At 35.5% G+C, this 52,675-nt stretch carries 52 protein-coding genes; 1 reads left to right on the top strand and 51 read right to left on the bottom strand.

Features of this window, described 5'->3' with window-relative positions; translation table 11 throughout:
• Positions 1 to 643: 643 nt before the first annotated feature.
• From MWH25_RS04660 to rlmD, 38 genes are all read right to left on the bottom strand, one after another.
• Positions 644 to 967 carry a type II toxin-antitoxin system RelE family toxin gene (locus MWH25_RS04660; protein WP_248626369.1) on the bottom strand — a complete coding sequence of 108 codons (324 nt, stop codon included), beginning with the start codon at positions 965 to 967 and terminating at the stop codon, positions 644 to 646.
• Positions 960 to 1,214, bottom strand: a complete 255-nt coding sequence (locus MWH25_RS04655; protein WP_248626367.1) for an AbrB/MazE/SpoVT family DNA-binding domain-containing protein — start codon at positions 1,212 to 1,214, stop codon at positions 960 to 962. Before MWH25_RS04655 ends, MWH25_RS04660 begins: the two co-directional genes overlap by 8 nt.
• Positions 1,215 to 1,451: 237 nt before the next feature.
• A complete protein-coding gene (locus tag MWH25_RS04650) occupies positions 1,452 to 1,757 on the bottom strand; it encodes a flagellar biosynthesis protein FlgN (RefSeq protein WP_248626365.1) in 306 nt (101 codons plus the stop codon).
• Between the two features lie 311 nt (positions 1,758 to 2,068).
• Positions 2,069 to 3,769 carry an AAA family ATPase gene (locus tag MWH25_RS04645; protein ID WP_248626363.1) on the bottom strand — a complete coding sequence of 567 codons (1,701 nt, stop codon included), beginning with the start codon at positions 3,767 to 3,769 and terminating at the stop codon, positions 2,069 to 2,071.
• 526 nt (positions 3,770 to 4,295) lie between these two features.
• Entirely contained in the window at positions 4,296 to 5,126 is an 831-nt protein-coding gene (locus tag MWH25_RS04640; protein WP_248626361.1) for an Rpn family recombination-promoting nuclease/putative transposase, read from the bottom strand.
• Between the two features lie 463 nt (positions 5,127 to 5,589).
• Entirely contained in the window at positions 5,590 to 7,611 is a 2,022-nt protein-coding gene (fliD, locus tag MWH25_RS04635) for a flagellar filament capping protein FliD (protein WP_248626359.1), read from the bottom strand.
• A 234-nt stretch (positions 7,612 to 7,845) separates the two neighbouring features.
• Positions 7,846 to 9,843 carry a flagellar filament capping protein FliD gene (gene fliD, locus MWH25_RS04630; RefSeq protein ID WP_248626357.1) on the bottom strand — a complete coding sequence of 666 codons (1,998 nt, stop codon included), beginning with the start codon at positions 9,841 to 9,843 and terminating at the stop codon, positions 7,846 to 7,848.
• A 120-nt stretch (positions 9,844 to 9,963) separates the two neighbouring features.
• Positions 9,964 to 10,344 (bottom strand): flagellar protein FlaG, encoded by a 381-nt coding sequence (locus tag MWH25_RS04625; protein ID WP_248626355.1) that lies wholly within the window; start codon positions 10,342 to 10,344, stop codon positions 9,964 to 9,966.
• Positions 10,345 to 10,601: 257 nt separating this feature from the next.
• Positions 10,602 to 11,090 (bottom strand): flagellar protein FlgN, encoded by a 489-nt coding sequence (locus MWH25_RS04620; RefSeq protein WP_248626353.1) that lies wholly within the window; start codon positions 11,088 to 11,090, stop codon positions 10,602 to 10,604.
• Entirely contained in the window at positions 11,080 to 11,538 is a 459-nt protein-coding gene (fliS, locus tag MWH25_RS04615) for a flagellar export chaperone FliS (RefSeq protein WP_248626351.1), read from the bottom strand. Before fliS ends, MWH25_RS04620 begins: the two co-directional genes overlap by 11 nt.
• 348 nt (positions 11,539 to 11,886) lie before the next feature.
• Positions 11,887 to 12,234 (bottom strand): four helix bundle protein, encoded by a 348-nt coding sequence (locus tag MWH25_RS04610; RefSeq protein ID WP_248626349.1) that lies wholly within the window; start codon positions 12,232 to 12,234, stop codon positions 11,887 to 11,889.
• Positions 12,235 to 12,676: 442 nt separating this feature from the next.
• On the bottom strand, positions 12,677 to 14,143 hold the full coding sequence (locus tag MWH25_RS12880; protein ID WP_345947222.1) for a flagellin N-terminal helical domain-containing protein: 1,467 nt from the start codon (positions 14,141 to 14,143) through the stop codon (positions 12,677 to 12,679).
• 368 nt (positions 14,144 to 14,511) lie between these two features.
• On the bottom strand, positions 14,512 to 14,715 hold the full coding sequence (locus tag MWH25_RS04595; protein ID WP_248626347.1) for a hypothetical protein: 204 nt from the start codon (positions 14,713 to 14,715) through the stop codon (positions 14,512 to 14,514).
• A gap of 247 nt (positions 14,716 to 14,962) precedes the next feature.
• Positions 14,963 to 15,388 (bottom strand): hypothetical protein, encoded by a 426-nt coding sequence (locus tag MWH25_RS04590; protein ID WP_248626345.1) that lies wholly within the window; start codon positions 15,386 to 15,388, stop codon positions 14,963 to 14,965.
• Between the two features lie 90 nt (positions 15,389 to 15,478).
• Positions 15,479 to 15,727 carry a hypothetical protein gene (locus tag MWH25_RS04585; RefSeq protein ID WP_248626343.1) on the bottom strand — a complete coding sequence of 83 codons (249 nt, stop codon included), beginning with the start codon at positions 15,725 to 15,727 and terminating at the stop codon, positions 15,479 to 15,481.
• Complete coding sequence (locus MWH25_RS04580) at positions 15,717 to 16,103, bottom strand: hypothetical protein (protein ID WP_248626341.1); 387 nt, start codon at positions 16,101 to 16,103, stop codon at positions 15,717 to 15,719. Before MWH25_RS04580 ends, MWH25_RS04585 begins: the two co-directional genes overlap by 11 nt.
• Positions 16,096 to 16,878 carry a hypothetical protein gene (locus MWH25_RS04575; RefSeq protein ID WP_248626339.1) on the bottom strand — a complete coding sequence of 261 codons (783 nt, stop codon included), beginning with the start codon at positions 16,876 to 16,878 and terminating at the stop codon, positions 16,096 to 16,098. Before MWH25_RS04575 ends, MWH25_RS04580 begins: the two co-directional genes overlap by 8 nt.
• Before the next feature lie 494 nt (positions 16,879 to 17,372).
• Entirely contained in the window at positions 17,373 to 17,612 is a 240-nt protein-coding gene (gene csrA / locus MWH25_RS04570; RefSeq protein WP_282706885.1) for a carbon storage regulator CsrA, read from the bottom strand.
• A gap of 2 nt (positions 17,613 to 17,614) precedes the next feature.
• Complete coding sequence (gene fliW / locus MWH25_RS04565; protein WP_248626336.1) at positions 17,615 to 18,073, bottom strand: flagellar assembly protein FliW; 459 nt, start codon at positions 18,071 to 18,073, stop codon at positions 17,615 to 17,617.
• 549 nt (positions 18,074 to 18,622) lie between these two features.
• Complete coding sequence (locus MWH25_RS04560) at positions 18,623 to 19,165, bottom strand: DUF6470 family protein (protein ID WP_345947224.1); 543 nt, start codon at positions 19,163 to 19,165, stop codon at positions 18,623 to 18,625.
• Between the two features lie 398 nt (positions 19,166 to 19,563).
• On the bottom strand, positions 19,564 to 20,475 hold the full coding sequence (gene flgL / locus MWH25_RS04555; RefSeq protein ID WP_248626332.1) for a flagellar hook-associated protein FlgL: 912 nt from the start codon (positions 20,473 to 20,475) through the stop codon (positions 19,564 to 19,566).
• A gap of 599 nt (positions 20,476 to 21,074) precedes the next feature.
• The gene (gene flgK / locus MWH25_RS04550; protein WP_248626330.1) at positions 21,075 to 22,847 is read right to left on the bottom strand and encodes a flagellar hook-associated protein FlgK; all 1,773 of its coding nucleotides are present in this window, start codon (positions 22,845 to 22,847) and stop codon (positions 21,075 to 21,077) included.
• Positions 22,848 to 23,083: 236 nt separating this feature from the next.
• Positions 23,084 to 23,563, bottom strand: a complete 480-nt coding sequence (locus tag MWH25_RS04545; protein WP_248626328.1) for a flagellar protein FlgN — start codon at positions 23,561 to 23,563, stop codon at positions 23,084 to 23,086.
• 349 nt (positions 23,564 to 23,912) lie between these two features.
• Positions 23,913 to 24,206 carry a flagellar biosynthesis anti-sigma factor FlgM gene (flgM, locus tag MWH25_RS04540; RefSeq protein WP_248626326.1) on the bottom strand — a complete coding sequence of 98 codons (294 nt, stop codon included), beginning with the start codon at positions 24,204 to 24,206 and terminating at the stop codon, positions 23,913 to 23,915.
• Positions 24,207 to 24,793: 587 nt separating this feature from the next.
• Positions 24,794 to 25,201: a flagellar protein gene (locus MWH25_RS04535; protein ID WP_248626324.1), complete on the bottom strand. Its 408-nt coding sequence runs from the start codon at positions 25,199 to 25,201 to the stop codon at positions 24,794 to 24,796.
• A gap of 171 nt (positions 25,202 to 25,372) precedes the next feature.
• The gene (locus tag MWH25_RS04530) at positions 25,373 to 26,095 is read right to left on the bottom strand and encodes a ComFC family protein (protein ID WP_248626322.1); all 723 of its coding nucleotides are present in this window, start codon (positions 26,093 to 26,095) and stop codon (positions 25,373 to 25,375) included.
• A gap of 355 nt (positions 26,096 to 26,450) precedes the next feature.
• A complete protein-coding gene (locus MWH25_RS04525) occupies positions 26,451 to 28,289 on the bottom strand; it encodes a DEAD/DEAH box helicase (RefSeq protein WP_248626320.1) in 1,839 nt (612 codons plus the stop codon).
• 118 nt (positions 28,290 to 28,407) lie between these two features.
• Positions 28,408 to 29,079, bottom strand: a complete 672-nt coding sequence (sigH, locus tag MWH25_RS04520) for an RNA polymerase sporulation sigma factor SigH (RefSeq protein WP_248626318.1) — start codon at positions 29,077 to 29,079, stop codon at positions 28,408 to 28,410.
• An 87-nt stretch (positions 29,080 to 29,166) separates the two neighbouring features.
• Positions 29,167 to 30,303: a DUF362 domain-containing protein gene (locus MWH25_RS04515; RefSeq protein WP_248626316.1), complete on the bottom strand. Its 1,137-nt coding sequence runs from the start codon at positions 30,301 to 30,303 to the stop codon at positions 29,167 to 29,169.
• Between the two features lie 17 nt (positions 30,304 to 30,320).
• A complete protein-coding gene (locus MWH25_RS12875) occupies positions 30,321 to 30,446 on the bottom strand; it encodes a hypothetical protein (protein ID WP_282706884.1) in 126 nt (41 codons plus the stop codon).
• 241 nt (positions 30,447 to 30,687) lie between these two features.
• Positions 30,688 to 33,393 (bottom strand): formate dehydrogenase subunit alpha, encoded by a 2,706-nt coding sequence (gene fdhF, locus MWH25_RS04510; RefSeq protein WP_248626371.1) that lies wholly within the window; start codon positions 33,391 to 33,393, stop codon positions 30,688 to 30,690.
• A 25-nt stretch (positions 33,394 to 33,418) separates the two neighbouring features.
• Positions 33,419 to 35,218 (bottom strand): NADH-quinone oxidoreductase subunit NuoF, encoded by a 1,800-nt coding sequence (gene nuoF / locus MWH25_RS04505; protein ID WP_248626314.1) that lies wholly within the window; start codon positions 35,216 to 35,218, stop codon positions 33,419 to 33,421.
• Positions 35,219 to 35,246: 28 nt separating this feature from the next.
• Positions 35,247 to 35,612: a (2Fe-2S) ferredoxin domain-containing protein gene (locus MWH25_RS04500; protein WP_248626312.1), complete on the bottom strand. Its 366-nt coding sequence runs from the start codon at positions 35,610 to 35,612 to the stop codon at positions 35,247 to 35,249.
• A 34-nt stretch (positions 35,613 to 35,646) separates the two neighbouring features.
• Entirely contained in the window at positions 35,647 to 36,141 is a 495-nt protein-coding gene (nuoE, locus tag MWH25_RS04495; protein WP_248626310.1) for an NADH-quinone oxidoreductase subunit NuoE, read from the bottom strand.
• 392 nt (positions 36,142 to 36,533) lie between these two features.
• Positions 36,534 to 37,073, bottom strand: a complete 540-nt coding sequence (locus MWH25_RS04490) for a porin family protein (RefSeq protein ID WP_248626308.1) — start codon at positions 37,071 to 37,073, stop codon at positions 36,534 to 36,536.
• 16 nt (positions 37,074 to 37,089) lie between these two features.
• Positions 37,090 to 38,154 carry an HD-GYP domain-containing protein gene (locus tag MWH25_RS04485; protein WP_248626306.1) on the bottom strand — a complete coding sequence of 355 codons (1,065 nt, stop codon included), beginning with the start codon at positions 38,152 to 38,154 and terminating at the stop codon, positions 37,090 to 37,092.
• Between the two features lie 28 nt (positions 38,155 to 38,182).
• On the bottom strand, positions 38,183 to 38,518 hold the full coding sequence (locus tag MWH25_RS04480) for an HPr family phosphocarrier protein (RefSeq protein ID WP_248626304.1): 336 nt from the start codon (positions 38,516 to 38,518) through the stop codon (positions 38,183 to 38,185).
• A 395-nt stretch (positions 38,519 to 38,913) separates the two neighbouring features.
• Positions 38,914 to 40,278 (bottom strand): 23S rRNA (uracil(1939)-C(5))-methyltransferase RlmD, encoded by a 1,365-nt coding sequence (gene rlmD / locus MWH25_RS04475; RefSeq protein ID WP_248626302.1) that lies wholly within the window; start codon positions 40,276 to 40,278, stop codon positions 38,914 to 38,916.
• Between the two features lie 234 nt (positions 40,279 to 40,512).
• Between rlmD and MWH25_RS04470 the strand changes: the two genes are divergently transcribed.
• Entirely contained in the window at positions 40,513 to 40,788 is a 276-nt protein-coding gene (locus MWH25_RS04470; protein ID WP_248626300.1) for a hypothetical protein, read from the top strand.
• A gap of 6 nt (positions 40,789 to 40,794) precedes the next feature.
• On the opposite strand, the gene MWH25_RS04465 is transcribed toward MWH25_RS04470, so the two are convergent.
• From MWH25_RS04465 to gatC, 13 genes are all read right to left on the bottom strand, one after another.
• On the bottom strand, positions 40,795 to 41,793 hold the full coding sequence (locus tag MWH25_RS04465) for an isocitrate/isopropylmalate dehydrogenase family protein (protein WP_248626298.1): 999 nt from the start codon (positions 41,791 to 41,793) through the stop codon (positions 40,795 to 40,797).
• A gap of 35 nt (positions 41,794 to 41,828) precedes the next feature.
• The gene (gene nifV / locus MWH25_RS04460) at positions 41,829 to 42,971 is read right to left on the bottom strand and encodes a homocitrate synthase (protein ID WP_248626296.1); all 1,143 of its coding nucleotides are present in this window, start codon (positions 42,969 to 42,971) and stop codon (positions 41,829 to 41,831) included.
• A 299-nt stretch (positions 42,972 to 43,270) separates the two neighbouring features.
• The gene (locus tag MWH25_RS04455; RefSeq protein WP_248626294.1) at positions 43,271 to 44,824 is read right to left on the bottom strand and encodes a proton-conducting transporter transmembrane domain-containing protein; all 1,554 of its coding nucleotides are present in this window, start codon (positions 44,822 to 44,824) and stop codon (positions 43,271 to 43,273) included.
• Between the two features lie 5 nt (positions 44,825 to 44,829).
• Positions 44,830 to 46,290, bottom strand: a complete 1,461-nt coding sequence (locus tag MWH25_RS04450) for a complex I subunit 5 family protein (protein ID WP_248626292.1) — start codon at positions 46,288 to 46,290, stop codon at positions 44,830 to 44,832.
• A gap of 25 nt (positions 46,291 to 46,315) precedes the next feature.
• Positions 46,316 to 46,660 carry a sodium:proton antiporter gene (locus MWH25_RS04445; RefSeq protein ID WP_248626290.1) on the bottom strand — a complete coding sequence of 115 codons (345 nt, stop codon included), beginning with the start codon at positions 46,658 to 46,660 and terminating at the stop codon, positions 46,316 to 46,318.
• Position 46,661: 1 nt separating this feature from the next.
• Positions 46,662 to 47,351 carry a hydrogen gas-evolving membrane-bound hydrogenase subunit E gene (gene mbhE / locus MWH25_RS04440; RefSeq protein WP_248626288.1) on the bottom strand — a complete coding sequence of 230 codons (690 nt, stop codon included), beginning with the start codon at positions 47,349 to 47,351 and terminating at the stop codon, positions 46,662 to 46,664.
• Positions 47,348 to 47,587, bottom strand: coding sequence for a Na(+)/H(+) antiporter subunit B (locus tag MWH25_RS04435; protein ID WP_248626286.1), 240 nt, complete (start codon positions 47,585 to 47,587; stop codon positions 47,348 to 47,350). The genes mbhE and MWH25_RS04435 overlap by 4 nt, the downstream gene beginning before the upstream one ends.
• On the bottom strand, positions 47,584 to 47,898 hold the full coding sequence (gene mnhG / locus MWH25_RS04430) for a monovalent cation/H(+) antiporter subunit G (protein WP_345947223.1): 315 nt from the start codon (positions 47,896 to 47,898) through the stop codon (positions 47,584 to 47,586). Before mnhG ends, MWH25_RS04435 begins: the two co-directional genes overlap by 4 nt.
• A gap of 34 nt (positions 47,899 to 47,932) precedes the next feature.
• Positions 47,933 to 48,196, bottom strand: coding sequence for an MrpF/PhaF family protein (locus MWH25_RS04425; RefSeq protein WP_248626282.1), 264 nt, complete (start codon positions 48,194 to 48,196; stop codon positions 47,933 to 47,935).
• Positions 48,193 to 48,738 carry a Na+/H+ antiporter subunit E gene (locus tag MWH25_RS04420; protein WP_248626280.1) on the bottom strand — a complete coding sequence of 182 codons (546 nt, stop codon included), beginning with the start codon at positions 48,736 to 48,738 and terminating at the stop codon, positions 48,193 to 48,195. The genes MWH25_RS04425 and MWH25_RS04420 overlap by 4 nt, the downstream gene beginning before the upstream one ends.
• A gap of 165 nt (positions 48,739 to 48,903) precedes the next feature.
• Entirely contained in the window at positions 48,904 to 50,355 is a 1,452-nt protein-coding gene (gene gatB / locus MWH25_RS04415; RefSeq protein WP_248626278.1) for an Asp-tRNA(Asn)/Glu-tRNA(Gln) amidotransferase subunit GatB, read from the bottom strand.
• Between the two features lie 195 nt (positions 50,356 to 50,550).
• Positions 50,551 to 52,011, bottom strand: coding sequence for an Asp-tRNA(Asn)/Glu-tRNA(Gln) amidotransferase subunit GatA (gene gatA, locus MWH25_RS04410; protein ID WP_248626276.1), 1,461 nt, complete (start codon positions 52,009 to 52,011; stop codon positions 50,551 to 50,553).
• Positions 52,012 to 52,261: 250 nt separating this feature from the next.
• Positions 52,262 to 52,549, bottom strand: coding sequence for an Asp-tRNA(Asn)/Glu-tRNA(Gln) amidotransferase subunit GatC (gatC, locus tag MWH25_RS04405; protein WP_248626274.1), 288 nt, complete (start codon positions 52,547 to 52,549; stop codon positions 52,262 to 52,264).
• Between the last annotated feature and the right edge of the window lie 126 nt (positions 52,550 to 52,675).

The raw sequence follows: 52,675 nt of genomic DNA, 5'->3' as shown, positions 1-52,675 counted from the left end.
GCTGTCTAATTCAACCTAAAACCTTTACTAATTTTAAGTTTTATTTGTATTTGTTTTCAAATTTCAAAAATTGACCTAGGGGAAACTATACCCTAAAATTAAGTTCCAAATTTTTACTTGACATAGGACGTCTTTATTTAATTTTTGATTTTACTTAACCTTAAACTCAAACTTAAACTCAAATTACGCACCCACCTAGCTGACCTGGTCTTTGCCCCCACACCCGCCTACTGGAGAATTCGCAAGATTTTCCCACTACTATCCCTCTCTAGATAGAGATAACTCGTGTCTGTGTCTGTAATCTGTTGTCTAAAAAATCACTGACACGGACACAGACCACTGACACTATGTATTTCTTCCAGGTAGGACTCACTTCTAAGCCGCACCATGCTCAGTAGCTTCCGCTACCTTATGTGGATCGTTTTGCCTGCGACTGGCATCGACTTTCAACCACAGACCTAGGTGGATACGAAACTCATTATACCTTCCCTAACAGAAAAAATCAAGATAGTTTATTTAAAAACTCCTTTACCTGCAACCTAATTTCCAAAATTATACAGCTTCTTGATTTGACCAACTATTTATCATATCAAAAAAGAGTCTACTGCCAAGTAGACCCCTACGTATTAAACTTCATCACAGATTAATCTTTAATTAAATTTTGCTTTTTTAATAATTTGTATCGCTTATCTGCCTCTATATAAATATTTTCTCTAGAAGCTACAATAATTAACAAACAAATTTCATCCTCTTCTTTAATTGAATAAATAGCTCTAAAAGAACCGGCTCCAGAAAGATTAAATTTATATGAATATAAACCTTTTAAGTTCCCTTTTAAAGCAGAACTCTTCTTTTTAGGCTCATTCTCTAACTTTAATATTTTTTCAACAGCTTCAGCTCTTAAATGCTTTAAGCTATCTAAATCCTTTTCTACTGCTCTAGTTACCTCAATTGCATAGTTACTCATCTAATTCCATTCCTTTTTCTTTAGCATAATCCCTTAAGTTTCTAGTTCTACCTTCTTCATATTCCTTTTCAGCATATTCTTTAAGTTTAACTATTGGGTCTTCTACAGCCCTAGTTAATTTAAGCTGACCTAACTCTGCATTTATAAATAAAACTTCACCTTTTTCTATACCAGAAGATTCTCTAACTTCTTTTGGGATGGTAATTCTACCTTTATCATCAACTTTAGTAACAATTTTATCTAACATAGTACCACCTCCTTGTTTCTTGTGGGACTATCCCACTGATAATGAATATTATATAATATTCATTATCAGTTGTAAAGTTTACAAAAAAATAGCCTGCTAGCATTGACCAACAGGCTTTTTCTTTATTTTTTTATTACTTGCTTTTAGGTTTCTCAACTATTCATTATTCATTATTCAATATTCATTATTCATTATTCAATATTCATTATTCAATATTCAATATTCATTATTCAATATTCATTGCTTTACCCTCTGATTTTCTTTCTCCAAGCTATACAGCTTCTGCAGTGTCGGCTTCAACTGCTTCAACTTCTGATCATCACTCTTGACCATCAGCTTCAATTTATCCCCTTGACTAAGATTGAACTTAAGATCAATCCCTGCAATCTCATCTCTGATCTCTCGTTGTCCATCTTTCAGCTCTGCTGTAGGTTGGCCCTGCTTTAGTAACTCCTGCTCTTCCTCTACTAACTCTACTAACTCTTGATATAGATCAACCTGCTTCTTCAACTGTTCTATCTTTTCTTTCTCTGCTTGTAACATTTTTAAATCTCCCTTTCCTTGGCTAATTTTCTTATCCGTCTCCTGAAAGCCACTTCCCTCTACTACTATATTATACCTTATGTTACTCTAAATTCAAATGATGTAGCTTCTAAACCAATTTAACAGCCTTACTCTTTTCTCCATTTTAAGCAAAAAAGCCAGCAAAAGTTCTCTCACTGACTAATTATTGTAATATTTTTTATTATTTTCATCTTTTTTCTTTAACTCTAAAACAGGATTATGATAGATAGTATATTCTTCCTCATCTCTTCCTTTATTATATCTTGCTTTGATTAATATTAAGATTTTTTCTATCCATTATTCAATGCTTTACACTCCATACATTTATCTCCTACAAAGACCAACGCCCATTTCTTTAAGCTCTCCCGCTCTCTTAATTCATCTGCCTTCTTATACTTTATGAGCTGCTCTTTAGCTTCTGCTAACTTCTCTACAACGATCTCTTCACCTCTATCTTCATAGCTACTCTTTTTAATATATTTAAGCTCAATTAATCCTTCATAATTAGGCTCAATTCCACTTCGCTCAAAGAAAGCTATATCGATGTAACCATCTTCCACCTCATACTCACTCTTAACATAATAGACCCGACTCAACATTAGATAGCTTAGCATAATCAATTTAATATACTTCTCATCAAAGTCCATATAATCTCGATAAGATAATCGATGTAGTGTCTTTTCTATCAACTCAACAAATTCTTCTATCTCTCCTTCTAAAGCTAACTTAATAATACTCTTTTTGATCTCAATCGTTTCAATCTCATAATCTGCTTCATCTTTTATAATCTTAGCAAAAAAATCAAAATAAAGCTCCTTGATTGCATAATTAGGTACTCGCAAATTCACTAAATTCAAAAGTGAGCTATCTATAGTCAAAAAACCTAAATAAAATAATAATGATAAAAAGTCCTCTGCAGTAAACTCTTTAGCTAAACTGAATTCTGTAGTGATTGCAGTCTGTTGTAACTCCCCATCTAAAACACTTTCTAATATCTTATAATTTCTCTTTTTATTCTTTAAGGTAAACAACTTTCTTATCTTAGCATAATCACTCGAAATATTAGAGTCTATTAGATCATTTGGCTCACTATCTTTCTTTTGATAACTATTAAAGTAATATAAGACCATGTCACTATTAAATACTCGCTCAGTTGCATCTTGATTGAATAAATAACCGTTATAATACCTCTTTAACTTTTCAAGTAAACCTTTATCAGGTTGCTCTATTAATTTATCGATTAAAAGCCCAACTTCTGTTGTACTAAAACCCATCATTTGATTTAACCCTTTATCTCTAGTTACATTCGAAGCGATATTAAAACCACTGGTCAGACTATCTAAGGTGATTGGACTGACACCTGTAGCAAAGATCCGATCTACTATCCCATCAGCAGTCCCTTGTTTTAAAATCTCATACCATTTGCGAACAAATCCTGTCTTGCTTATTGTCTCTTCAAAAGTATCGACTTGAAAACTTAATAACTCATTAGCAAAGTGATCATACTCATCAATTAAGACATAAATTTTATTATCAACTTTGAATTTAACTCTTCCTAAAAATGAATTGAATATTTCTGATGGCATACCAGTCTGATCATAATCAAAATTCAAATCATACTGATCCATAAATTTCTTTAATGCTTTCAAAACAGTTTTTCTAAAACCTTCTAATAATTGTTCTTTAGTTGCAGTATTGATCCCTGAAAAATCAAATTTCAATATATGATAACTGTTAGCTAAGTCGGTCTTATTCTGCCCAATATACAATTTACCAAATAACTGATCAAATTTATCTTTATTGTTAAGATCATAATAATGCTCTAGGGTAGATAAAAATAAGCTCTTCCCAAATCGCCGCGGTCGCAAAAAGAAGATATATGGCTCACCATAACCTTCTAATACTTCTATATAATCAGTTTTGTCTATATATAAATAGTCATTTTGCCTTAGTTTTTTAAAATTACTAATCCCATATGGTATTCTCCCCATTATCCTCTCTCCTCCTAGTTAGAATTCCCTTGTTCTACCATTATTATATCGTATTTCAATTAACATTAAAAGTAGGTCAATGCAAAACTTACTTTTAATCCTTAGTAAATTCAAGAACATAAAACCTTTTAAGATTTTCAATTCTTAACTATTAACTGCAAATTACTGCATTACTAAGATAATGCGGTGAGTTTTCAAAAATGAAACTATATGTTATCGATGCTCCAACAGCAAATACTATAGCAAAATATTTACCAGAGACACGAAGACCAACTTCTGAAAATCATTTCATCTGAAAGGATATTTTGTCATGCCTAAAATTCTATGCAAGTACTAAAATTCAATAGCAAGTAGTAAAAAACAGATCAGACTGAATTATATTGCTAAAATCCAGTCCAGTCTGCTTAGTTTTTTTGCCTATTTAACTGTCATTATGACTTTTTGAAGTGGACAGGCCTCTGCTTGCTATCTAGCTGAAATAGCCACGTTAGCCGCAACTTTAGGATTACTAATTTTAGATTAACTCTTAGTTCAAATATTTGTCTATGTCATCTAGCTTCTCTATATCAAATATAGCATCTATCACTATTTCTAGTTCATCCTTCTCAAGTTCTTTTAAGCTTTGTTTGTATTCTTTAGGTAGCTCACCTATTTTTCTGCTTAGCAACTTAAATATTGTTTCCTGTAATTGTTCTTTCTTACCCTCTCTTTTTGCCTCTTCCATATTACTTACATGATCATGAATTGCTTTCTGTCTTGCCTCATACAATTCCCTAGTCTCTTCATCCTGGCTCAATACTTCCAAAGTCTCAGCAGCTTCCTTCAATTCTTTTACTTTCTCCTCTATCATCTTTACCACCTCACTCTTTGGATTTTTTAGAAACAATAGCCACGGCAGCAAGTCATTATCTATCTTATCCTTATCTTGGTACTTACTTTCATCTATTTTTGTTAATTCTATGAAGTGTATCTCTTCTAAGTCTGTTAATACTTGATTAGTCTCTTTTTCTTTGAGCAAAAAACAATTATGATACTTATCCATTTCTTTTAGATAATCAAAATTCAAGATATTAATTGCTACTGTCTTGTTTAATGTTCTATATTTTTGACCTTTTTTCAGTTGTGATGAATATAGTTTCGACCAGTAATATAAGCTTCTCCTTTTCATATTGTATTGATTTTTTAGCTGAATCTCTACATTTATCTTTGTATTATTATTAGCAGTTGCTTTGACATCTAAACGGGATAATTTATCTTCATCCCAGTCTTTATTGATTTCAGCATTATCTATCTTTACCTCTACTATCTCCTTTTCTGTACCCTTAGTTTTAAATACAGCATTTAGAAATGCAATCAAGATATTTGGTCTCTTCTCCCTACAAGTCCTTTCAGGACTTTCCGTGATGGCTAAATCACTTAATTGTTCTTTAGCCTATCTAATCCAAATATCTTCTTAAAGACAAAATCTACTTTAGGATCTAATAGTTCTTCTTTCATATTATCTTCCTTTCTAGTATTTAATTTTTTCAACTATTAACTCTATTTACTACCTTATAAGTATATTATAACCTATTTTATTTAAAAATGAAAATAGAGACACGATGTCTCGTGCCCCTACAAATAATAATTTATAATTTGTTTTTTAAGTTCATGCTCTTATCCTTCAAGTTCCTTGAACTATTAATGATGAAAAAGCCGCTCTTAGATTTTCAACTACTCTTTATTACTTGATTTTTTACTGTACATTGTACATTTATTTCTTGCTTTTTCCCTCAACTAATTCCTTATTCCTAGTTCCTTGTTCCTGATTATTCCTCTATTTATATTCCTAATGTACCGATCTGCGAAGCCATCTGCTGTTGTTGAGCCTGCATTTCTGCTGTTGCTTGTTGCATTCTAGTAAATTGAGCCCGCAGACTATCCTCACGCGATTCTAATCTATCTAAATCTCGTTCAATATTCTCATTAATCCGGTCTATCTCATTCTCTAATGTCGGAATTCGCCCTACATCACCACCAGGTTCACCAATATAACCAGGCTGAGAGCCAAATTGAGATCCAACCGCTGCTTCTACAGTGCCTTCTACTCGATCTGCTATTCCAGGCATCTGCTCTTGCAGAGCACCATGCTCCAACTCTCTAAAAGAGGTCAACTCTAAATTTCCATTATCATCTTCGCTAGCAATCACTCGACTGATTCCATCATCACTATCATTAATAGCTTCAATCAATGAATCTAATTCATCAAAACTACCATTATCAGCAGAAACAGTACTTTCTTCACCACTAACTTCTAAAGTAAATTCACCTTCATCCAATATTTTATCTAAATCTTCACCTTCTATAGTATTAGCAGACTCTCTAGCAAAGACTTCACGCAACTCATCCAAATCATTCTCGATTGCTTCATCAAGGGTTTGGCCCCAGCCTCTCCCTGCTTCATCTATCTCTAAGCGACCATCATCTTGTACCTGAATCCCAAATTGAGATAGGGTCATCTCCTCTCCATCTTCACCTATATCATCAACCGGCATAACTACACTATTATGAAGCTGAGACTGTAAGGTGCGTAACTGTGATTCCCCCTGCAAGATACCACCTTCAATCACCTCTTCAGCTCCTTCTTCATCAAGCTCTTCTCCCTCTTCTGTTCGTTGGGGATTGGTATAAAGATCTATCATATCAATTACTGAGTTATAACTTTCTACAAATCCTTCAATTTCTTCTCTAATCCCTTCAGTATCAGTATCTACATCAATTGTTGCTGATCCTGTATCCTGCTGCAGATCAAAAGTAACACCATCAACAGCATCATCTAGTGTATTATCATCTGAAGTTACTTCTAAACCATTAATGTAGGCTTCTGCTCCCTGAGATTTCTGTAATAACCTTCCTCCATCATCATAGTCAGTCAATTCTTCTGAATCTAACACGTAATTACTTTCGCCATCAGTAACCCCATCAATCCCAGCAATCCCTGTATTACCTTTTTCCTCAGTTTCAATATCTTCTTCAGAAGTAATCACTATATCATCAGCTGCATCCAATTCAACAGCAGTATCTTCATCACCAATCTCGGCTTCAATAGCTGAAGCTAGGTCTTCAGCAGAATCCCCTTCCTCTATATCTACCTCATATAACTCTTCAGCTACTTCAATCTCTAAAGTTCCACCTTCATCTCCCAAGTCATCACCAAGTTCTATTGTCGATCTATTATAGATATCAGAATCATCATCAAGATCTAAAATACCTAAATTTTCTAATACCCCTTTCTCATCATGTACATCTTCTCCATCTTCCACTATTAAATCCGTATTACTATCACTTACCTCTAAAACTAGATTATCTTCGATTACTGTAGCTTGGACTAAATCATCATTTCCTTTAGCATTATTGATAGCAGAAGCTATATCAGATAACTCTTCTACATCATCATCCAAATAAACCCCAAATCCAATATCATCCTCTATTCTAAGATGAAACTCACCACCACTTAAATCACTAGGATCAACATCCCCAGTTGCAACTATTCGCTGCTTCTGTGCCAACTGCTCAACCTCAACATCATAACTAGCCGAATCAACATCACTGTCAGCTTCAGCCGTTACTACATCTTCATCTGAACTTTCAGCTACAGCCCCAAAGGTGTCTGCATCTATACTTGCTGCATCTCGCTTGAAGGTATCAAGTTTACTATTGATATCCTGATAAGCCTCAATCTGTTGATTAACTTCTTCCGTCTGCTGATATTGATTCATGATCGGCTCCTGTTCAGCCTCCATGATTTGATATATCATTCCATCAATATCCATACCACCGATACCGCCTGCTCCCATTACCATCTTTATCGCCTCCTTTTAATGTGCTGTGTGTCATCTGTCTTGTGCTATGTGCTACAACCTTGACATTCAAAGCCTTAAAATGAAAAACCATTCCTTTTCATAAAATTTATGATTTTGATTTTATGACTTTGAACTAGCTCACGCTCATGACTCAAAGCTCATAGCTAAAAACAAAAAACCATCATCAATTTGACAATGGTTTTGAACTTTCCTAATTCCTAATTCCTATAAACTTTAAAACAATCCAAAAGCCCCAATTCGCTGCATCTGACTCTGCATTTCAGCCGTTATCTGCTCCATCCGCATAAACTGCTGCCGCAGACTATCTTCTCGAGCTTCTAACCTCTCCAACCCACGTTCGATATTATCATTAATCCGATCAATCTCATTCTCTAAAGTTGGAATTCGACCAGTTCTGCCACCTTCTTCTCCAATATATCCACTGAATCTATCAGTAGCAGCTTCTATATTATTTTCAATCCGTTCTATAATCCCTGGACTCTCTTGTTGAACGAAACCATCTGGATCAGAAAGATTTCTATAGGAGATGAAGTTTAACCTACCATTATCCCCTTCACGAGCGATCACTCTACTGATTCCATCCTCATTATCATTAATAGCAGCAATTAATGATTCTAAATCACCAAAGCTACCACCATCAGCTTCAACCGTCTGCTCTTCACCATCGACTTCCAGAGTAAAGGTATTCTGCCCTAATACATCTTCCAGATCTTCCTGGCCTATATAATCAACAGATTCTCTCGTAAATAACTCTCTTAGTTCATCCAGATTATTCTCAATCGCATCATCAAGGGTTTGGCCCCAGCTTCTGCTATCTTCAATCTCTAACCTTCCATCATCTTGAAGTTGAATCCCAAACTGGGATAGACTTCTAGTTTGTCCGTCAACTCCTACATCATCTACAGGCATAATCACACTATTATACAATCTAGATTGTAAATTTCTCAACTGTGACTCACCTTGTAAGATACCACCCTCGATTACTTCCTCAGCACCTTCATCCTCATCATCAAGCTCTTTAGTATCACTTGTCCTGCGGGGATTACTATACAAATCCATCAGATCAACTAGCTCATTATAGCCTTCCACAAAGTCTTCAATTGCTTCTTTAATTCCTTCTTTATCGATCTCAACATCGATAGTCGTTGGCCCTTCATCTTCTGGTGTCTCTTGATGTAGATGGAAGGTAACTCCCTCGACTGCTTCATCTAGTTGATTGCTATCTGCTTCTACAGTCAGACCATTGATCTTAGCAATTGAACCTTGAGCCTTTCTCAATAATCTATCATCAGTCTCATCTGTTAAGTCTAATAGATGATTTTCTCTAGTATCAGACTCCACTGTAAAATCACCAGAACCTGTTACATCAATCTCTTCATGAGAATTAATTACTATCTGGTTATCATCAGTCAACTCAACCATAGTATCTTCATCAACAACCTTGCTTTCAAGCTCTGTACGCAACTCATCAATATCAGCTAGATCTCCTAAATCTATTTCATGATCTTCTCCATCAATTGTAACAGTTAAAGTTCCATCACCTAAATCTTCTGGATCATTAAATTGTATTGTTGAAGTATTGATTTCAAATTTAGTATCTTCATCTTCTAAAATACCCAAACTCTCTAAGATACCATCTCCATCTTCAACTACTAAGTCGGTATTACTTTCTCCTACCTCAAGCATTAGATTATCTTCAATCACGACTGCTTGAACTAGGTCATCATTTCCTTCAGCTCGATTAATAGCTGCAGCTATATCTGTTAATTCTAATTCCTCATCTTCATCATTATCAATTACTACTTCAAAGCCGATATTATTCTCTGTTCTCAGATGGAATTTACCACTAGAATCTTCCCACCCATCTACTCTATTATCAGCAGTTGAGACCAACCTCTGGCTTTGTGCTAATTGTTCAACCTCAACTTCATAACTGATCGAGCTAATATCACTATCGACTTCAGCAGTCACTAGCTTATCATTTGAACTCTCTGCCACAGAACCAAAGGTAGCTGCATCAATCTTCGCTGCTTCCTTCTTAAAAGTATCCAACTTAGTATTAATATCTTGGTAAGCTTTAATCTGATTGTCAAGCTCCACTGTTTGATCATGCATATTAAACAGGGGTTCTTGCTCGGCCTCCAGGATACGGTAAATCATACTATCAATCTGTGACATGCCACCCATTCCGCCCATTGAAGACGTAAACATACTCATCGCCCCTTTCGTCTTTTAAGTCGTGTGTCGTGTGCTGTGTGTCGTATGCTAAAATCAAAACCTTAACCCTTATTTATTTTGACCTTGCTCACACTCACACACACAACTCACACACTATATCTTCTCATCAATAATCATACCAACAGCCTGTTTAATCCTACCTAATGTATCTAACATCTCTTCCGGTGGAAACTCTTTGATTACTTCGTCTTGACTGATATCAATCAATTTACCCATTACTCGTTCGCTCGTTTCATGAATTTCAAAACTTAGGTTCTTATGGAAGGACTGGACTGTATCATTTAGAACTTCTACAACCTCTTCCATCTCTTCTCTATTTAAATCTTCCCGCCGAGAACCCTCTTGATGATTCTCTAATTCATTACTGAGCTGTTGATCACCGACTACTCTATCAACTGTTGCTTCTTGCTTGCCTCTTCCCTGTTGAGTTGCAGACTGAGCTGGATTAGTACTACTTACATCTGATACTCTCATTTTCTATATCCCTCCTTTTGAATTAGTGTCAAGTGTGTGTGATTCGTGTGTGGAGAAAATCAATACCTTAAAAATCACTATGTGTGAGTGTGTGTGGTTCGTGTGTGGAGAAAATCAATACCTTAAAAATCACTATGTGTGAGTGTGTGTGGTTCGTGTGTGAAAATCAAAAGCTCATATACATCACTCACACGCCTTTGATCTTATGTTTTTCACTCACACTAACACTAACACTAACAACTCACACACACGACCCCTCAGCTCCTATCATCAATATACGTCGAATGAACCCGTACTTGTTGTTGATAAGACTTATTGACCTTTGCTCCTTGCCTGATCTTTCTAATCTCTTGTGCTAAACCTTCTTGCTTCTGATTGATCAACCCTTGATTCTCCTGCTCTAACTCTTTAAGTTCGCTTATTAGATCACTTAGTTCAGCTACCTCCTGCTTTAACTCTGCAGAAGCAGCACCTTGCTGTAAAAATTGCCTTAACCAATTACTACTATCTAGTCCTAAACTTTCAATCAACTCTTCCCGACAAGGAAGTAACTCTTCTTCCAACAGATCTACCTTAGAAAGCAGTTCAGCCTTAACCTCTAAAATATTCTCCAATTCTTCTAAATCGACCTCTTCAGCAGCTAAAATCTTTCTCTGTTTCTTACTAAGTTTCAGTAGTTGATTGTAATTGCTCGCATACTTACTATAAATTTTTAGTAACTTGTCACTTAAACTATTAGCCTTCAATATTTATCGCTCCACTTCTCTTTTGCATATTCTGCTGTGGCTTAGATACTTTACCCTTAGCCGACATCTTCTTCTGCTTAACCTCTTTAATTGCTTCAGACCAACCATCCTTCAACTCAGTCAATAAATCGACTACCTCATCAATAATAGCTGGGTCTTTCTTGACGTTGGCCCGGATCAACCGACTATACATATAATCATAGAGACTATATAAATTCTCCGCTACCTCGCCACCGCGATCCATATCGAGTGAAGTCATCAACTCCATGATAGCAGCCTGAGCACGTTTCAACTTTTCATTAACAGCCATAAAATCCTTATTATCTATCTCTGCCTTAGCCTGCTTAGCAAATTTAATCGCTCCATTATAGAGCATAATTACAAGCTTTTCTTGACTAGCCGTTTCATACTGAGCATTCTTATACTTTTGGTAAGGGTTGTTTGACATGATATTACCTCCTTTGTTTATAGGAATCAGGAGTCGGGAGTCAGGAATCAGTTGAACCCAAACCATTTAGGAAACAGGAGTCAGGAATCGGGAATCAGTTAAGTTTAAAAGAGGAACTAGGAACTGGGAACTTGGAACTAGTTAAATTCATAATCAAGTTCAGATTCAAGTTCCATTGTTATATCTAACCAAACATTTTGACTTTCCTAATTCCTTATTCCTAGCTCCTAACTCCTTGCTTTTAATGCTAATTCCTTATTCCTAGCTCCTAACTCCTTGCTTTTAATGCTAATTCCTAATTCCTAGTTCCTTGTTCCTGATTCCTTGTTTTCAGCTAATTCCTATTAATTACAATGAATTCAAAAGTCCAGTTAACATTCTACTAACTTCTTGAATCTGTTCTCTAAATTTAAAATAATTATCTTTACTAATATAATCTAAATCTTTAGCTAATAAGATATGATATTTCAACTCACCAATCGAACCTCTTGCTATCCCAATAAATTGCTTGTATTCTCCCATAGTCCTTCTATGACTACCTTCCATTAAATTAGCATTAATAGAAGAAGCAGCTCTTCTTATCTGCGACACCAATCCATACTTTTCTTCCTTGGGAAAGTCAGTTGTTGTTTTATACAACTCTACAACCAAAGAATGAGACTTCTTAAACACTTTTAAATCTTCAACAGTTTCCAATATTAACCCTCCCGATTAAAATTTTACTCTTTATTGTTACCAGAAGGGTTTGTTATATACTATACTTAGGAATCAGGAGTCGGGAATCAGGAGTCAGTTAACTTCAAGATCATAAAACATATAAACTAAATTCAAAATCAAAAACCCGAATTTTTAGCTCTAAGATTTTGATTTTCCTAATTCCTAGTTCCTTGTTCCTGACTCCTAATTCCTAGTTCCTGATTCCTTGTTTTTTACTCTACTAATTCCTAATTCCTAGTTCCTGATTCCTTGTTTTTAGCTAGTTCCTTGTTCCTAATAACGGAAAAGAGCCCACCGACAGAAAATGCCGGTCGGCTCTTTAAACCTTCACTCTTCAGTTTATAATCCAGGTTTTGAATTTAGGATTTTACTAATTCCTAGTTCCTAATTCCTTATTCCTGGTTTTTAGCTAATCACTAAATTATCCAAGAACTTGAAGAACATTTTGAGATTCCATATTAGCCTGAGCTAACATAGCAGTACCTGCTTGAGAAAGAACTTGGTTCTTAGTCATTTCTGCCATTTCAGCAGCCATGTCAGTATCTCTAATTCTAGACTCAGCAGCTTGTAAGTTCTCTCTAGTTGTATCTAAGTTATCCATAGTATGCTCTAATCTATTCTGAACCGCACCAAGCTCAGCACGCTGCTCAGAAACATCATTAATAGCTTCATCTAAAATGTTTATCGCCTCTGTTGCTCCTTCTTCATCAGAGATATCAATATCAGAAACCATCTCGCCTTCTCCAAGACCTAATTGGTCAGCACGCATATCTCCAATTGATGTATCTAAATCATGATCTGCACCAGCACCAATGTGGAAGCTAGTAGCTTGATCTATATCTATACCTTCAAGAGTAACAGCTTCTAAAGTATCACCAGGTTCAGCATCTCCATCAACTTCAGCAGGAACACTAGCACTTATATCATCCATACCATCAAGAGCATTCACTAAATCTTCTACAGTATAATCTTCACCTAAATCTTCTACAGTTTCAAAACCGTCTCCCTCACCATAATCGACTTGCAATTCATTACCAGACACTTGCACGTCAATATCATCTTCACCTTCATATTCAATATCTGCACCTAGATTAGATATGCCAATAGCTTCATCAGTTAAATCATTTGAAGCGTCATCAGTTCCGGTAACATCTTCACCTAATTCAGCACTTAATCCTTCTATCCCTGCGTCATTAATTGCAGTAACAACATCATCTATTTCAGCATAATTCTCACCAGTATCATCACCTAATCCTTGTCCATCTACTAAAGTCTCATCAACATTTCCATCCTCATCTAATCTCTCAATTGTTATTGTAGACTCAGTGTCAGCACTATTATCAGCATCTAAGCTAATTTGGTATTCTGCATCAGAGTTATTAGTAACTTCAATCACATCGTCCGCGTCCCCACCAACCTGTAGTTCAGTAGGACCAGTAGTTAAAGATTCTTCTGTCGCCTGAGCTCCAAACTTACCATTTAAAATCTCCATATCATTAAATGTAGTCTGCTCAGCAATATCAGTAATCTGCTCTTGCAATTCATTAACCTCTAACTGCAACTGTCCTCTATCAACATCTTGATTAGATGCGTTAGCAGACTGTACAGCTAGATCTCTCATTCTACCTAACATACCATGAGTCTCATCTAGAGCACCCTCAGCAGTCTGAATTAAAGAAATACCATCTTGAGCATTACTACTTGCCTGCTCTAAACCACCGATCTGTGCTCTCATCTTCTCAGAAATCGCTAGTCCTGCTGCATCATCAGCAGCTCTGTTAATTCTAAATCCTGAAGATAACTTCTCCATTGACTCATCCATATTTCTACCAGTTGTACCTAAGTTTCGCAGTGCATTCATTGCACTAATATTGTTTTGAATTCTCACTTTTATCATCCTCCTTGATTTTTTGTGAAGGCATCCTTGCCTTCATTTAGCTTTCAGTCTTCAGCTTTCAGTCTTCAGCTAAGATCAAAATCTTGAAGTTCAAAGTCAACTGAATTTACTGATGCCTGATATCTGATAGCTTATAGCTAACCTACTGCTACCTAGATCCGGCCGGAACTCTAGATAAAGCAGATTAGATAACTATTTTTATCAACTCTATACTTATTATCGTGGATACCTTAAAATCTTTAAAGAGATCCAATCACTTAATAAGACTATTTAAGACAATTAAATCAACTTAACTCTTTATTTCTTGCTTATATCCTCTTCTTGCTCTATTTATAGATCAAATTTGAAATTAATTCTAGTCATTCCTCCTTCTTCAATTCCTTTTCTATTACTTTAACTTTCTCTTTTAGAGATTTAAAATCCTGTTTGATCTTTTCTTTTTGAACTTGATTAAGATAATCATTATCTTTAATTTTAGTAGCCAGTGCTCGCATTGACCTTAATTTATTTTCTAATCTATTCAGCCTTCTTTTATAAGATTTAATCGAGTCAAGCTTTTTCATATTGTTAAAGCCTCCAATTTAAGCATAAAATATAGAACAACTAGGAATCAACTATATTATATCTTTTTTAACTCCTGTTATCAATTTCTAAACATCTCAAGTAAAAAATAGAAAATAAAGATAAAAATAGCCGCCAGCATAAAGTGCTGAACGGCTATTTTTATCTTTCAACCATTTACTTAACTATCTCTTAAGATTTCAAACTTTAGGTTTTATTAATTCCTGACTCCTGCTTCCTCTCTTTAATCTAACTAACATTAAACTCCCTTAATTTATCAATATTATTTCTACCATAAATATTAACATTGTCAATTGATATATCTAAAAAATCTATAATTTCTTTAGTTGAAAAAGTAACTATTCCTACATTAAATTTTTCAATAAATCGATTAGAATTAGAATGTTTCCAAAGATTAAATAAAATATCTTCATCTGACTCTTTTAAACTATTAATTTTTATTTTACATTCATATCCTTCACCTGTTGAATCTCTTTGATCCCAAGCTACAACATCTATCGGATCACGGCTCGTCCAATTTACACTTGAAATTTCAACTTTACAATCCATATTTAAACTACAATTCTCAAACAACTCTTCTTCTCTAATAGGAAGATATATACTCTCAGAAGATGAATATCTTTCTAAAATAAATAATAATGTCAATCGCTCCAATATTGCTCCTCTAAATTTCCCAAAATCAACTGTATCAGTATCAAGGGAATAAAAAGAGATAATCAAATTAATAAATTTATCATTTTTAACTTATTCTTCTTCAGCTATATTAGAAGCAAAATTTTCTTGATAATAATCTGCAAGTATATCTGACTTATATAAGTCTTTTACACATGTAATCTCATATATTATCTCACCTGCATACACTAAATAATTTGGGTTTTTATATAAAAAAGCGGTTAACTTCACTACCTTTTCATTATTAATATATCTAAATCGTGATTGATTTTGTGGATCTAAAATTTTAATAGGAGAAAAATTATTGATACTATCTGTCATTCATTATCACCCCATAGGATGGGAGTTTTATTCTATTAATAGACATTTTAGAAGTTATATTATCAATCTCCTGTATTAAGTAAGGCCAAACATACTTATTAAATTCACTTGCTAAATAATTACTATCCACCTTTTTTTCATCAAAATTTTCTAAGATAAAATAAGTATCATAGACCAAGGAAATTTTAACTTTCTTTCTTTGTATAAAAATAACTTCCAATATATATCTAAAATAATCTTCATCTTCTTCAGAATACATCATTTCTCCCGATATTTCTAGAGATTGATCTTCTTCTATTGGAGTTTCTAAATTCATTTTTTCTACATTTAGCTCCTCTAGAAATATATCTGTCATCTGTAATACATTACTATCCATTTTCTCCCTCCTTTTTCGAAATCAAAGCACATTTTTTAACCTTAATATTTTGATTAGATTTTTTTCTAGGTTTAATTGTTCTTGTTTCAGTTAATGGAATATCATCAACTTGATAATTAAATTTAGCTTGTATTTCTTCATTTCTAACTTTCCAATCATTTTCCTGAGCATATTTTATTAATTTATTTTTATGACCAATAAAGTTATTTTTCAAAAGCTTATCTTTGCAATTATAAAAATTTTGGATAATCTCAATCCTATTTTTATGTTCCTTAATCAAATCTAATTCATCTATTCTTCTTTTAGTATTAGAAACTATCTTTTCTATTCTTAAAAAATCTTCAATATTTTTAGCTATTATAGTTCTTTCCATAAATTTAGTTTCCTTCATAAGTTTTAAATAAACCCACTCTATCATTTTCTCATCTTCTGGATTTATATTCTCAATTTTAGAACGAAACTGTTCAATTGACTTAATCCTATTTCTTTTCTTCATTTCAAAATCATTTATCTCATATTTATTAGAAATATATTTGTTTATTACATAAATAATATATAAAGCGAAGTCTTTTATTATAAATGAAGATAACTCATTATAAAATTCAATCTTATAATCCAACTCACCTTCATTTGATTGATTAAATTTATAATTAAAAATTATTGAAATATTATTGTGGAGTTTTTCTTCATACTCATCGTTCATAATGTATTTATCTTTTAAACATTTTCTCTTTAATCTATTCTTAAACTCTTCTAAAAAATTATCTTTATCCATTTATTTTCCTCCCTTCTATAAAGTTATTCTTATTAAACTTTAATATATATTATTAATATACTAGCACTATAAGTATATCTAAATTCTCTTATTATTATTATAGACCATTTTAGCATATATTAAAAGCTATTTTCTATAGATATCGCCAACTTTTTGTAGGCTAAGCTATAAAATTATATCAATAAAAAAATACTTTTTATTACGAAGAGTGGATGTGGTTTTTACGATTTTCACGAAGGGCTTTTGAATTTTATCCAAACAACACACACCAATTATGAACTTGACTTCACTAGTTCCTAATTCCTGATTTTAACCTCACTCACCCATAACAAAAAACTGCCCCACGGCAGTCATTAGCTCAAATCAATTTTAAATTTTATATTGGGTTTGACCTTCCTGTCTCCTGTCTCCTGTCTCCTGTCTCCTGTCTCCTGTCTCCTATTTCCTAATTCCTGATTCCTGATTCCTGATTCCTGATTCCTGATTCCTAATTCCTAATCTCTCACCTGCTCCCTAGCCTTCTTCAACAACTCAGCCGCCAAGCCACCCTTAATCTGTGCTGCTTCTTTATTCTCAGCCTGAATCTTATGATAGACTTCCTCACGATGAATAGCAATAGAACGAGGAGCTTCAATCCCTAGCTGGACTCGACCACCCTTTACTTCCAATACCTTGACCTTTATCTGATCATCTACTACGATTGCTTCATCTTCTTTCCGCGTTAAGATTAGCATTATTAGCCTCCTATCACTCTTGCTGCAGTCTCTTCTTCATTGAATAGATAATAACGGGTTGGATAGTCCTTTTGCAACACAAGCTGACCACCTTTTCGGCTTTCAGTATTGATAATAATCGGTGCTTTTAAATTAGTCCTAAGTTTAGTTTCATCTTCAGCTGCTACAAAGGTATAAAATACTATATCTTCATTCTTAGTATCTTGGTCAATATCCAATTTTTCCTGAAATTTATCAGTTAAAGTAATCTGATAATCCTTTACAAAGTTTAATGGATTGATCATCATAAAGGACAAAGCAGGCTCTTCAATAGACTGCAACCAATAAAACAGCTCATCATCTAAGCTATCAATAACTGTAAACTGAGTATAATCCTCAAAACCTAAAATTGGATCAGAAAAGGTAATGATTTTATCTTCTTGTACGTCAATCTCACCAAATAACTTAGTTTCTATCTTCATTTAATAACCTCCTGCTTTATATTCTTAATTATTCTCTCATGTGCGTCAACTTAAGACATAACTTTCTAATCACCTTACTTTTTATTGATATATAGTGTAACTTTTAAAATTACAATCTTAAAACATAAAACCTAAAATCAATTTCGAGGCGGCTAAAAACCAGCCTTTCCTCGACTAACTTTTTTTACTGTAAAAAAAGTCAGGAAAAAAAGCTAAAAAACCAGAGGAAAATTAAACTCGCTAACCGAGCTAACTCTTTACTTTAAGCTAATCTTACTACCTAATATTTAAAATTAATTACTATTAAATTAATTGCATAATCTATGCTCAGCTCAAACAAAATTTTCCTAAAACCTAATTAGAACCCTAAAGATCAAAACCAATCTAACCTTTAGATATATAGATTTTTCAGAGGTCTTAGGTTTTCAAGGTTTTGACCTTTAATTGTAAATTGTACATTGTCAACTGTACATTATATTGTAATAAAGCTCCACTTCAAACCCCTATAACACCAAAAATCATCTTAAGTTAACGCGGGTGAAATGCCCTTCAAATTCTAATATCCAACTGAGGCTCCTGGGCCAAATAGACCTCATACTTATCACCGACAGCCTCTATATTAGGATACTCAAAATCAAGCTGAAGATCCACCTTAGCTCGATTAAGCTCGATATTAGGCCTTTCTACCTCAACATTAATTTCCGGATCAGACTCAGGAACAGCAGCTATAGTCGTCTCCTTTTGATCAAAGGAATTATCCTTAGCAACCTCTGCAATGGTATTGTTCGGATTCTCTATCCGGGCCAACCGATCACCCTCCCGTGCTTTTTGGGCAATAGCTTGACTGGCTTGTTGCTTAGCCTCATTTTCTAAGAAATTGATCAGAGAATTTAAACTCCTTCGCCCTAACTCTTCTAAAGGCTTACTCTGATCTATCTCCACAATCACAGAGGGATTATCCATCTTCACATCACCTAGCACCTGAAAAGGTTGCCTAGTACCATAGTCAATATTTAAGTCTGCTAGCTTAGCATCCATCTCAAAGTTACCAGGGGTTCTATTAACTCCAAGCCGTCCGAAGTTCTTACTGATATTAAGCTGTGGTATTTGAATACTAATCCCCCCTATCTAATTAACAGTGCTCTCATCTAAATCTAAGCCTGTTATTACAATACTTAGCAGATAACTAAATTTCTCTGCACCCCCGTCTTAATGTACAATTTACAATGTACAATTGACAATTAAATTCAAAGTCATAAAACCACAAACACTTAAACCATCAATAGTTGCAAGACATCCTGAGATTAAATATTCATTCTTCCAATATTTTCAGATGAGAAGACTCATTAATAATTAATAATTTACAATTTAATTCAATCTTTTTCGACGATTCATTATTCAATTTTTCAAATTGATGCTTTTATAGCTTTATAACTTTTTATTTTTCCCATTATTAATTATTCAATATTAAATATTCAATGCTTTTTTTGTTAACTCAAAAAGTCAACCAACGTTGGCTGAATCACCCTCGCTCCTATTGCTAAAGAAGCACGATGGACATTCTCCTCCATCTTCAAATTTGTAATCGTCTCTGCCATATCGACATCTTCAATATCCGATAAATTCTCACTATGATTGATCTTTTGAGCTTCTAGCCGAGACTCTAAAAGACCCATTCGCTGTTGTCTAGCTCCAACTCTGGCGCGAGCCATCAAGGTCTCTTCTATATGATCATCTATATTTGCAATTCCATCCTGAATACTCTCATCACCCTCGCCATTTAGAGCATCCTCAAACTTTTTCAAATCAGCAAGAACTTTACTAAAGCCTTCATCACCGATGTCAGCTCCAGAGACATTGATATCAATCTTGACACCTTGCCCAACTTCCCGATAAATAGTTGCTTCAGAAACATCAGCATCATTAGCAAAGTAATCATCTGGATTAGTTGAATCACCAGCTGTGTATGGTCTCTCATCCGTTCGCGTTCCATTGAAGATATAACGATCATCATATGTTGTATTACCAACTTCAACTAAATGTTCACGAAGTTGCCTCACATCTTTTGCAATCATCGCCTTATCAGCAGGCGTAGCTGAGTCTGTAGCTCCCTGCACCGCTAAGTCTCTAGCTTGTCGTAAAGTACTCCCCACATCATCCAAAGCCATATCCGTAGTTTCAAGCCATTTGATCCCATCTTGAACATTTTTGGTATGCTGTTCATTATACTTAATCGTACTCTTAGTGCTCAATGACTTAGTAGCACTCAAAGGATCATCGGATACATTCTGCATTCGTTTTCCTGTTGATAGTTGATTCATATATTTATTTAGTGTGCCTTGACTTCGGTTATAATTATTCTTAAAATCACGAATCATCATATTGTTTGTAACACGAGTCATAATCATACCCCCCGATTAAAGTCAATTTATAGTTTATAATTGACAATTTATAATTAAGTTCAAAATCAGTTTCGAGAGGGCTAAAAACCAGCCCTTCCTCGACTAAATTTTTTTGCTGCAAAAAAATTTAGGAAAAAAACTTAAAAACAAAGGAAAATTAAACTCGCAACCCAAGCTAACTACCTATTTCAAATTAAATTCATTATTTATTTTAAATACAATTGCTGTTAAAGCAGTTAATTACAGAATCTATGCTCAGCTCAAACAAAATTTTCCTAAAACCTAACTAATTATAAATCATGAGGGATGTTTCGCAGTGACATCTAGATTTTTTCGTCTAGCTTGTTGATGAGTCGAGAAATAAATAAGAGTATGAATTAGCTAATTTCCCTACTTTTAAATTAGCTAGCTCTTATTTATTCGCAGACGAATCTTAGAAGCTCAGAAAAAATCTTTCAGAACGAGAAATCTCCCTCATGGTTCTAAGCAAAAGTTACACATAATTGTAATAAAGCTCTACCTTAAACCCTTATAATACCAAAGATTATCTTAATTTTACACATATGCTTTTTAATTATCAATTATCAATTGCTAACTAGCTATATTGTATTAACAAGCGTATTAAACATCTCATCTAACCGTGAAATTACTCGTCCGGCTGCATTATAACCATGCTGAAACTTGACCATCTCAGTCATCTCTTCATCTAAAGAAACACCTGACACTTCATCACGCTTCGCCTTTAAACTGTCAGTCAAGACCTTCTGATTACTATGCATCCTATCAGCCCGTTCGATATCAATCCCCAACATACTGGTCTGTGTCTGCCAGTAATCATTAAAACCAGTCGAATTGATAGCATCCCCTTTGTACCTCAGATCAGCAATTCGTTGGGCATTGCTTCCATCTCCTAGTTCACCATTAGCAGAAGCAGCTATCTTACTTGGATCATCCACGATATTCTCATTGACCTGGATGTGACCTGCTGTTGGTACTTTACCATCATCTTCAGTATTGAAGGTAAAGAAGTTTTCATGATCTTCACCAACTGCATCACCATTCATATCATAGCCATTGCCATGGATATGGTTGACCTCACTGACTAGCCTCCGCGTCAATCGATCCAAATTATTAACACGATAATCATCAACTTTATCCCTAACATCCTGCAAGCCCTTAATCTCTCCACTGTTGATCTGTACACTATTACCACCAACTTGGAATTGATATTTTTCAATTCCATCTTCTTTATATCCTTCAAATTCATGCTCAAAGTTGACATTATCATTATCTAATTCCCAATCTTCATCGCCTAAAGCTTTCCCCAATCTATCTTCAAAAACAGTGACATTCTTAATATCGTGCTCACCTTCATCTTCTAGCAAACCTCTAATCCGCTCTTCAAAGTTACTTGTATCCTCTCGATCTAAAGTTATTGTACCATCATCATAACCATCATCATCACCAAACTCTATTTCAATATTATCAATATCTTCATCACTTACAATTCTAATATAATCATATTCCTCACCATCATTCTCAACACTATCTCCACTGAACGCAGCTACAAAGTTCTCCTCTAGCTCCATCTCTTCACCAGCCGTAGACTCTTCTAACTTATGAGCAAACTTACCCTGGACGACATTAATTCCATTCAAACTAACATTAGCTTCATTGTCCTCTGTCGTTCTAATATTGACATCAGCCAACTTAGAGAGATCATCTAGTAAAGCATCCCGTTCATCGATCAAGTCATTGGCATTCTTCTTACCATCAGTCTCAACCGCTTTAATCTGGTCATTGAGACTGGCAATTCTGCTGGTTAAAGCATTAAACTCATCGACCCGCCCTTCAATCTCTGTTCCTAAATTCCCTTTAAATTCCTCCAAAGCCGAATCAAAGTGATTCATCTGAGTCGTTAAAGTAATTGATTTTTGGACAAGTGTCTCTCTCATAGCTAGACTCTCGGGGTTATTGTTAAGCTCCTGCCAACTGGTCCAAAACTCATCTAAACTATTAACCAATCCGCCCTCTTCTAATTCATTAAAGATAGACTCAATCTCTTTTAAATTCTCTTTTTTCATCTCCCATTCACCTAAACCATGATTTTCAGCTCTGATCCTACTATCTACAAAGTTATCCCGCATCCGTTCAATCTTTTTAACTTCAACTCCCGTTCCAATTTGGCCGGCATTAGCACTTTGATTTAACCCTGGCACAGTATAAGGTGTTGTCGTTCCTTGAACTGCCTGCTGCCGGGAGTAATTTTCATTATTAGCATTAGCGATATTATGACCCGTTACCATCAAAGACTTCTGTTGTGTTTGTAAAGCCCGTTTGGCTAACTCAATTCCTCCAAATGTTGATGTCATCACTTTCCCTCCTGTTCTTCTGTTATCCGTTGTCTGTCAAGTGTTACCGGTGAAATACGTGTCTGTGGCTGTGACTGTTGTCTGTAAAAATTCAAGACCATGAAAATCATTAAGAAAAAAGAAAATCAATCTCTAATAATATTTAAGTTTAATGGTTTTCACAGACACAAATTACTGACACAGTCACGCTTTTTCTGCTCTTCCACTGGCACGGACTACTGACACCGACACGCTTCTCATGCTTTGTGATTAAGAATCGAACTCCTTTTTCGATCATTATTGAATGAACCCTTTTTCCCATAAGTACTCTTTTGATCATCCGTCAAGATGCTGAGACTGAAATTAGTCATCTTAATGCCATCTTGGATTAATTTATTATTAAGCTGGTTCAAATCGATCAGCTTGGCCATCAAAAGTGATAACTTCTCACCTATCTCCTCTAATCTTTCATCGTAAGGAGGCTCAGACTCTTTTATCAGTTCAGTAATACTTAAATCACCTACTAAATCACTTCTCTTTCCCTCTAATACCTCTATATAATCTACAACCTCTTCTTCCTTCTTAACAATCTCATTTAACTTAGTCATATCCTGCTCAAGAAGTGCTTCCCGTTTTCTCTCACCTAGTTCATAAATCTTTTGATGGATTTTATATTCAGCCTTTAAGATTTCGATTAACTGTTTGATATGATATTCTGTTACTTCAACTTCTGCCATAAGCTTCCTCCTTCGCAGTGTAAATTCAATTGATAATTGATAGTTTAAAGTTGATAGTTAAAAACTTCCAACACTTCAAAAACCTTGACCTTTAATTGTCAATTAGTGTTAATTCGTGGTTGCTATCTTTGAGTTTTTGAGCTTTAAGTATTCCCTATTATTTTCACTACTTTTTAAATTTATTTTAATCAGTATTGATCTGTGGCTTATCTGTTTTTGACCTTAATTTATAATCCATTTTTTATTAATGTTAATTTGTGTTGATTCGTGGTTACTGTCTTTGAACTTTTGGTCTTTAACTATTCTCTTCTTTTAAGATTTTGATCTCCCAATTGTACATTGTACATTGTCAATTGTTCATTATACCGTCCAGCATCTTCTCCGCTATAGCTTCACCATCGACATTATAAGTCCCTGCCTGAACTTCCGCTTTTATCCTGTCAATTTTCTCCTGCCGCTCTGGCGAATCAACCTTCTCAGCCAACTCCTGTTCCACCTTCTGTAGCTGCAAGGCCTCCTTGGATAAAGAGACTCGATCCGTTCTTTGATCCTTACCGATCTTTTGCTCCTGCTGTCGTTGTTGCTTGTTATACTTGTTAAAAGCCTGGGCCAACTTCGCTTGTTGATTCTGATCAATTTTCATCTCTACCACCACCTTTAATGAACTTAATGCTCTTAGCTAAATTAAAGCCTGTTATTACAATACCTCGCAAATAACTAAATTTCTCTGCCCCCATCTTAGTGTACAATTTACAATGTACAATTGACAGTGGATAGGGTTTTCACGAAGGGTCTTGTTTTTTTTAAGACCCGTAGGGAATTCAAAGTCACACATTCAAAACACTAACTAAACCCATCAATGTTTGCAAAGCATCCTGCGACTAAATATTTTGTCTTCCAAATCATTCTTTTAACTGAGCTGCTTGAGCTTTGAATACTTAGTACTGAATACATATTTTTGATTCAGTGTCAGTGTGAGTTAAATTCAAAAGTTTTAAATTCTATTGAATTAAAGAATTTGATTTTATGATTTTCTAACGCTCTTGATTTTTAACTATTATTTTAACTATTAATTATTCAATATTCATTATTAAATATTCAATGCTTTTTTATTTTATCGTTAATTCCTCAACATTATTTAACCCCCATCTCAAACAATAAAAAAGGCTTAAGGAAGATTAACTAACTAATAAACAGTTATCCTACCTTAAACCCCTCTCGCGAAAGCTATTATCTTTTTTCACGTCGCTCCCTAGTAAACATCCCGGCACCTTTCTTCTCCTTAGGCTTTTTCTTTAACTTGCTCTTAGCCTTGTTAAAGCTATCCTGTAAAGCATCTCGACAACTTTTGCAAAACCGTCCACTCGAAATCGGAACTCCACATCGATCACAGTCAATAGTCAGTTCTAACTCTCCCATCTGCTCAAAACGGCCTTGCTTCACAAACTCACGGATCAACTTCTTTTCGACTTCAGTATCTTGATGCACTTCTTCGATCGTCGCCCCAGGGTTCTCCCATAAATAATCCCGCACAAGCTTAAACTTCTCATTCTCTTTTCTTCTACAGTCAGGACACTTCTTCTCTTTCCGGACAGGAGCAAAGATCTGTTTGCAATCCTTACATTTTTGTATTGACACTTCAGTCACCCCCCAGTTTAATTAACAATTTACAATGTACAATTCACAATTAAATTCAAAAGATCAAAATCAAAGCTTAAATCTGTAATTGGTTAAATACTCTAAAACCTAATCACTAATCACTAGTCACCAGTTACTAATATTATTCTCTATTTCTACAAAAATTCCTTGTTATCTGACAAGATCCATCCCAGTGGCCAATGTAATTACTTTAACATCTTTCGCTCCTGCTTCCAGCAACAGTTTACTGGCTTCATTGACCGTTGCTCCAGTCGTAAAGATATCATCAACCAACAATATCCTCTGCCCTTTAACTAACTGCTGATTCTCTATCTTGAACTTACCAGCTAGATTCTGCAATCGCTCCTGCCGGGCCAACTCACTCTGCCGAGCAGTATCTACTATTCTAGCCAACAGCGACTTAATCGGTAATCTAAGTTCACTAGCTAACTGCTTAGCCAACAGATAGGCCTGATTAAACCCCCGCTCCTCTAGACGTTCCTTGTGAATTGGAATATATGTTATTAGATCCAGCCGATTAATCTGATAGTAGTACTCAGCATATCTAGTTAACAACCCTGCCAACGGTCTAGCTAACTGCTGCCGTTGTTCATATTTCAACTGCTTAATATATTCCTTCAACCCCGCATCATAAAGACCAACCGCCCGAGCCTGACTGAAAAACCGCTCCTGCTCCCTACAATCAAGGCATAATTTATTCTCGGTTAGCTTACCACACTTGATACAGTAATCATCACCGATAAATTCGATCTCATCGATACATTCAGAGCAAAAACCGATCTCACTACTGCTAAACTCCCGTCCACAAGCTGGACAGCTTGGCCAGGCGGGGTATAGTAATTCTAGAATGAAATTGTAGACTTTCGATAGCATAAAATCACCTCGAAAACAAATTTACAATATACAATTAACAATTTACAATTAAAGCCCAATTCCTTAATCAAAATACTTTAAAAGCTCTTTAATTGTCCATTGTACATTCTGTCAATTGTTAATTTTTGTTTATCAATCATTTTATAATTAGGGCCAATTATTCCTCATTCGTGATTCACTGAATTTTAATCTTAAGGATTTTGATCTTAAACCTTTGATCTTTAACTATTCATTATTCAATATTAAATATTCAATGCTTTTTTATCAGTGTCCATCCGCTCTTAAATTTTTTCTAGCTACTGTCAATTATCAATTATCAACTTTCAATTGTTTTTAACTATTCAATATTAAATATTCAATGCTTTTTTAGGTGTCCTTTCTCCCTCGCATCCTGATTCAACTCACAGATCATATCTCTTGCCAGCTCCATCTCCTCACTGATCTCATTTCCGATAAACCAGACCCTTCCCTCAGGATAAGTAAGGGATCTACCAGATCTACCAGCCATCTGGATCAGAGTCTGGTGATTAAAGACATACTCCCAATCAGCAAACAAGACCAAGACATTGGCCTTCTCCACCGTTACACCTCGCTCCATGATCGTCGTCGAAACCAAGATCGGATAATCTCCTGCCAAAAATCCTTCCCGCTTCTCTTCACGACGTTGATCCTGGGAATGACTACCCTGCACCCAACTGACTCCATTGATCTCTGGAAACTGAACTCGTAAATAATCAACGACTAAATCCACTAAATCCCTACTCGGAACGAAGAGAAAGACCTGAGCTCCATCACCCTCAACCGATAACCACAACTTGTCCAACACAAGCTGGGCCAACTCCACAACCCCCTCCTCCTGATCATACTTCAGCTCTGCCGTCAACAGTTCAGGCTCGGGGAGTGGATAACCATGATATCTAGCCGATAGCTTGATCAACTTTGAGCGACCTTCTTCTAACTCCGCAAACTCCTCTGGCCCAGGAGTAGCAGTCATATAAATGATCTGCCCGTCATCCTTTCTCGCCTCTTGAAGCACCCGCTTTAGAATCTCACTGCCTTGATAGGGAAAGGCATCCATCTCATCTAAGATAATCAGATCAAAGGCTTGATAATACCGTAAGACCTGATGGGTGGTCGCAATTACCAACTCAGCCTGCTGATATCGTTCCTCACTACCTCCATAAAGCGCCTTAATGCTGATTTCAGGAAAAGCCTCCCGTAATCTTTCTGCCAACTCAACGACTACATCCCGCCGTGGAATCGCAAATAAGACCTGCCTACCTTGATTTAATAACTTAGCAATGACAGCAAAGGTCACCTCCGTCTTACCAGCCCCACAGACTGCCCAGACCAGAGCCTGTTGATAATTTTGCTGCGTAAATTTAACCAACTGATCAGAGACATCCTGCTGGAGTGCTGTCAATTCAAATTCCAACTCAGGCTCAATAAACTTCAACTCTGATTCAGTCTCCATAGCTGGAATTCGATACAACGGACGGCATAATCTAGCCTCCCCCATCATCAGACAGTCCTGACAATGATAATCCAAGCTTTCACAATAACCACACTCAATCTCCACTACCTGCTGACTACCACACCGCTGGCAACTGATCGAGCTGCTCCGATACTTAATTGCTGAAATTATCTCTAGCCGACCTAACAACTTTAAATATAGCAAAACCTTACTTAAATCTCTAACCACCAGTTTATTCTTCCGTACCACTTGCCTAATCTCACTATAATATAACTTCTGACCTGCCACTAACCGATAGACCTGGTAGAACTCTACTGGACGGGGAAAAGAGGTAGCCAAGATCTCTTGCCTAGCTACCTCTTCTTTAGTAACTTTAGTTACTAACTTAAATTGCTGCAACTCCTCAGCAATCTCTGCCTTCTTATCCTCAACTACCTTGGTCAACGGATCAAAGTCTAACAAGAGATTAAACAACCCTCCTGCTACCAATCTACTATCAAAGTTGGCCCCTCTTCGCTCTTGGGCAGTAGTTATCTTCTGGTACAGATACTCTCCTACTCCCCAGTCCAACTCTTCTGTCAACAAAAATAGTTTAAAGTCTTGTTCTATAACCCCCTGTTGTAGATAATACTTAGTATCTAATTCAGGTAAAGTAGATAGACCAAGTAAATACTTACTCTGATCTGCTAATAGATAAATTATTGGGCGTTGTTGCTCCATCCCACCACCCCGTTTACACTTATTTACATTTATGTATATTTTACTATTTTAACTCTGGGATGTCAATACTCTTTAAAAACTAAAAAGTTGCCCTAATGGACAACTTCTGTTAGTTTTATTAGTATTCTTTTATTTCCTCAGTCAATCTTTCTTTCAAATCATCAATCTTACGGCGGGCTCGTTGTAATGCATTATCAACTGTTTTAACATTACATTCAATCTCTAAAGCAATCTCCTTATACGATTTACCTTGGATATACTTATCAAATACATCCCATTCCAACTCGGTCAGCATCTTACGTAATTGATATGTTACTTCTGTTACTAACTCACGGTTGACATAATTCTTTTCAGGATCATTATTTTGATCAGGTAAAATATCTAGTAAAGTACGCCCCCGACCTCCATCATCTTTAGAATACTTCAACTTCTTATCAATAGAAGTGGAATTATTCAACGGCATATGCTTTTGGCGATTAGCTGTTTTGATCGCTGATATAAGTTGTCTATTGACGCACAAATGAGCAAAACCGCGAAATGATGCTTCCCTCTTGACCTTATAATCTCTGATTGCTTTATGCAATCCTACCAATCCCTCTTGGATTACATCATCATTATCCAATCCTTTAATGTAAAATAATTTGGATTTAGCATAAACAATATCAATATTGCTATCGATCAAGTATTCTTCAGCCAGCTTGTCCCCCTTCTGAGCTAATCTAATCAGCTCATGCTCAGACATTTCTTCATATTTACTTTCTAAATCTAATTTTTTACTGGCTTCACTCATTCTATCCCCACCTTGTGCGTTTTTTTTAGAGTTCTACTTCTAATAAACACAATTAATTATACCATATTAGAAATACCTAGTCAAAAATCAACGTAAAAACCCTTTGATTGATCTAATTAATTTAACTAACAAATGCTCTTTAACAGTTATTGCCTCTTGAGGACATAACTCTTGACAGCACAAACACTTAATACAACCTTTTTCTTCTATTTCTAATCCCTGTCGGTCAACAATCACATCTTGTGGACAACTTTGCACACAACGTTGGCATTTAATACACTCCTGATGGTTAATTACTGGCTGTGATAATAAAGAACCAAACAGAGGTTGTAATAACCAATTAGGTAGCAAGCTCAATAAAGCATTAGAAGGCAATCGATAGCCCTGCTGAGCAGGTTGATAACCTCCTATTATTTCTATCTGCTGCAGTTGATTGCTTCCCAGATCTCTTTTAGCAGCTATCCGAGTAATTGGTACCTGATTTTGAGTATAACCCAAATAAGAAGCAGCAACTGCATCTAAGGCAACCAGATCTTGACTAGCCAACAGAACCCCTATCTGGCACGCATCTCCTGTAGAGCCTGGCCCATTCCCCTCTAAACCGACTATCCCATCCATTACTGCTAGATCAGGCTTGACCAGTTCAAAAATATCAACAATCAACTCTGAAAAGTCAGCTGGATGGGGACAACTCCGATGGTATCCCACCTTCTTCATCCCAGGAATACAACCATATAAATTCTTAATCGCTCCAGTAAACAAGGTCAAGCTATGGGTCTTTAATTTAGGTAATGATACCACCAAATCCGCCTCCAATAATACCTCAGGTAATGGGAAATCATATCTATCATTACTGACTATCTTAGTAGAAGCTCGATCAAAATTAATCACTTCAACTCCTAATTTCTGACAAACAGCCAATACTCCAGTCTTTTGAAATGCTTGTTCAGTCAAAGATTGATTGACCATCATGCCTCCTGAGCTCTCTCCTACTTTAACTTCTACTTCTAATTCTTGAAAATATGTAATTACAGCTTCAACTACAATAGGATGAGTAGTAATCCCTGCTTCAGGCTGATGAGGGCTCAATAAGTTTGGTTTCAATAATACACTATCCCCTCTAGCAACTAATTGCTCAACTTGCAAACTAGTTAAGGCGTCTCTAACCGTGTTCAATACTAACTTCCGATCATAATCTCGGCAATCAGTTGCTACAACTTGCATTTTATCACCTCCCAACTTCAAGAAAATATAATAATTAAATCCTGGATTTCCCCCCCTAATATAATATAGATCATAGCTACCAAAATTATAACTAAAATAACCAAAATTCCATATTCTAATAATTCAAATTCATCTTGTTTCATGTTAAACCCCCACACAAAAACTAAATATCAGTGTACAATTTACAATGTCCAACTAGCAGTTGAAATTCAAAATCACTCCAAACCTGTAGATATAGGGCATTTTAGAGTACTTAAGTTCTTAAGGTCTTGAGCTTATAACTGTACACTGTAAACTATCAACTGTTAACTAATATAAAAGAGCCAACCCCCAGTTAAGGCAGTTGGCCCTTATTATTTCAAATCACTAATCATCAGTCACTACTTACACTTTTTCCACCTTAACAGCTGTTACCTTAAGTTCGGGTATCTTAGCTTTAGGATCTAATTCGTCACCATTAGTCAACCTATTAGCTGGACTCTCTGCGTAGTGGAAAGGCATAAATATTTCGCCTTCTTGAACTATATCCACAACTCGAGCATAAGTCTCTACTTCACCACGACGGGAAGTAACCTTAACTCTATCTCCATCCTCAATATCTAATTTAACAGCATCATCGCAATTAATCTCTACATAAGCATCCGACTCATAAGCATCAACAGCAGCAGAACGTCTAGTCATACTACCACCATGGAAGTGATATAACATTCTACCTGTCATCATAATATATGGATACTCATCATCCGCTGACTCAATTGGTGCAATATGCTTTGTAACATGGAACTTACCCTTACCATGAGCAAACTCACCTTCATGTAAGAACTTAGTCCCTGGATGATCCTTGTCAGGACATGGCCATTGTAGCTCTTCATTAGCTATTCTATCATAGCTAATACCACCATAGATTGGTGTAACTTCTACAATCTCATCCATGATTTCAGCTTCAGAATCATAATCCATTTCAAAACCTAATCTCTTAGCCAACTCACAGAAAACCTTCCAATCTGCTTTAGCCTCACCTGGAGCTTCAACAGCTTTATTTATTCGCTGTACCCTTCTTTCTGAGTTAGTGAAAGTTCCATCCTTTTCAGCAAAACAAGCTGCTGGAAATACCACATCAGCAAGTTCAGCAGTCTCTGTTAGGAAGATATCTTGCACTATTAAGAATTCAGTAGCCTTTAAAGCCTCCTCAACATGATGTTGATCTGGATCAGAAATCATTGGGTTTTCACCTAAGACATAAAGACCTTTAACGTCACCTTCTCCTGCAGCATTAACCATCTCTACTACAGTCAGTCCGTTATTAGGATTTAACTCATCTACACCCCACGCTTTTTCAAACTTAGCTTTAGCCTCAGGATCTTCAACCGCTTGATAACCTGGATATACAGTTGCAAGTCCACCTAAATCACAAGCACCTTGTACATTATTTTGTCCCCGTAATGGATTAACTCCTCCGCCTTCTTTACCTACATTTCCTGTCAACATAGCTAAGTTAGCTACAGTTAATACATTATCTGTACCAGATTTATGTTGAGTCATCCCCATTGAATAATAGATTGCTGCTGTATCTGCTGAAGCATATAATTTAGCTAACTCAACTATATCTTCGGCTTTTACACCAGTAATCTCTTCTACCTTTTCTGGTGTATATTCTTCTAAAGTCTCCTTAACTGCTTCAAAACCTTCAGTTCTATTTTTAATATATTCTTCATCATGTAATCCTTCTTTAATTATTACATGCATCAAGCCATTTAATAAAGCGATATCAGTACCAGGCTTTTGTTGAACAGCTAAATCAGCCTCTTTAGATAATTCAATCTCTCTAGGATCAGCAACAACTAAATTAGCACCATTTCTGGCTGCTTTCTTGATCATGCTACCAATTACTGGATGTGCTTCAGTTGTATTTGAACCAGTAACAAAGATTGCATCTGCTTTTTCAACCTCACCTATAGAATTTGTCATTGCTCCACTACCAAAACTTGCGGCTAGACCAGCCACTGTAGAGGAGTGTCATAACCGGGCACAGTGATCTACACTATTTGTGCCTAATGCACCTCGCATAAATTTTTGGAATATATAATTTTCTTCATTACTACATCTAGCTGAAGTTAAACCAGCAATAGCTTCGCCGCCATCTTCTTCTTTAATCTTGCCTAATTTCTGAGCTGTATAATCTAACGCTTCATCCCAGCTAACCTCTTCAAACTCTCCATCCTTTTTAATCAACGGCTTCGTCAATCGCTCAGGATGATCGACAAAATCATAAGCAAAACGACCCTTAACACAAGTTTCACCTACTGGATTAGGATGATCTTCATCATAAATAGAACCAACTTGAACGATCTTATTATCCTTAACCTGCAATTCAATCTGACAGCCAACCCCACAATAAGGACAAGTTGTCTCTACCTTCTCTAGCTCATACTCCCTACCTTGGCCCTTCGCAGGCTTATAAGTCAAAGCACCTGTTGGACACATCTCTACACATTGTCCACAGAAGACACAACTAGAAAAGTCAGCTCCTAAATCCTGATCAAAAGGTACTGCTACCTTTGAACTAAAGCCACGTTCTATAAAATCAATCGCTCCAGAACATTGAACTTCATTATCCACTCTAACACACTTACCACATAAGATACATTTATTAGAATCAAACTCAATAAATGGATTCTCATTCTTGACCTCAAACTTGCCCTCTTCCATTAAACCAAAGCTCGGTTCAGAAACATCATACTCATAAACCAACTCCTGTAGATCACAAGCCCCATCTGCTTCACAAGTCATACAGTCATTAGGATGATCAGAAAGTAATAGTTCAAGATTCATTTTACGTGCTTCTATAACTTTATCAGTAATAGTCTTAATCTTCATTCCATCAGTTACAGGTGTAGCACAAGAAGCCAATAAATTTCCACTTTCTGCATCTTCAACAACACAAATTCTACAAGAACCATGCAAGGTCAAATCTGGATGATAACAGAGAGTTGGAATCTCTATATCTACTTTATTAGCTGCATCCAATAAAGTAGCCTGTTGATCAACTTCAACCTGTTGACCATCTATCGTTACAGTAATAGTACCCATTTTATCACTCCTTTTAATAATTTATTTATTGTGTAATTGCATCAACTGGACATTTGTCTACACAAGCTCCACAAGCTATACATGCATCCTCATCAATCAGATGCTCCTCTTTAGCTTCACCAGCAATTGCATCAACTGGACAAGCCTCAGTGCAAACAGTACAACCTACACAAGCTTCTCCATCAATTACATAAGCCCCTAATAACTCTTCACAAGCACCCGCTGGACAGGTCTGCTCATAAATATGAGCTTCATACTCATCACGGAAGTATCTTAAAGTACTCAAGACAGGATTAGGTGCTGTCTGACCTAAGCCACATAAAGAAGTACTCTTAATATTTTCAGCTAACCTCTCCAATAACTCAATATCTCCCTCTTGACCTTCTCCAACAGTAATTCGCTCTAAGATATCTAACATTTGCTTGGTTCCGATCCGACAAGGAGTACATTTTCCACAAGATTCACTTTGGGTAAAGTCCAAGAAGAATCTAGCTACATCGACCATACAAGTATCTTCATCCATCACAACAAGTCCACCAGAACCCATCATTGCTCCAACTTCAAGCAATGAATCATAATCAATCGTTAAATCTAATTTATCCTCGGGCAGACATCCACCAGATGGCCCACCAATTTGAACTGCCTTAAACTCTTTACCCTCATTTATTCCGCCACCGATGTCATAAATAATCTCCCTCATAGTAATTCCCATCGGTACTTCTGCCAAACCAGTATTATTGATCTTACCTGTTAGAGCAAAGACCTTTGTTCCTGTACTTCCTTCAGTACCTACCTGCTTATAAGCTTCAGCACCTTCTTTGATAATAGCTGGAACATTAGCATAAGTCTCTACATTGTTGATATTCGTAGGCTTACCCCATAAACCTTTTTCAGCTGGGAAAGGAGGTCTCGGTCTTGGCATTCCTCTCTCTCCTTCAATTGATGCCATTAAAGCAGTCTCTTCTCCACAAACAAAAGCTCCTGCTCCTTCTTTAATACGTAACTTAAAACTGAAATCTGTTCCAAATAAATTTTCACCCAATAAACCATTCTCTTCAGCCTGCTCAAGAGCCACTCTTAACCTTTTAATTGCTAATGGATACTCTGCTCGAACATAAACATAACCCTCATCTGCACCTACCGCATAAGCTGCTAGGATCATTCCTTCTATCAATACGTGAGGATCTCCTTCTAAAATACTACGATCCATAAAAGCACCTGGATCTCCTTCATCCGCATTACAGATTACATACTTCTTATCACCTTCTGCATCACTAGCAAATTGCCACTTAAGACCTGTAGGAAAACCTCCTCCTCCACGACCTCTTAAGCCAGATTCCTTAACTTCATCAATTACTTCTTGAGGGGTCATTTCAGTTAAAGCCTTACCGATAGCTTCATAACCACCTGTAGCAATATATTCTTTAATCTCTTCAGGATCAATATAACCACAATTTATTAATGCTGTTCTTTGTTGCTTTTTATAAAAATCAATCTCCTGATAAGATGGGATATTCTCCCCTGTTGTTGGGTCAGTATATAATAATCTCTCAACAACCTTACCTTTCAATATATGCTCTTCTACAACTTCTTCCATATCCTCTGGCTGTACCTTACAATAAAATACACCTTCTGGATAAACGATCATTAATGGCCCTTTTTCACAAAAACCATGGCATCCAGTTTCTATAACCTTAATCTCATTTACTAAATCACGTTCAGCTAATTCTTCTTCTAGAGAACTTCTAACTTCCTTACAACCTGAAGAAACACATCCCGTTCCTCCACAGATCAATATATGAGATCTATAAATTGATTGGTCCATCTATTCTTCCCTCCTCATAAGATTATGATTATTCGTTTAACTCTGCTACTACTAAATCTTTTACAATGTTACCTTCTACAACATGATCAACAATAATCTTTTCTACTTTATCTACAGTTACATCACCATAAACTATCTTTGGCTCGTTTGGTAAGTCAACAGTCACTGTTGGCTCATTATCACATTCTCCAATACATGCTGTCTGAGTAACTACCACATCTAAATCTCGCTGACTAATCTCAGTTAGAGCCTTCTTTAAAATTTCTCTTGCTCCAGCATCAATCCCACAGCTATCCATCCCAACAATAACTTTAGGTTTATCAGAAGCCTTTCTAACTCGTAAGTCCTTTTGAAATCGCTCTCTTAACTCTTTTAATTCCTCTAATGATTTCATATTATTAATCACCTCCATTTATTTGCACTAGCTTTTATCCTCGATACTGATCTAAAACTTCAACAGTTGTCTCAGGAGTTAACAAACCATGAGTGTTATCATTAACCATAATTACTGGAGCTAGTCCACAAGCACCAATACAAGCAACTGACTCTAAAGTAAACTTAAGATCTTCGGTTGTCTCTCCATCGTCTATGCCTAACTCTTCTTTCATCGTATCAAGCACCTTATCTGCTCCACGAACGTGGCAAGCAGTACCCATACAAATTCTGATTATATTTTCACCACGTGGCTCTAAGTGAAATTGAGAGTAAAAGGTTACTACCCCATATACCTGACTAAAAGGTACCCTTAAACTCTTTGCTATCTCCTCTAATACCTCTTGAGGAAGATAACCATACTCTTCTTGAGTTTCCTGTAATACAGGAATTAAATCCTTTGCTTTCTTGTCATAATTTTCTAATACTTTCTTGAGTGGTGCAAAGTATTTCTCTTGATTCTCTTCAGCATTTCCACATGAACATGCCATATTCTAAATCCCCTCCTTAACTTGATAAATTTAATTTATGTGATAGGTGTCACACTCAAAAACAAAAATTTCAGATAACTTTTAATACAACTAATTTAAGTATTCAATAACACTTTAATTATACATTAAATTAGCAACTTAATTCAACTAAATTTATTATTTTTTTGAATTTCCAAGGTAATCAAATTTTACCTAAAAACTGTACAAAAATTAAGTTTGAGGTTAAGTCTAAGTTTAAGTAAAACCAATAAGTACAATCATTCAGCCTTGATCGATAGACAACCACAGGTTAAAACCTGTAGCTAAAATTAAAACTCTTAATCTTTTGCCCTTTTATTGTTAATTACTTTTAATTATTCAGTATTCAATATTAACTATTCAATGCTTTTACTTTACAGGTAGTTTCTAAGCCCAATTGTCAAACCATGATCAGATTTACCAGCAATCCCCCTAAAACCTGCTTCCAAATACCACGCTCTAGTCAACATATAGTCAAAACCAACACTATACCCCAAAGAATCTTCACTATCTAACAGAATATTAACCCCTGCATTTAAGGTAATATATTGAGATTGGTCTTGAGAAAGTAACATCCCTACTTGAGTCTTATCATCATTTGAATTAAACTGACGACCTACTAATCCAGTCAAATTAAAGTCACGATCATCAATAATCTTAACCTTCAAGTTCAAATCAATCAGATCATCTCCATCTTCAAAGTAAAAGTATCTAGTATCCAATCCTAGTGTTGGAGTTAAACCAAAATCACCTTCAAAGATCATTGATTTAATCTCACCATCTAATCTCTGGATACTATAGCCGATAGAGTTTCTGCCTTGTCTAATTTCAGCTTGTGGCAACCCCCAAGCCACTCCTACTTGGGCCAACAATAACAGTACCACCATTCCTAAAACCAAATTTAGTCTCTTCATCTTCATCTCCTCTTGTTTAAAATTCTAATACTCCCTCAATTTCAACTTCTTGATTATGTATTAAATCTATCTCTCTGATCTCCTCTACTTTATTTCCAGCTTGATCCCTGATGATTCTTACAATCGGTTCACTTAAATTCTCTTTATTGACATCTACAACTAATCCTACCTCGTTATTATTTAATGATACAACTGTTCCAACTGGATAAGTAGCAATATGCTTATGTAACACATCAACAAACTTAGGATTTAATTTAGTCCCCTTTAATTGTTGAATTATCTGCAACGCTTCATCAGGTCGTAACTTTCTTTTATAAATTCTATCACTGGTTAGAGCGTCATAGATATCAGCTACAGTAACTATTTGAGCAAATTCATTGATCTCATCTTTACACAGACCTCGCGGATAACCACTGCCATCATAATGTTCATGATGTTGATAAGCAACATGGGCTGACAAAATACTAATTCCCTCTATCTCCCTAATTAATTCATAACCATAATTAGGATGTTTTTTGACTATTTCATACTCCTCAGTTGTTAACTCTTTAGATTTCATAATAATCTCTTGATCAATCATCGTCTTACCTAAGTCATGCAAAAAAGCACCAGTAGCAATCTTCTTTAACTGCTTTATATTATAATCAAAATTCAAAGCAATTAAGACAGCTAAAATAGTTACATTAACTGAATGATGAAACGTATAATTATCATAACTTCTAATATCATTTAGATGAATAATTACATGATTTTGTAATAATATTTCATCTAAAATATCAGTAATAGCCTCTTTTACTTCCTTAGAATCAATACCATGACCCACCTTAATCTGCTCCATCGTCTCTTTAATAACTTTAATTGCCTTTAGCCTTGTCTTATCTGATAATGGTTCTGGTATTGAAACATCAGGCAGTTCCTCATCAAAAATATAAATCTCCATTATCTGCATATTTTTCAAACTGTCGATATAAGCTTCCTTTAATCTCACTCCAGAATTAAGCAGTATATTCCCATTCGCTGCATAAATAGTCTTAGCTACCTTCATTCCAGGCTCCAAACCTTCAACTGGAACTCGTTTCATTATTTATCCCACCATTTCTGAATCGAAATTACTCTTTATTATTTTTACTATAAATATCCAACTTTTCAGACATTTTTTTTGGCTTCTTGCCAGCTAAACCTTCTGTTTCAAAACCATTAGCAATAACTTCCTCAATCTTAGCTAATGCTTCTTTGGCATCTTTACCCCTAACTTGTATTTCAATTTTCTCACCACAGCCAACAGCCAAATTCATCACGCTAATAATACTTTTTAAGTTCGCTTCTTGATTGTCCCTAACAACAATAATTTCTGATTCAAATTGATTAGCAATAGCAACTAAGACAGAAGCTGGTCTAAGGTGAAGACCAATTTTGTCAATAATTGTCACTTCTTTAGTTAGCATAAATGCCACCTACTCTTATTGTTCAAGATAAATTAGTAAAAACCTTCTTAGTATGGCTAAAACTATCCTTTTATAATTAAATTTTCAACTTTAAAAAATAGCAAAACCTTGTCACTAAATATCAGTGTACAGTTTACGGTGGATACGGTTTTTATGATTTTCACGAAGGGTCTTGATAAAGACCCGTAGGTACAGTTGACAGTAGATATAAAAAATCTAAGAGCGGATTTTTTCATCACGAAGGGTTCAAAGAACCCGAAGGAAGAGCATTAAAATCTTAAAATCAAAAAGCACATAAACCTGTAGGCATAGGGCTTTTCAGGGATCTTTGTTTTTTGATTTTTTGAATTTTAACTGTAAACTGTTCACTGTCAACTGTCAACTATATTCGTTATTCATTGCTTTTTTATCAGCGCCACGTTCTCAATATGGAATGTCTGTGGAAACATATCAACCGGTTGAATCTCCTCTACTCGATATCCTACTTCGGTTAAGCACTTTAGATCTCTAGCTAAGCTTGCTGGATCACAGGAAACATAAACAATCCGTTCTGGCTCTAATTCAGCAAAGGTAGCTAAGACCTCTTGATGGCAACCCTTCCGTGGGGGATCAACAACAATAACCTCTGGCTTCAACTCCTGTTGTAATCTAGGTAGAACATTTCTCACCTTTCCTATTTCAAATTGGCAGTTATCAATTCCATTTATTTGAGCATTCTCTTGAGCTGCCTCAATCGCCTCTCCAACGACTTCAATCCCCCAGACTTCTTTGGCAAAACGGGCCAAATAAAGGGCAATCGAACCGACACCACAATAAGCATCAAGTACTCTCTCTGTTCCTGAAAGTTGGGCATACTCAACGACTTGATCATATAATACCTTAGCCTGTAAGGTATTAACTTGAAAGAAAGCTAACGGAGATATCTTATATTTGATTGGCCCGATATAATCTATAATATGGTCTTGTCCTACTAGCTGCTCAGTCCTTCTTCCTAGTACAACATTGGTCTGTTCAGGATTGATATTTTGATTAATACTGACCAGTTCAGGTATCCGCTCTAATAGTTCAGTTGCTATCTCCATTCCCGCTGAGAATTCTCGCTCCTTAGTTACAAAGATCAACATCGCCTGATTTGTACAGACCCCAACTCTGACTACTAAATGGCGTAATAGACCCTGATGTTGCTGTTCATTATAGATTGAAACCTGATGCTCTTCAATCAGATCAATCGCCTCTCTAACCACCCGATTAATTAACGGATGCTGAATCTGACAATCATCCAATTCAATCAACTGATGGGTTCCCAAGGCATAAAAGCCAGTAATTACCTCTTCTCCCTGCTTAGCTAATGGAAATTGAGCTTTGTTTCGATAAAAGAAAGGATTCTCCATTCCCTCAACCGGATTGACCTTAATCTCTCTTAATTTAGCAATCCTTTCTATAGTATCTTTAACTATCTTTCTTTTATACTTCAATTGTGCTTGGTAATCAAGATAAGAAATCTGACAACCACCACAATCTTCATCTTCCTGACAACTTGGCTGAACCCGCTCAGCAGATCGCTTGACTACTTCGCTTATTTTAGCTCGCCCATAGCTCTTTTTTACTTGGGTTATTTCAACTTTGACCTTTTCCCCAGGAATCCCCCCTGAGATAAAGATTACAAATCCGTCAATTCTTCCTACTGCATCTCCCCCGGTTGCCAAATCTTCTAATTCAATCATTATTTTTTCTCCAACTCTTACTGGTTTCCCACCCATACAAATCTCTCCTTAATTTATAACTTCAATTGATAATTGATAGTTTAAAATTGATAATTAAAAAACTTCAAAACCTTTGAATTCATGGGCTTGACCTCTAACTCTCACTTATCAACTATCAATTACTTTTCCACTATTTATTATTAAATATTAAATATTCATTGCTCTTCCCGACAGGAATTTTAGCTTCAATCGCTAATTATTATATAATAAAGATACTAGGAGGAAAGTACAATGAATCGCAAAAATATAATCTGGTGTTTAATCGGCATACATCTCTGGTATGCTATCTATTATTATCTTGATTTCAATCAAAAACTACAAGATTCATTCAGCCACAGCAAATTAGTTAACATCTCATTTTTAGAAGAAAATACTCTAAGAAATCTTTATTTAGTCAGTTTAGGTATTATCTTAATCAGCAGCATCCTTGAGTGGAGGGAAGATAAAAAACCAACTATAAAAAAAACAGAACAAAAAGAAAAAAGGAGAAAACATTATTCCCCCTGATTACTACTAATTTATTTTATTAATAATCTCTTCTGTTATTTCTGTAGTCTTGGCTTGCCCTCCTAGATCAGCAGTCAAAATTTCTGCTTCAACTAAGACCTGCCCGATAGCATCTTCTATCTTATCGGCTACCTCTGTTTCATCTAAATGCCTCAACATTAATACTGCTGATAATAACAAAGCAATTGGATTTGCTTTATCCTCTCCTGCAATATCAGGAGCAGAGCCATGAACCGCTTCAAATACAGCAATTTCATCATTCAAGTTGGCCCCTGGGGTTAAACCTAAACCTCCAATCAATCCTGCACATAAGTCAGATACAATATCTCCGTATAGATTAGGTAAGACTAAGACATCATAATCTTCAGGGTATTGAACCAACTGCATACACATATTATCAACAATCTTATTATCAAATTCAACCTCTGGATAATCCTGAGCAACGTCCTCTGCAACTGATTTAAATAAACCATCTGTCATCTTTAAGATATTAGCCTTATGAACAGCAGTAACTTTCTTCCTATTATTCTTTTTAGCATACTCAAAAGCTGCTCTTACAATCCGCTCAGAAGCCTTCCTAGTTGTAATTTTAATGCTTTCAGCTGCATCATCACCTACCATATGCTCAATTCCAGCATATAATCCTTCAGTATTTTCTCTAAAGATAACAACATCTAAATTTTCAAATTGAGTCGGTGCTCCTGGTAAAATCTTAGCCGGTCGTAAATTAATATATAAGTCTAATTTCTGTCGAATAGCCACATTAACACTTCTAAATCCACTGCCTACTGGTGTCGTAATTGGCCCTTTTAAAGCCACTTGATTCTTCTTAATTGAATCTAGCACCTTCTCAGGAAGTGGAGTTCCTTCTTCTTCCATCACGTTGGCCCCTGCATTTACTATCTCCCAATTAACATCAACACCTGCCGCTGCAATAATCTCACGAACAGATTTGGTTACCTCTGGGCCAATCCCATCCCCGGGAATCAAAGTAATATTATACATTAATTTTCACTCCTTAGTCAGTAATTCTTACTCAGTTAATTTGCTTTGCTTTGATCATTCTCTGCTTTATAATCCTCATAAATATACATTAATTCTTTATCAAATAAAGCTCTTTTGAATTGAACAGCTGTCTCTCTAACTCGTGGTAATATCTCTTCAGCTTCTTTTCCTGTTAATTCAATTCCGTATTCTAAAAACTTACTGAAAATTGCTTTTTTACCAGAGTGCTTACCGATAATAATCTGTCGCTCTAATCCTACTTCTTCTGGAGCAAAAACTTCATAGGTTGAAGCATTCTTTAAGACTCCATCAGCATGAATACCAGATTCATGAGCAAACATATTAGTCCCTACGATTGCTTTCCAAGCTGGTAGCTCTCGTGAAGACGCTCGTGATACATATTCAGATAGTTCCCTGAAATCCTTAGTAGAAAATTCCATATTAACATCATATAGATGCTTCAGAGCCATAACCACCTCTTCTATCGCTGCATTTCCAGCTCGTTCACCCAATCCATTAACTGTCACTCCAATATAGTTGGCCCCTGCTTTGGCCCCAGCTAAAGCATTTGCTGCTGCCAATCCAAAATCATTATGAGTATGCATCTCTACATCAATACCAACTTCATCAATTAATGCTTTAACTCTATCATAAATATCAAACGGCTCCATAATCCCTACAGTATCACAATATCTCAATCGATCTGCTCCCGCTTCCTTAGCTTCCTTAGCAAATTTAAATAAAAACTCCTCATCACTTCGCGAAGCATCCTCAGCATTAACAGATACATATAGTCCATTCTTTTTAGCAAACTCAACAGCTCTCACCATATTAGACAGAACCCAATCTCTATCCTCTTCTAACTTATATTTAATATGAATATCAGAAGTAGAAATAGAAATAGCTACTGCATCAGCCCCACAGTTTAAGGAAGCATTAACATCAGAAACAACAGCTCGATTCCAAGCCATAATACTAGCATTTAAATCAGCTTCTACAATCATCTTAATTGCTTTCTGCTCATCTCCACCCATTACTGGAATACCTGCTTCTATTTGATCAACACCAATCTGATCTAGCAACTTAGCAATTCTAATCTTCTCTTGATTCGCGAAAACAACTCCGGCAGTCTGTTCTCCATCACGCAAAGTCGTGTCAACTATCTTGACATTCTCCATACTCTCACACTCCTCAATCCTCAATTAGTCAATGATTTTTATAAATATTCAATTATATACTACTATAAGAGAATCAAAAAATACTATCTGTAAGTAAAATTGAATAAAAAAGTTATACTACCCACGATAGATCAATTGTGAGTAGCATTTAAACAATTGAATACCTATTATAACTATTAAGTAATTTTGCTTAATAGTTAACATAAAAATCACATCTGCTCATTACCTTACATTATAACATTATTGCAGTAGATTTGTCAATATTCAATGTATATTATTTAACTGTTATGAATATTAATTCAGAACAAAAAACTGATCCAGACAATTGCTAAAGTAGTTAGCAGCCATAAGATATATCTACTAACATCTCCATTCTGCACCTTACTTAAGACTCCTCCTACATAATTTACTCCTTGACCAACAAAAGGATAAATATCCCTATCAACGTGATCATGCTCATGAGGTTCAATAAGATCATGGGCCAACTTAAAGATGATCAGTGCCAATAAAATTGGCTGTGAACTCTCCCATAGATAGCCTAATGAAAAATAATTAACTCCAGTCTCTAGATTAGCAATTGACTCTAAAACACTAGGTACAAATCCGATCAGGATAATCACTCCAGCAATCAAGCCCATACCCAACTTCATTGTCAATGTTGGCTTACGATTTACTTCAACTTCTCTCTTTCTGAAGAACCCAAAATACATAAATTTCATAAAAGAAAGAGCTGTTCCTATTCCTGCTATATATAACCCCCACTTTAAAATGGGATCTTCTATACCGCTTTTAATTACCAATTTACTGACATAACCATTAAAGAAAGGAGCTCCAGCGATTGCTAAAGAGGCTACTACTCCACAAAAAGTAGTAAATGGTAACTTCTTAGATAATCCACCTAAATCAATTAAGTCACCTTTTCCTGTAGCATAGATTACTACTCCAATCACCATAAATAATAGCCCTTTATAAAGAATATGATTGAATAAATGGAACATTCCACCAGCAACTCCCAAAGTAGTTCCTACCCCAATCCCCGCAATCATATAACCAATCTGACTAATAATATGATAAGAGAGTAAACGGCGTGCCTCTGTCTGTTTCAAAGCAAAGACTACCCCTATAATAGCAGAAATTGTACCTGCATACCCTAAGCTAACTGCTCCTAAGAGGCGATATAAAGCATAAACCCCCGCCTTAGTAGTAAAAGCCGATAACAAAACACTAATATGCAATGGAACATTAGAATAGTTTTTAGGTAACCAAGTATGAACTCCAATAAAAGCCAACTTAATTGCTACTGCTACTATAAAGAATGGTAATCCATGTTCAATCGTAGTTAAGAGAATACTTCCTGTCACACTGTAATTTAATAAAACTCCCCACAGCAGACTGATTCCTCCTACTAAATGCATTATAAAATAGTAATAACTTGTCTGTTCTGTAATCGGCTTAGTTCGATCAAAGATTAAAAAGTAAGAACTGATCGTCATTAGCTCCCAGAAGAAATAAAAAGAAAATAGATCGCCCACAAAGACAAGAGCTATTGAACTTCCGACGTAAATATGAGATAGAACATAAAACTTCTTTTTTGCAAAAACCAAAGCATAAAGTACACTACATAATCCAAAAAAAGCAAAGACTATTCCTGTTAATCTACTCATATCAGTAACGCTAACAAGAATTAAATCCAAATCTAAAAAAGCCACTTTCATTCCTTCACCTACAGGTAAATTGTAAACCCATAGCAAACCAACTACAGAGATCGCAACTGCCAAAAGTTGTCTCAATTTACCCTTGGTAAAATACAACAACACCGCTCCTAGCAGATATATAAGTCCAGGATTAACCACTTAATTTACCTCCCTAATAAAAGATTAATATAGTTACTGCTATCTAGTAAGAATTTCGGGATATTTGTAATTAATGCAAGTGATAGATTGGGGATAATCCCCATTACTAAACAAGCAGCAGATAATACATAAGTCGGTACTCTTAATTTCCAATCGATCGGCTTTACTTCTAGTTCTCCTTCTGCTCTTGAATATAATGCCTTAATCACCTTCAAATAATAACCTAAAGATAATAAACTACCAATTGGAACAAAGAAAGCTGCAACTATATACTCTGTTTCCCAAGCCGCTTGTAAAATCAACCATTTACTAATAAAGCCATTAAAAGGTGGTAATCCAATAATTGCTAAAGTTGCAATTACAACAGCAAAAGAAACTTTAGGCATAGAAAAACCTAACCCTTTTAAATCATCTATTTTAGAAGCACCAACAGTATAGCTGAAGATCCCAACCCCTAAAAAGAGTGTTGCCTTCATTAAGCCATCATTAAATAAATGATAACTTCCTGCTATAATCCCACTTTCTGTTCCTAAGCCAATTGCCAACATGATATAACCTATCTGAGCAATACTTGAATAACCTAATAACCGCTTTAAGCTTTCTTGTTGATAAGCCAATATATGGGCTACTAAGAATGTAAGCACACCCCAATAAATCATAACTTGACTGATCCCTGTAGTCATTCCAAACAACAAATAAACAATTCTAATAAACGCGTATAAAGATGCTTTGATTACTAATCCAGACGACAAAGCATTAAAGCTGGCTGGAGCACCACAATAAACATCTGGTAACCAAGCATGTAAGGGAACTAAACAGAACTTTGTCCCAAAGCCGATCAAGAAGAAGACAAAGATGGTCTGCCTAACTAACATAGGTGCATCTCCAAAGTTAGCTGCAACTTGAGCAAAATTCAAAGCTCCTGTTACTTGATAAGTCAAGATAATAGCCAATAGTACAAAAGCTCCACTCAACATCCCCATTACTAAGTACTTAAATGCCCCTTCAAAACTTGCTTTCTCTTCTTTGATAGCAACTAAGGCATAAGAAGTAATAGAAACAATTTCAAAAAAGACATATAAGTTAAATAAATCTCCAGTTAATGACATCCCCATTACTCCAGCAATCAATAAGAAGGATAAGACATAGTATTTCAATTCATGAAAATCAACATAAACTAAAGAGTAAATTATTACAGCATACGCCAAAACTCCAATTAATAAAGCCATCATTGCTGAAAAAGAATCTATAACTAATGAGATCCCTAACAAATTATCCCAATCACCTAAATGATAAACGATTGGTCTTTGCATCGCTTCCCTTACTACACTCATTATTAACGCTAAATGAACAGTAGCACTTATAACAGTAACAACCTTTACCATTTTCTTACTGAATATTTTAATGATTCCTAAACTGAATGCAGTAAGAAGTGGTAACGCTATTAACAATACAGGTGTATCCATTTTTTACCCCCTATCCAATATATTCTTAGCCTTTTAATTTTTTGATTTCATCAATATATAATGTATTGTATCTATTGTAAATTTTGATTATTAAAGCTAACATCAACGCTGTTGTAGCAGCTCCAATTACAATAGCTGTCAAAGATAATGCCTGTGGAATAGGATCAACAATCAAATCATAAGCTTGAGCATCAGCATCCAAAATTGGAGCAGTTCCACCTGGTCGATAGCTGAAAATGATGAACAATAAAATTATTGCTGATTCCATTACACCAATTCCCATCGCAATCTTAATTAAGTTTTGATGGGTTAAAATTATATATAATCCCAATCCAAACAATACTGCAATTGCTAGAAATGTCGTTTCCACTTTACTCCTCCTTTATCAAACTATTAAACATAATTGACAAACCAGCTGCTACTTTCAGGCCAGTCATTACGTTAAGATGAGGTATAATTCCTGAACTGATTAGATCGCCAGGAACTCCTAAATTAAAATGTGAGTTAGCGTTAGCTAAGAAATTTCCTCCCAGCGCCATCCCGAGCAACCCAAGTAGTACAAAACCCATCGCACCAAAACTTTCCATGAAAGATTTAATCCTCGATCTAACCTGTCTATCTGAATACCTAATTCCAAAGGTAACCGTAATTAAGATTGTAATTACCGCTAAAATTACACCACCAGCAAAACCACCACCTGGTGAAATATGTCCATAAGCGATTATATAAGCTCCAATTATGAATAAAAAAGGAATTACTAAACTGGTAGTCTGCTGCATAATTATAGAAAATCGAGCTGAAATCATACTTGCAGTTCGCTTAGGAACTAAAAACGCAATGGTTGAAGCTACGGCAAAAACAACTGTTGCTTCTCCTAAGGTATCAAAAGCACGATAATCAAATAAAATAGCCGTTACTAAATTAAGTGCTTTTGTTTCCTCAACTCCATAATTGATATAATGTTCACTTAATTCATAATCTGCAGTTGATAAACTTAAGAAAGTCATCATTAACAAGCTACTCAGTATTACTACTACAACCAAACTAGCAAACTTTCTCATTCAATCCCCTCCAACTTATTGATCGTTACTATAAAAAATCCTGTACTAATGCCACTAGAAACTATCACTTCTACTAAAGCAACATCAGGTGCTTGTAAAATTATAAATAAAACTATTAAATTACCACTAAAGATAGATAAAGCAATAATCGAATTTAATAAATTATGTGTAAATAACGCATATGCGGCAGATATAACCATAAATACTAATAGCAAATTATAGATAATTTCTATCATAGCTTATCACCCATTTCCATTTCTCTCAGCTCATCCTTAACCACTTCTTTAGGATTAAGTCCCACTTTATGAGCTGCTCGAGCAATAGCATGAGATGTAGCCGGATTAGTTAAGACTAAGAAAGCAGATAATAATAGTAATTTAAATGAATCAAAAGTTCTCCCTTCTAAAAACATCAAACCAGCTAAGCCAACTAACATAAATAAAGCACCACCAGTTAAACATTTAGAACTAGCATGTAATCTGGTATAAAAATCCGGAAACCTCAGCATGGCTATTGCTGTTATAACAAAAAAGAATGTTCCAACAATAATGAGAAGATTACTTAGTAACTGAATTAATGAACTAATTTCTCTTCCCTCCCTTTTTCTCTTCGAAATATTTAGCCATAATTAGTACCTCAATAAAGAGCAACAAACCAAATATAAATGCAACATCAACAAATACTGAACGTTCAAAATAAAGACTTAATAAGACTAAAATTGACAAAAACATAGCTCCTATGGCATCCGCAGCAGCAATTCTATCAAAAACGGTTGGCCCTTTTACTAACCGATAAAAGATCGCTACAGCAGAAATTAAAATTACTAACATCACTACTTCAATCATTTAAATGCCCTCCTAATAGCCGTCTCTAGACTACCAAACATTTTTTCTCTCAAATCATCCTTATCTTCAGCTTCAATAGCATCTAAAGAGTGAATATAAAATACTTTTTCACTTGGATCAAGTTCAATAGTCAATGTTCCAGGGGTTAGGGTAATAGAATTCCCTAAGATAGTCATTGTAACTAGCTTATTCTCCTCTTCTACAATTGTAGGTACCTTCTCAATAGTCGGTTTAAAAGAAAGCTTTGGCTGAAGAGCTAACCTAGCTACTGTAATACTGGAAATAATTACCTCTTTCACTAATGTAATGGCAAACAAAATGAAATAATATAACCTAACAATAATATTTTTAGATACATGTCGTGTAAAACAACTGTGAATGAGCAACACCGCTACATAGGATACTATAAAACCTAATAGCAATGCACTTAAAGATATATCACCAGATAAAATAATCCATGTGATGTATAATAGAATAACAGTGAATATATCTTCTACAGCACGCAACTTAAACATACCTAATAAATCTTTTAAACTGTTCATTGAATCCTCCTTTCCTCCTTTACAAATAGTCAAATTATTTTTACTACATTTCATCAGATTAATTTTATCACTTTTCACACTTCTTTGCAAGAAACCTGCTCCTCTAAAGTCTCCTTTTCTAGTGAATAATAAAAAACCTTAGCCATTAATGGCTAAGGTTTTTTATTATTCTTCTAATTTCTCTCTTAAAATTTGATTAACTAATTGTGGATTCGCTTTCCCCTTAGTAGCTTGCATTGTTTGGCCCACTAGAAAACCAATTACATTTTTGTTACCATCATTATAATCTTCTACTGCTGATTGATTATCGGCTAGTACTTGTTCAATTATTCCTTCTAACTCACTTGAATCACTGATCTGTTTTAAACCCTTCTCTTCTACTATTGTATCTGGATCTTTACCAGTAATAAACATCTCTTCAAATACTGTTTTAGCAATCTTGCTTGAGATAGTACCATCATCCATCATCTGTAACATCTTAGCTAAATCTTGTGGTGTAAATTTAACCTCTGTAATTGATACTTCCTCTTCATTAAGCAGTCTTAAAAACTCTCCCATCATCCAATTACTGACTGCTTTAGCATCATCATAATCTGCTACAACAGCTTCAAAGAAGTCAGCCATTTCACGATCAGCAGTAAGTACTCCTGCATCATAAGCTGGAATTTCTAACTCTTCTACATATCTCTTTTGGCGTATATCTGGTAATTCAGGTAAAGTATCTTTAATCTCAGCTACCCACTGTTCATCAACAATAACAGGAACTAAATCAGGTTCTGGGAAGTAACGATAATCATGGGCTTCCTCTTTAGTTCTCATTGGAATAGTCTTCCCTGCTTCATCATCCCAAGTCAATGTCCCTTGAATAATCTCTCCTCCTGATTCTAATACCTTCTTCTGTCGCTTAGGCTCATAGATTAAAGCTCGCTCAATAGCTTTAAAGGAGTTCATATTCTTAAGTTCAGTTCTAGTACCTAATTCACTAGCTCCAATTGGTGCTATAGAAACATTTACATCAGCCCGCATTGAACCTTGAGACATCTCACAATCAGATACTCCTATATATTCTAATACTGTCTTTAATTTTTTAAGATAAGCAATCGCTTGAGCAGGAGAATGGATATCTGGTTCACTTACAATCTCAATCAAAGGAGTTCCTACACGATTATAATCTACTAAACTGGAATTAGCCTGTGCAATATCCCCAGCATGAGTTAGCTTTCCTGCATCCTCTTCTAAGTGAATCCTTGTAATTCCTATAGTTACTTCTTCATCTTCACCTTCAGGCTGAACTACAACTTCTCCTTTTTTACAAAATGGAAGATCAAATTGAGAAATTTGATAAGCTTTAGGTAGATCTGCATAAAAGTAATTCTTCCGATCAAACTTGCTAAAGGTTCCTATTTCACAATTTAAAGCAAGTCCAGCTTTAATAATATACTCTACTGCCCTTTCATTTAAAACAGGTAATGTTCCCGGTAATCCTAAGCAGATTGGACAAGTATGAGTATTCGGCTCAGCACCAAACTCATTCTTACAGCCACAGAATATCTTTGTATTTGTATCTAACTGGGCATGAACCTCTAATCCAATCGTTATTTGATAATCTTCTAACATCAATTACACCTCCGCTTATTTAGCTATCAGCTATGAGTCTTGGGCTATGAGCTATAAAATATAAACCAATCTCCTACGTAATTTATCTTCTATAGTTAATAAACATCTAAAAAATAGTACTTATCTGCTTTTTTAGTTCTAGTATTTTTGATTGGTTTTTCTGCTCACAACTCATGACTCACTACTCACAGCTTATTATAAATTCGGTCTTTCTTTATGAAATTCAGTTGCCTGTTCAAAAGCATAAGCAACCTGTAATATCTTCTCTTCAGCAAAATGATCTCCAATAATCTGTAACCCAATTGGTAATCCTTCATTATCTAAACCACAGAGCATGGATAAAGCAGGAATACCTGCTAGGTTAATTGGAATAGTACAGATATCAGATAAATACATCTGCAATGGATCATTTGATTTATCGCCAACTTTAAAGGCAGTCGTTGGAGAAGTTGGGGAAATTAAGACATCATACTCTTCAAATGCCTTTTCAAAGTCCTCTTTAATTAAAGTTCTCACCTGTTGAGCTTTCTTGTAATAAGCATCATAATAACCTGAACTTAAAGCATAAGTCCCTAACATAATTCTTCGCTTAACTTCATCTCCAAAACCATCTTGCCTTGTCTTCTTATACATTTCAACCAATCCATTAGCTTCCTCATTACGATATCCATAACGTACTCCATCATAACGGGCCAAGTTTGAACTTGCCTCTGCAGGAGCAATCAAATAGTAAGCAGATAAAGCATAATCAGTATGTGGTAAAGAAACCTCTTCATACTCTGCTCCAAGCTCCTCTAATTTATGGATTGCATTCCAGACTGCTTCTTTAACCTCTTGATCGATTCCATCACCAAAGTATTCTACTGGAACACCGATCTTCATTCCCTTGACATCTTCCTTCAAGCTTGCAGTATAATCTGGAACTTCAACATCGGCAGATGTAGAGTCATATTGATCATGACCTGCTATGTAATTTAGGGCCAATGCACAATCTTTAATATCCCTCGTAAAAGGGCCAATCTGATCTAAAGATGAAGCAAAAGCTACTAACCCAAAACGTGATACTAAGCCATAAGTCGGCTTCATACCTACAATTCCACAAAAAGATGCTGGTTGGCGGATAGAGCCCCCCGTATCAGAGCCTAGAGCAATCGTTGCCTCACCAGCAGCAACTGCAGCAGCAGAACCTCCACTTGAACCACCTGGAACATAGTCTAAATTCCATGGATTCTTTGTCGTCTTGATTCCAGAGTTCTCTGTTGAAGAGCCCATCGCAAATTCATCCATATTTGTCTTACCACTCATAACAACATCTTCAGCCGCTAACTTCTTAACGACAGTGGCATCATAAGGCGGTTTATAACCATCTAAGATCTGTGATGAACAAGTAGTTTCAATCCCTTTTGTAGACATATTATCCTTAAAAGCAATCGGAATTCCTGCTAACGGGCCAACCTCTTCACCATTAACTATCTTTTGATCAACTTGCTTAGCTTGTTCTAAAGCTTCTTCTTTGGTTAGTGTTACATAAGCTTGTACATCATCTTCAACTTCGGCAATCCGCTCATAAACCGATTCTACTATATCTTGTGCCTTAATTTCCTGCTGCACCAACTTTTCATGAAGTTGATGAGCAGTTAATTGATAAAGTTCCATTTCTTCCCCTCCCTATAAATAAATAGTGTACAGTTTAAAATTGACAATTGATTGACAATTGACAGTTAAATTCAAAAGATAAATACCAAAATAATAAAAATATCATAAACTACTAAACCCTTAACTCTCTTTAAAAATAAGTACTTTTAACTTAAAGCTCTTAATTATCAATTTTCCCTACAGGTCTTACCAGCCCTTTCGTGAAAATCATACAACCATATCCACTATCAATTATCAATTGCATCAATGACTATTCCACAATCTGTGGTACCTTAAACATACCTTGATCTTTGTCAGGAGCATTAACTAATGCATCTTCCCTCTCTAATGACTCTCTAATCTCATCTTTTCTAAAGACATTCTTGATTGGTAATGCATGAGCCGTTGGCTCTACATTCTCTGTATCAAGTTCATTCAATTTTTCAGCATGCTCTAAAATATCACTCAACTGATTAGCAAAGACTTCTTTTTCTTCCTCACTAACTTCTAAGCGAGCTAAATGAGCAATCTTTTCTACAGTTTCTTGATCAATCTTCATTATCGAACACTCCCTTCCTTGATTATAATTACTCCAAAGTGAAACTTATTTGATATAAAGTGGCACTTTGCCACTTTATATCAGTGTACAGTTTACAGTTGACGGTTGACAGTTAAAGACCTTAAA

This window comes from Natroniella acetigena, from assembly GCF_023227745.1.
GTDB classification, from domain to species: Bacteria; Bacillota; Halanaerobiia; order Halobacteroidales; family Halobacteroidaceae; genus Natroniella; species Natroniella acetigena.
This window is presented reverse-complemented; position numbering and strand designations above follow the sequence as displayed.

What these genes read in the sequence shown, in the direction of transcription:
- MWH25_RS04660 (WP_248626369.1), bottom strand. Translation starts at nt 967, where the DNA reads ATGAGTAACTATGCAATTGAGGTAACTAGAGCAGTAGAAAAGGATTTA.
- MWH25_RS04655 (WP_248626367.1), bottom strand. Translation starts at nt 1,214, where the DNA reads ATGTTAGATAAAATTGTTACTAAAGTTGATGATAAAGGTAGAATTACC.
- MWH25_RS04650 (WP_248626365.1), bottom strand. Translation starts at nt 1,757, where the DNA reads ATGTTACAAGCAGAGAAAGAAAAGATAGAACAGTTGAAGAAGCAGGTT.
- MWH25_RS04645 (WP_248626363.1), bottom strand. Translation starts at nt 3,769, where the DNA reads ATGGGGAGAATACCATATGGGATTAGTAATTTTAAAAAACTAAGGCAA.
- fliD (WP_248626359.1), bottom strand. Translation starts at nt 7,611, where the DNA reads ATGGTAATGGGAGCAGGCGGTATCGGTGGTATGGATATTGATGGAATG.
- fliD (WP_248626357.1), bottom strand. Translation starts at nt 9,843, where the DNA reads ATGTTTACGTCTTCAATGGGCGGAATGGGTGGCATGTCACAGATTGAT.
- MWH25_RS04625 (WP_248626355.1), bottom strand. Translation starts at nt 10,344, where the DNA reads ATGAGAGTATCAGATGTAAGTAGTACTAATCCAGCTCAGTCTGCAACT.
- fliS (WP_248626351.1), bottom strand. Translation starts at nt 11,538, where the DNA reads ATGTCAAACAACCCTTACCAAAAGTATAAGAATGCTCAGTATGAAACG.
- MWH25_RS04595 (WP_248626347.1), bottom strand. Translation starts at nt 14,715, where the DNA reads ATGAAAAAGCTTGACTCGATTAAATCTTATAAAAGAAGGCTGAATAGA.
- MWH25_RS04585 (WP_248626343.1), bottom strand. Translation starts at nt 15,727, where the DNA reads ATGACAGATAGTATCAATAATTTTTCTCCTATTAAAATTTTAGATCCA.
- MWH25_RS04580 (WP_248626341.1), bottom strand. Translation starts at nt 16,103, where the DNA reads ATGGATAGTAATGTATTACAGATGACAGATATATTTCTAGAGGAGCTA.
- MWH25_RS04575 (WP_248626339.1), bottom strand. Translation starts at nt 16,878, where the DNA reads ATGGATAAAGATAATTTTTTAGAAGAGTTTAAGAATAGATTAAAGAGA.
- csrA (WP_282706885.1), bottom strand. Translation starts at nt 17,612, where the DNA reads ATGCTAATCTTAACGCGGAAAGAAGATGAAGCAATCGTAGTAGATGAT.
- fliW (WP_248626336.1), bottom strand. Translation starts at nt 18,073, where the DNA reads ATGAAGATAGAAACTAAGTTATTTGGTGAGATTGACGTACAAGAAGAT.
- flgL (WP_248626332.1), bottom strand. Translation starts at nt 20,475, where the DNA reads ATGACTCGTGTTACAAACAATATGATGATTCGTGATTTTAAGAATAAT.
- flgK (WP_248626330.1), bottom strand. Translation starts at nt 22,847, where the DNA reads ATGACATCAACATTTGGAGGAATTGAGTTAGCCAAACGGGCTTTACAA.
- MWH25_RS04545 (WP_248626328.1), bottom strand. Translation starts at nt 23,563, where the DNA reads ATGGCAGAAGTTGAAGTAACAGAATATCATATCAAACAGTTAATCGAA.
- flgM (WP_248626326.1), bottom strand. Translation starts at nt 24,206, where the DNA reads ATGAAAATTGATCAGAATCAACAAGCGAAGTTGGCCCAGGCTTTTAAC.
- MWH25_RS04530 (WP_248626322.1), bottom strand. Translation starts at nt 26,095, where the DNA reads ATGCTATCGAAAGTCTACAATTTCATTCTAGAATTACTATACCCCGCC.
- MWH25_RS04525 (WP_248626320.1), bottom strand. Translation starts at nt 28,289, where the DNA reads ATGGAGCAACAACGCCCAATAATTTATCTATTAGCAGATCAGAGTAAG.
- sigH (WP_248626318.1), bottom strand. Translation starts at nt 29,079, where the DNA reads ATGAGTGAAGCCAGTAAAAAATTAGATTTAGAAAGTAAATATGAAGAA.
- MWH25_RS04515 (WP_248626316.1), bottom strand. Translation starts at nt 30,303, where the DNA reads ATGCAAGTTGTAGCAACTGATTGCCGAGATTATGATCGGAAGTTAGTA.
- MWH25_RS12875 (WP_282706884.1), bottom strand. Translation starts at nt 30,446, where the DNA reads ATGAAACAAGATGAATTTGAATTATTAGAATATGGAATTTTGGTTATT.
- nuoF (WP_248626314.1), bottom strand. Translation starts at nt 35,218, where the DNA reads ATGGACCAATCAATTTATAGATCTCATATATTGATCTGTGGAGGAACG.
- MWH25_RS04500 (WP_248626312.1), bottom strand. Translation starts at nt 35,612, where the DNA reads ATGAAATCATTAGAGGAATTAAAAGAGTTAAGAGAGCGATTTCAAAAG.
- nuoE (WP_248626310.1), bottom strand. Translation starts at nt 36,141, where the DNA reads ATGGCATGTTCATGTGGAAATGCTGAAGAGAATCAAGAGAAATACTTT.
- MWH25_RS04490 (WP_248626308.1), bottom strand. Translation starts at nt 37,073, where the DNA reads ATGAAGAGACTAAATTTGGTTTTAGGAATGGTGGTACTGTTATTGTTG.
- MWH25_RS04485 (WP_248626306.1), bottom strand. Translation starts at nt 38,154, where the DNA reads ATGAAACGAGTTCCAGTTGAAGGTTTGGAGCCTGGAATGAAGGTAGCT.
- MWH25_RS04480 (WP_248626304.1), bottom strand. Translation starts at nt 38,518, where the DNA reads ATGCTAACTAAAGAAGTGACAATTATTGACAAAATTGGTCTTCACCTT.
- rlmD (WP_248626302.1), bottom strand. Translation starts at nt 40,278, where the DNA reads ATGGGTGGGAAACCAGTAAGAGTTGGAGAAAAAATAATGATTGAATTA.
- MWH25_RS04470 (WP_248626300.1), top strand. Translation starts at nt 40,513, where the DNA reads ATGAATCGCAAAAATATAATCTGGTGTTTAATCGGCATACATCTCTGG.
- MWH25_RS04465 (WP_248626298.1), bottom strand. Translation starts at nt 41,793, where the DNA reads ATGTATAATATTACTTTGATTCCCGGGGATGGGATTGGCCCAGAGGTA.
- nifV (WP_248626296.1), bottom strand. Translation starts at nt 42,971, where the DNA reads ATGGAGAATGTCAAGATAGTTGACACGACTTTGCGTGATGGAGAACAG.
- MWH25_RS04450 (WP_248626292.1), bottom strand. Translation starts at nt 46,290, where the DNA reads ATGGATACACCTGTATTGTTAATAGCGTTACCACTTCTTACTGCATTC.
- mbhE (WP_248626288.1), bottom strand. Translation starts at nt 47,351, where the DNA reads ATGAGAAAGTTTGCTAGTTTGGTTGTAGTAGTAATACTGAGTAGCTTG.
- MWH25_RS04435 (WP_248626286.1), bottom strand. Translation starts at nt 47,587, where the DNA reads ATGATAGAAATTATCTATAATTTGCTATTAGTATTTATGGTTATATCT.
- MWH25_RS04425 (WP_248626282.1), bottom strand. Translation starts at nt 48,196, where the DNA reads ATGATTGAAGTAGTGATGTTAGTAATTTTAATTTCTGCTGTAGCGATC.
- MWH25_RS04420 (WP_248626280.1), bottom strand. Translation starts at nt 48,738, where the DNA reads ATGAACAGTTTAAAAGATTTATTAGGTATGTTTAAGTTGCGTGCTGTA.
- gatB (WP_248626278.1), bottom strand. Translation starts at nt 50,355, where the DNA reads ATGTTAGAAGATTATCAAATAACGATTGGATTAGAGGTTCATGCCCAG.
- gatA (WP_248626276.1), bottom strand. Translation starts at nt 52,011, where the DNA reads ATGGAACTTTATCAATTAACTGCTCATCAACTTCATGAAAAGTTGGTG.
- gatC (WP_248626274.1), bottom strand. Translation starts at nt 52,549, where the DNA reads ATGAAGATTGATCAAGAAACTGTAGAAAAGATTGCTCATTTAGCTCGC.